Annotated in this window: 49 protein-coding genes, 1 tRNA gene and 1 riboswitch (1 of these 51 running past the window's edge); of the genes, 30 read left to right on the top strand and 20 right to left on the bottom strand. The window is 58.4% G+C overall.

Translation table 11 applies throughout. From position 1 onward, the window contains the following. Both bamC and dapA read right to left on the bottom strand, forming a co-directional pair. Window positions 1-781 carry the 5' portion of an outer membrane protein assembly factor BamC gene (bamC, locus tag PMI23_RS03175; RefSeq protein WP_007911391.1) on the bottom strand. Its footprint begins 335 nt before the window's first position, so only the first 781 of its 1,116 coding nucleotides appear in the window; it begins with the start codon at window positions 779-781; the stop codon falls past the left edge of the window. Between the two features lie 17 nt (window positions 782-798). After that, window positions 799-1,677 (bottom strand): 4-hydroxy-tetrahydrodipicolinate synthase, encoded by an 879-nt coding sequence (dapA, locus tag PMI23_RS03170; RefSeq protein WP_007911392.1) that lies wholly within the window; start codon window positions 1,675-1,677, stop codon window positions 799-801. A 328-nt stretch (window positions 1,678-2,005) separates the two neighbouring features. Here dapA and PMI23_RS03165 point away from each other — a divergent pair, with 328 nt between their 5' ends. Further along, window positions 2,006-2,566, top strand: coding sequence for a glycine cleavage system protein R (locus tag PMI23_RS03165; RefSeq protein ID WP_007911394.1), 561 nt, complete (start codon window positions 2,006-2,008; stop codon window positions 2,564-2,566). Between the two features lie 10 nt (window positions 2,567-2,576). Further along, entirely contained in the window at window positions 2,577-3,050 is a 474-nt protein-coding gene (locus PMI23_RS03160; RefSeq protein ID WP_007911395.1) for a peroxiredoxin, read from the top strand. A 139-nt stretch (window positions 3,051-3,189) separates the two neighbouring features. Here the strand turns inward: PMI23_RS03160 and PMI23_RS03155 are convergent, their stop codons facing one another. Next, window positions 3,190-4,260: an AI-2E family transporter gene (locus PMI23_RS03155; protein ID WP_007911397.1), complete on the bottom strand. Its 1,071-nt coding sequence runs from the start codon at window positions 4,258-4,260 to the stop codon at window positions 3,190-3,192. Window positions 4,261-4,290: 30 nt separating this feature from the next. Continuing rightward, window positions 4,291-4,530, bottom strand: coding sequence for a sulfurtransferase TusA family protein (locus PMI23_RS03150; protein WP_007911399.1), 240 nt, complete (start codon window positions 4,528-4,530; stop codon window positions 4,291-4,293). Between the two features lie 98 nt (window positions 4,531-4,628). On the opposite strand from PMI23_RS03150, the gene PMI23_RS03145 reads away from it, so the two are divergent. After that, window positions 4,629-6,062 (top strand): M48 family metalloprotease, encoded by a 1,434-nt coding sequence (locus PMI23_RS03145; protein WP_007911401.1) that lies wholly within the window; start codon window positions 4,629-4,631, stop codon window positions 6,060-6,062. Between the two features lie 81 nt (window positions 6,063-6,143). On the opposite strand, the gene PMI23_RS03140 is transcribed toward PMI23_RS03145, so the two are convergent. The 4 genes from PMI23_RS03140 to rpoE form a co-directional block, all read right to left on the bottom strand. Continuing rightward, complete coding sequence (locus tag PMI23_RS03140) at window positions 6,144-7,577, bottom strand: DegQ family serine endoprotease (RefSeq protein ID WP_007911403.1); 1,434 nt, start codon at window positions 7,575-7,577, stop codon at window positions 6,144-6,146. Between the two features lie 210 nt (window positions 7,578-7,787). Further along, the gene (locus PMI23_RS03135) at window positions 7,788-8,753 is read right to left on the bottom strand and encodes a MucB/RseB C-terminal domain-containing protein (RefSeq protein WP_007911407.1); all 966 of its coding nucleotides are present in this window, start codon (window positions 8,751-8,753) and stop codon (window positions 7,788-7,790) included. Window positions 8,754-8,761: 8 nt separating this feature from the next. Next, on the bottom strand, window positions 8,762-9,349 hold the full coding sequence (locus tag PMI23_RS03130) for a sigma-E factor negative regulatory protein (RefSeq protein ID WP_007911408.1): 588 nt from the start codon (window positions 9,347-9,349) through the stop codon (window positions 8,762-8,764). A 30-nt stretch (window positions 9,350-9,379) separates the two neighbouring features. Then, a complete protein-coding gene (gene rpoE / locus PMI23_RS03125) occupies window positions 9,380-9,961 on the bottom strand; it encodes an RNA polymerase sigma factor RpoE (RefSeq protein ID WP_003172477.1) in 582 nt (193 codons plus the stop codon). Between the two features lie 557 nt (window positions 9,962-10,518). Here rpoE and nadB point away from each other — a divergent pair. Beyond that, on the top strand, window positions 10,519-12,135 hold the full coding sequence (nadB, locus tag PMI23_RS03115) for an L-aspartate oxidase (RefSeq protein WP_007911416.1): 1,617 nt from the start codon (window positions 10,519-10,521) through the stop codon (window positions 12,133-12,135). On the opposite strand, the gene PMI23_RS03110 is transcribed toward nadB, so the two are convergent. Together PMI23_RS03110 and PMI23_RS03105 are read right to left on the bottom strand one after the other, a co-directional pair. After that, on the bottom strand, window positions 12,104-12,556 hold the full coding sequence (locus PMI23_RS03110; RefSeq protein ID WP_042704883.1) for a protein YgfX: 453 nt from the start codon (window positions 12,554-12,556) through the stop codon (window positions 12,104-12,106). The genes nadB and PMI23_RS03110 overlap by 32 nt on opposite strands. After that, the gene (locus tag PMI23_RS03105) at window positions 12,540-12,794 is read right to left on the bottom strand and encodes an FAD assembly factor SdhE (protein WP_007911418.1); all 255 of its coding nucleotides are present in this window, start codon (window positions 12,792-12,794) and stop codon (window positions 12,540-12,542) included. The genes PMI23_RS03110 and PMI23_RS03105 overlap by 17 nt, the downstream gene beginning before the upstream one ends. 150 nt (window positions 12,795-12,944) lie before the next feature. On the opposite strand from PMI23_RS03105, the gene ygfZ reads away from it, so the two are divergent. Continuing rightward, entirely contained in the window at window positions 12,945-13,886 is a 942-nt protein-coding gene (gene ygfZ / locus PMI23_RS03100) for a CAF17-like 4Fe-4S cluster assembly/insertion protein YgfZ (RefSeq protein ID WP_007911419.1), read from the top strand. A 35-nt stretch (window positions 13,887-13,921) separates the two neighbouring features. Then, on the top strand, window positions 13,922-14,743 hold the full coding sequence (locus PMI23_RS03095; RefSeq protein WP_007911420.1) for an HDOD domain-containing protein: 822 nt from the start codon (window positions 13,922-13,924) through the stop codon (window positions 14,741-14,743). Between the two features lie 106 nt (window positions 14,744-14,849). On the opposite strand, the gene PMI23_RS03090 is transcribed toward PMI23_RS03095, so the two are convergent. Both PMI23_RS03090 and PMI23_RS03085 read right to left on the bottom strand, forming a co-directional pair. Beyond that, on the bottom strand, window positions 14,850-16,235 hold the full coding sequence (locus PMI23_RS03090; RefSeq protein ID WP_007911421.1) for a sensor histidine kinase: 1,386 nt from the start codon (window positions 16,233-16,235) through the stop codon (window positions 14,850-14,852). After that, on the bottom strand, window positions 16,228-16,899 hold the full coding sequence (locus tag PMI23_RS03085) for a response regulator (protein WP_007911422.1): 672 nt from the start codon (window positions 16,897-16,899) through the stop codon (window positions 16,228-16,230). The genes PMI23_RS03090 and PMI23_RS03085 overlap by 8 nt, the downstream gene beginning before the upstream one ends. Before the next feature lie 236 nt (window positions 16,900-17,135). Here PMI23_RS03085 and PMI23_RS03080 point away from each other — a divergent pair, with 236 nt between their 5' ends. Genes PMI23_RS03080 through PMI23_RS03060 form a run of 5 tightly spaced genes read left to right on the top strand, consistent with a single transcriptional unit; the run spans window position 17,136 to window position 22,517 of the window. Continuing rightward, complete coding sequence (locus tag PMI23_RS03080; RefSeq protein ID WP_007911430.1) at window positions 17,136-18,428, top strand: OprD family porin; 1,293 nt, start codon at window positions 17,136-17,138, stop codon at window positions 18,426-18,428. 53 nt (window positions 18,429-18,481) lie between these two features. Further along, window positions 18,482-19,459: a Bug family tripartite tricarboxylate transporter substrate binding protein gene (locus tag PMI23_RS03075; RefSeq protein WP_007911432.1), complete on the top strand. Its 978-nt coding sequence runs from the start codon at window positions 18,482-18,484 to the stop codon at window positions 19,457-19,459. A 56-nt stretch (window positions 19,460-19,515) separates the two neighbouring features. Beyond that, window positions 19,516-19,974 carry a tripartite tricarboxylate transporter TctB family protein gene (locus PMI23_RS03070; RefSeq protein WP_007911434.1) on the top strand — a complete coding sequence of 153 codons (459 nt, stop codon included), beginning with the start codon at window positions 19,516-19,518 and terminating at the stop codon, window positions 19,972-19,974. Between the two features lies 1 nt (window position 19,975). Then, a complete protein-coding gene (locus tag PMI23_RS03065; protein ID WP_007911435.1) occupies window positions 19,976-21,490 on the top strand; it encodes a tripartite tricarboxylate transporter permease in 1,515 nt (504 codons plus the stop codon). Next, the gene (locus PMI23_RS03060; protein ID WP_007911438.1) at window positions 21,483-22,517 is read left to right on the top strand and encodes an AbrB family transcriptional regulator; all 1,035 of its coding nucleotides are present in this window, start codon (window positions 21,483-21,485) and stop codon (window positions 22,515-22,517) included. The genes PMI23_RS03065 and PMI23_RS03060 overlap by 8 nt, the downstream gene beginning before the upstream one ends. An 85-nt stretch (window positions 22,518-22,602) precedes the next feature. On the opposite strand, the gene ung is transcribed toward PMI23_RS03060, so the two are convergent. After that, complete coding sequence (ung, locus tag PMI23_RS03055; protein WP_007911441.1) at window positions 22,603-23,295, bottom strand: uracil-DNA glycosylase; 693 nt, start codon at window positions 23,293-23,295, stop codon at window positions 22,603-22,605. Between the two features lie 132 nt (window positions 23,296-23,427). Here ung and PMI23_RS03050 point away from each other — a divergent pair, with 132 nt between their 5' ends. Further along, window positions 23,428-24,540 (top strand): enoyl-CoA hydratase/isomerase family protein, encoded by a 1,113-nt coding sequence (locus tag PMI23_RS03050; RefSeq protein ID WP_007911443.1) that lies wholly within the window; start codon window positions 23,428-23,430, stop codon window positions 24,538-24,540. 68 nt (window positions 24,541-24,608) lie between these two features. Here PMI23_RS03050 and PMI23_RS30145 read toward each other — a convergent pair whose 3' ends face one another. The 3 genes from PMI23_RS30145 to PMI23_RS03035 are packed head-to-tail and all read right to left on the bottom strand — an operon-like array spanning window position 24,609 to window position 32,255. Then, a complete protein-coding gene (locus PMI23_RS30145) occupies window positions 24,609-30,152 on the bottom strand; it encodes a calcium-binding protein (protein WP_007911445.1) in 5,544 nt (1,847 codons plus the stop codon). A 2-nt stretch (window positions 30,153-30,154) separates the two neighbouring features. Continuing rightward, window positions 30,155-31,009, bottom strand: coding sequence for a hypothetical protein (locus PMI23_RS03040; protein WP_007911447.1), 855 nt, complete (start codon window positions 31,007-31,009; stop codon window positions 30,155-30,157). Window position 31,010: 1 nt separating this feature from the next. Further along, entirely contained in the window at window positions 31,011-32,255 is a 1,245-nt protein-coding gene (locus PMI23_RS03035) for a glycosyltransferase family 4 protein (RefSeq protein ID WP_007911448.1), read from the bottom strand. A 387-nt stretch (window positions 32,256-32,642) separates the two neighbouring features. Between PMI23_RS03035 and PMI23_RS03030 the strand changes: the two genes are divergently transcribed. Then, window positions 32,643-37,934: an SET domain-containing protein-lysine N-methyltransferase gene (locus PMI23_RS03030; RefSeq protein WP_007911450.1), complete on the top strand. Its 5,292-nt coding sequence runs from the start codon at window positions 32,643-32,645 to the stop codon at window positions 37,932-37,934. Between the two features lie 132 nt (window positions 37,935-38,066). On the opposite strand, the gene PMI23_RS03025 is transcribed toward PMI23_RS03030, so the two are convergent. Both PMI23_RS03025 and PMI23_RS03020 read right to left on the bottom strand, forming a co-directional pair. Continuing rightward, window positions 38,067-38,474, bottom strand: a complete 408-nt coding sequence (locus PMI23_RS03025) for a hypothetical protein (RefSeq protein ID WP_007911452.1) — start codon at window positions 38,472-38,474, stop codon at window positions 38,067-38,069. A gap of 180 nt (window positions 38,475-38,654) precedes the next feature. Continuing rightward, entirely contained in the window at window positions 38,655-38,918 is a 264-nt protein-coding gene (locus PMI23_RS03020; protein ID WP_007911455.1) for a hypothetical protein, read from the bottom strand. Window positions 38,919-39,201: 283 nt separating this feature from the next. Next, a riboswitch (guanidine-I (ykkC/yxkD leader) is annotated at window positions 39,202-39,302 on the top strand. A gap of 63 nt (window positions 39,303-39,365) precedes the next feature. On the opposite strand from PMI23_RS03020, the gene PMI23_RS03015 reads away from it, so the two are divergent. From PMI23_RS03015 to PMI23_RS29155, 13 genes are all read left to right on the top strand, one after another. Next, on the top strand, window positions 39,366-40,433 hold the full coding sequence (locus PMI23_RS03015) for a putative urea ABC transporter substrate-binding protein (RefSeq protein WP_007911457.1): 1,068 nt from the start codon (window positions 39,366-39,368) through the stop codon (window positions 40,431-40,433). A gap of 18 nt (window positions 40,434-40,451) precedes the next feature. Further along, window positions 40,452-41,267 carry an ABC transporter permease gene (locus PMI23_RS03010; RefSeq protein WP_007911459.1) on the top strand — a complete coding sequence of 272 codons (816 nt, stop codon included), beginning with the start codon at window positions 40,452-40,454 and terminating at the stop codon, window positions 41,265-41,267. Next, window positions 41,264-42,052: an ABC transporter ATP-binding protein gene (locus tag PMI23_RS03005; RefSeq protein ID WP_007911461.1), complete on the top strand. Its 789-nt coding sequence runs from the start codon at window positions 41,264-41,266 to the stop codon at window positions 42,050-42,052. The genes PMI23_RS03010 and PMI23_RS03005 overlap by 4 nt, the downstream gene beginning before the upstream one ends. 25 nt (window positions 42,053-42,077) lie before the next feature. Then, window positions 42,078-42,803 carry an urea amidolyase associated protein UAAP1 gene (locus tag PMI23_RS03000; RefSeq protein WP_042704882.1) on the top strand — a complete coding sequence of 242 codons (726 nt, stop codon included), beginning with the start codon at window positions 42,078-42,080 and terminating at the stop codon, window positions 42,801-42,803. Between the two features lie 11 nt (window positions 42,804-42,814). Further along, the gene (locus PMI23_RS02995; RefSeq protein ID WP_007911464.1) at window positions 42,815-43,456 is read left to right on the top strand and encodes an urea amidolyase associated protein UAAP2; all 642 of its coding nucleotides are present in this window, start codon (window positions 42,815-42,817) and stop codon (window positions 43,454-43,456) included. Between the two features lie 278 nt (window positions 43,457-43,734). Further along, window positions 43,735-47,367 carry an urea carboxylase gene (gene uca, locus PMI23_RS02990; RefSeq protein WP_007911465.1) on the top strand — a complete coding sequence of 1,211 codons (3,633 nt, stop codon included), beginning with the start codon at window positions 43,735-43,737 and terminating at the stop codon, window positions 47,365-47,367. A gap of 24 nt (window positions 47,368-47,391) precedes the next feature. Further along, window positions 47,392-49,164: an allophanate hydrolase gene (gene atzF, locus PMI23_RS02985; protein ID WP_007911466.1), complete on the top strand. Its 1,773-nt coding sequence runs from the start codon at window positions 47,392-47,394 to the stop codon at window positions 49,162-49,164. Window positions 49,165-49,548: 384 nt separating this feature from the next. Further along, on the top strand, window positions 49,549-51,036 hold the full coding sequence (locus PMI23_RS02980; protein WP_007911467.1) for a sensor domain-containing diguanylate cyclase: 1,488 nt from the start codon (window positions 49,549-49,551) through the stop codon (window positions 51,034-51,036). Next, on the top strand, window positions 51,029-51,259 hold the full coding sequence (locus PMI23_RS02975) for a cysteine-rich CWC family protein (RefSeq protein ID WP_007911468.1): 231 nt from the start codon (window positions 51,029-51,031) through the stop codon (window positions 51,257-51,259). Before PMI23_RS02980 ends, PMI23_RS02975 begins: the two co-directional genes overlap by 8 nt. Window positions 51,260-51,292: 33 nt before the next feature. Further along, window positions 51,293-51,985 (top strand): pseudouridine synthase, encoded by a 693-nt coding sequence (locus PMI23_RS02970; RefSeq protein WP_007911469.1) that lies wholly within the window; start codon window positions 51,293-51,295, stop codon window positions 51,983-51,985. A gap of 316 nt (window positions 51,986-52,301) precedes the next feature. Next, a complete protein-coding gene (locus PMI23_RS02965; protein WP_007911470.1) occupies window positions 52,302-53,186 on the top strand; it encodes an alpha/beta fold hydrolase in 885 nt (294 codons plus the stop codon). Between the two features lie 158 nt (window positions 53,187-53,344). Beyond that, window positions 53,345-53,418 (top strand) — tRNA-Gly (locus tag PMI23_RS02960). A gap of 254 nt (window positions 53,419-53,672) precedes the next feature. Continuing rightward, window positions 53,673-53,918 (top strand): hypothetical protein, encoded by a 246-nt coding sequence (locus PMI23_RS29155; RefSeq protein ID WP_007911471.1) that lies wholly within the window; start codon window positions 53,673-53,675, stop codon window positions 53,916-53,918. Here the strand turns inward: PMI23_RS29155 and PMI23_RS02955 are convergent. Continuing rightward, complete coding sequence (locus PMI23_RS02955) at window positions 53,874-54,392, bottom strand: BRCT domain-containing protein (protein ID WP_042704881.1); 519 nt, start codon at window positions 54,390-54,392, stop codon at window positions 53,874-53,876. The genes PMI23_RS29155 and PMI23_RS02955 overlap by 45 nt on opposite strands. 366 nt (window positions 54,393-54,758) lie before the next feature. On the opposite strand from PMI23_RS02955, the gene PMI23_RS02950 reads away from it, so the two are divergent. From PMI23_RS02950 to PMI23_RS02935, 4 genes are all read left to right on the top strand, one after another. After that, the gene (locus PMI23_RS02950; protein ID WP_007911472.1) at window positions 54,759-54,938 is read left to right on the top strand and encodes a type II toxin-antitoxin system HicA family toxin; all 180 of its coding nucleotides are present in this window, start codon (window positions 54,759-54,761) and stop codon (window positions 54,936-54,938) included. A 36-nt stretch (window positions 54,939-54,974) separates the two neighbouring features. Continuing rightward, window positions 54,975-55,382, top strand: a complete 408-nt coding sequence (locus PMI23_RS02945; protein WP_007911473.1) for a type II toxin-antitoxin system HicB family antitoxin — start codon at window positions 54,975-54,977, stop codon at window positions 55,380-55,382. A gap of 143 nt (window positions 55,383-55,525) precedes the next feature. Then, window positions 55,526-55,843, top strand: coding sequence for a helix-turn-helix domain-containing protein (locus tag PMI23_RS02940; protein WP_007911474.1), 318 nt, complete (start codon window positions 55,526-55,528; stop codon window positions 55,841-55,843). Further along, a complete protein-coding gene (locus PMI23_RS02935; RefSeq protein WP_007911475.1) occupies window positions 55,836-57,113 on the top strand; it encodes a type II toxin-antitoxin system HipA family toxin in 1,278 nt (425 codons plus the stop codon). The genes PMI23_RS02940 and PMI23_RS02935 overlap by 8 nt, the downstream gene beginning before the upstream one ends. Before the next feature lie 58 nt (window positions 57,114-57,171). Here the strand turns inward: PMI23_RS02935 and PMI23_RS02930 are convergent, their stop codons facing one another. Beyond that, window positions 57,172-57,534: a DUF6124 family protein gene (locus tag PMI23_RS02930; protein WP_007911476.1), complete on the bottom strand. Its 363-nt coding sequence runs from the start codon at window positions 57,532-57,534 to the stop codon at window positions 57,172-57,174. Between the last annotated feature and the right edge of the window lie 137 nt (window positions 57,535-57,671).

The following is a 57,671-nucleotide window of genomic DNA, read 5'->3' as shown; positions in this document are numbered from 1 at the left end:
CGTTCAACACCGGGTTACCGCTGCCGTCTTCGCTGAGGCTGACACGGCTCGGCGTATCGAAATCACGCGAGGCCAGCATCGACACCGAACCGCCCTTCTCGGAGATCCGGCTCATGCTTGCGAGCATGTCATCGACCAGCGCCGCGTCCAGACCCGTGTTGACCGAACGGTTGGTGAAGGCCACATCGGCAGTGCTACCGGCAGGACGCTCGGCGCTGACCACGTAGATTTCACTGGTGTTGCGCTGCACGCCCGGCTCGATACGCACACGCACGCGGGTTTCGCTGTCGCTGGCGATACCGGCTGCGCTCAGGCGCTTGGCCATGGACGCGGACAGTTCGTCGGAATGCTGCCAGGTGGTGGTGAATTCGCCGGTTTGCGGGCGCTGTTCATCCAGACGGAAACCGTTGTCCTGGAAGAATTGCACCGCCACTGGCCAGACTTCGGCCGGTGGGTGCTGGGCTACGACCCAACGCGAATCACCGCTCTTCTGCAGCGAGTAATCGCTGGCATCGGCAACGGCCGACAGCGGCTGAGGACGCGGCACAATGTATTCGCCCTTGGCGGTGTCATCAGCAACGTTGCGCGGGATCGGCAACAGCGGATCCAGACGCTTGGAAGTGCTGACATCCGGTGGCAGTTGCATCGGTGCAGTCTGTTGCGCTTCCAGGTAATCGCTACCACGGTCACGGAAATAACCTTCCGGGCCCCAGACCCATCCGCAGCCACTGGTGCTGGAGATAATCAAGGCAAGTGCGGAAAGTCCGGCCATTCGCTTCATGCGTTGTACTTCCTCAATTAAACCAGGACGCTGCACTGGCGCAGGGCCGAGCGCAGCGTTTCATGACAAGGTGTGCTCAGCCAGGTCAGTGGCAGGCGGATGCCTTCGTGCATCAGGCCCATTTCAACCAAAGCCCACTTCACCGGAATCGGGTTGGCTTCGATGAACAGGTCTTTGTGCAGCGGCATCAGTTTTTCGTTGATCGCCCGTGCGGTGTCGGCGTCGCCTTTCAGCGCGGCCTCGCACAGATCAGCCATTTCGCGCGGAGCGACGTTGGCGGTCACCGAGATGTTGCCTTTGCCGCCCAGCAGGATCAGTTCAACGGCGGTCGGATCATCGCCGGACAGCACGATGAAGTCCTTGCTCACGCCATCAATGATCGCTTTGGCACGTTTCAGGTCGCCGGTGGCTTCCTTGATACCGATGATGTTCGGCACGGTGGACAGGCGGATCACGGTCTCGGCCTGCATGTCGCAAGAGGTGCGGCCAGGAACGTTATAGAGAATCTGTGGAATGTCGACAGACTCGGCGATGTGTTTGAAGTGCTGGTACAGGCCTTCCTGAGTCGGCTTGTTGTAGTACGGAACGACCAGCAGGCAGGCATCGGCGCCGGCTTCTTTGGCGTTGCGGGTCAGCTCGACGGCTTCGCGGGTCGAGTTGGCGCCGGTGCCGGCGATGACCGGGATGCGCCCGGCAACCTGTTTGACCACGGCTTTGATGACGGCGATGTGTTCTTCTACATCAAGGGTTGCCGACTCGCCGGTAGTACCGACCGCGACAATGGCATGGGTGCCGTTCTTGAGATGGAAGTCCACGAGTTTGCTGAGGCTGTCCCAGTCAAGACGCCCTTGTGCATCCATGGGAGTGACCAGTGCCACCATACTGCCCGCAATCATGAAACCGCTCCTGCCGGAAAAAGAGAGCGGTAATGGTACTGGCGCCAAGATGCTTGCACAAGCGAAGTACTGCGCTGCCGCCATTCCCCTTGGCGCCGCTTTTCGCTACCCTTCAGACTTTGATCGGTACTGATCAGCTTGTACGCCGGGTTCCAGCCTCCCTTTTCGGCCTCCCAGACCCCGTTCCTGCGTCGCATCGGCGCGCTCCCGCTATAGTGGAGCGAGCCGCGAGCTTGCCGGGCCTCTTTGTACGGACCGCCAGAACAGGCACTCCACGGCAGCCAACGCCCGTAAACCTACCGACCGCTCATCGCTTTAGGAATGCTGCATGTCCACCCCCACAGTTCGCGAACAATTCCTTGTCATCAGTGCCCTCGGCGCCAACCCCATGGAGCTGACTAACGTCCTGTGCCGCGCCAGCCATGAAAATCGCTGCGCCGTGGTTACTTCGCGCCTGACTCGCCATGGCGAGTGCAGTGCGCTGATCCTTGAGGTCTCCGGCAGCTGGGACGCCCTTGCTCGCCTGGAAGGCAGTCTGTCGGGCCTGTCCAAGAAACATGCTTTCACCGTCAACGTGGTGCGCAGCGCGCCGCTGGAAAATCGTCCGCAGGCGCTGCCGTACGTGGCGTATGTGAGTTCGGCGTATCGCCCGGACATCATCAATGAGCTGTGCCAGTTCTTCATGGATCACAACGTCGAACTGGAAAACCTGACCTGCGACACCTATCAGGCGCCGCAGACCGGCGGCACCATGCTCAACGCCACGTTCACCGTGACCCTGCCGGCCGGCACCCAGATCAGTTGGCTGCGCGACCAGTTCCTCGATTTCTCCGATGCGATGAACCTGGATGCACTGATCGAGCCTTGGCGCCCACAAAACCCAATGTAAGGAAGCTTTCATGGCCGTTGTCATCGACCAACCGGTTGCCGATTTCGAAGCGCCTGCCACTAGCGGGCAGACCGTCAGCCTGTCTGCCCTGAAGGGCAAGCAAGTGGTGATCTACTTTTACCCGAAGGACAGCACGCCGGGCTGCACCACTGAAGGTCAGGGCTTTCGTGATCAGTACGCCGCGTTTCAGGCAGCCAATACCGAGATATTCGGTATCTCCCGCGACAGCCTGAAGTCCCACGAGAACTTCAAGTGCAAGCAGGAATTTCCGTTTGAGCTGATCAGTGACAAGGACGAGGCTGTCTGCCAATTGTTCGACGTGATCAAGTTGAAAAAGCTGTACGGCAAGGAATACCTGGGCGTTGATCGCAGCACGTTCCTGATTGATAAGGACGGTGTGCTGCGTCAGGAATGGCGCGGTGTGAAAGTGCCGGGGCATGTGGATGCCGTATTGGCTGCTGCTCAGGATCTGAATAAAGCCTGATGGTTTTGCGTCATTTTTACTGACGCCTTCGCGAGCAGGCTCGCTCCCAGATTGGATCTGTGGCGCTCACAAGTCCAATGTGGGAGCGAGCTTGCTCGCGAATGGGCCCTAAGTGTCACCAAACAATTTGCATCAACCGCTACAGCAGTGGCGCCACCGCCGGCTCTCGGCGCGGCCACGCATCCAGCACCGCCTTGAACAGCGTCGCCAGCGGGATCGCAAAGAACACGCCCCAGAATCCCCACAACCCGCCAAACAACAGCACCGCGCAGATAATTGCCACCGGGTGCAGGTTGACCGCCTCCGAGAACAGCAATGGCACCAGCACGTTGCCATCCAGTGTCTGAATGATGCCGTACACCGCCATCAGATAGATGAACTGATCACTCCAGCCCCACTGGAACAATGCGATCAACAGCACCGGCACGGTCACGACCACAGCGCCGACATACGGCACCACCACCGACACACCGACCAGCAACGCCAGCAGTGCGGCATAGTTGAGCCCAAGGGCGACAAAGGCGATGTAGGTCACACCGCCACAAATCACGATTTCAATGACCTTGCCACGAATGTAGTTGGCGATCTGCCGGTTCATTTCCTGCGCAACCCGAGTGATCAGCGCGCGCTCACGTGGCAGATAACCACGCACCCACTCGCCGATCATCGCCCGGTCCTTCAGGAAGAAGAACACCAGAATCGGCACCAGCACCAGGTAGATCATGATGTTCACCAGCAGCGGCAGACTCGACAGCGAGAATGTCAGCGCCCACTGGCCGAACTTGCCGATCTCGCCGCGCGCGGCCTCGATCGCCTGCAAAACCTGCTCGTCGGACACCAGATGCGGATAGCGCTCGGGCAACAGCAACAGCAGCGATTGCCATTTGGCGAGCATCCCGGGCAGCTCGTTGAACAGCGTGATCAACTGATGCCAGAGCAACGGCAGCACCACGACGATAAACAGCATCAGCACGCCCATGAACAGCGCAAACACCAACCCTACCGCCACGCCACCCGGCACGCGCAGACGTTCCAGCGTGACCACCAGGCCCTGCATCAGATACGCCAGCACCATCCCTGCCAACACTGGCGCGAGCATGCCGCCAAGTGTGAGCACGGCCGTGAAGGCGAGAAACAGCAGCACCGCCAGCACCACGGCTTCTTCATCGGAGAAGTAGCGCTGAATCCAGTCGCGTAACACTTTGAACATCAATAATCCTTAGATTTAACGCTGTCGGTTTCAGGCCTTTTTCAACCAGTAACGGTAGACGCCTGCTTCGTCTTCTTCGCGCAGCAGCGTATGACCGGCCAACTTGGCAAAGGTGCGAAAGTCGCGCTGTGACCCCGCATCAGTCGCGATGACTTTGAGAACAGCGCCACTCTGGAGCTTGTTGAGTTCCATTTTTGCCTTGAGCAACGGCAACGGACAATTCAGGCCACTGGCGTCCAGTTCCACGTCATGGGCTACAGCGTCAGTCATTGCGTCACTCCGGTTCGGGTCGTCGAGCTGCCTAGAATATCTGGTCGCAGCTCCGGTGTCCGGCTACAGTAAGGTCTTTGTCTTCTAAGGCTTTGTGCATGACTTTTCTGCGCCCTACCCTGCTGACGCTCGCTTGCCTGCTCGCCTCACCAGGCTTTGCCGACGATCTGCCGTCACTCGGCGACGCCAGTTCTGCCATTGTCTCGCCGCAACAGGAATACCAGCTCGGCCGCGCCTGGCTGGCGATGTTGCGCAGCCAGGTTTCACAGCTCAACGATCCACAGCTCAAAGACTACGTCGAATCCAGCGTGTACAAGTTGGTGGAGACCAGCCAGGTCACTGACCGGCGCCTTGAATTCATTCTGATCAACAGCCCGCAGCTCAACGCTTTTGCCGCGCCGGGTGGTGTGGTCGGGGTCAACGGCGGCTTGTTCCTCAACGCACAGACCGAGGGGGAATACGCCTCGGTACTCGCGCACGAATTGGCGCACTTGTCGCAACGCCACTTTGCTCGTGGTGTAGAGGCTTCGCAACGGATGCAGGTGCCGATGATGGCCGCGCTGCTGGCCGGGATCGTCATTGCGGCAGCCGGCGGCGGTGACGCCGGTATCGCGACCATCGCCGGCACTCAGGCGGCGGCGATTCAATCGCAGCGGACCTTCTCCCGTCAGAACGAACAGGAAGCCGACCGTATCGGCATTCTCAATCTGGAAAAGGCCGGGTATGACCCGCGCTCGATGCCGACCATGTTCGAACGCTTGATGCGTCAATATCGTTTCGACGCCAAGCCACCGGAATTCCTGCTGACTCACCCGGTGACCGAATCGCGTATCGCCGACACCCGCAACCGCGCCGAACAGGCCAAACCGGGCGGCATTGAAGACTCCAAGCGCTATCAGTTGATCCGCACGCGCGTGCAGTTGATCTACGAAGAAACCCCAGGCCTGGGCGCCAAGCGTTTCCGTGCGCAGCTGGATGAGAATCCGAAAAACGATGTGGCGCGCTACGGTCTGGCGATTGCACAGATCAAGGGCGGCCAATTGAATGAGGCGCGTGAGAACCTCAAGCAATTGCTGGCAACATCGCCTAACGAAATCATCTACAACCTTGCTCAGGTCGATCTGGACATTACCAATAATCGTTTGCCGGATGCGCAATCGCGGGTTGACCGCATGCTCACGCAATATCCGGGCAACTATCCCCTGAATCAGGTTCGGGTGGATCTGCTGCTGAAACAGAATCGCGCGCCGGATGCCGAGAAAGCACTGGAAGCATTACTCAAGTCACGTCCGGATGATCCGGACGTCTGGTATCAGGTCGCAGAGACTCGTGGCTTGTCGGGCAATATCATCGGCCTGCACCAGGCGCGCGCAGAATACTTCGCACTGGTCGGCGACTACCGCCAAGCCATCCAGCAACTGGACTTCGCCAAGCGCAAGGCTGGCAGCAACTTCCCGCTGTCCTCGCGGATTGACGCCCGTCAGCGTGAGCTGATGGAGCAGGAGCGGATGATCAAGGACATGATGGGCTGATCGTTACCCACCAAGACAAAAGCTTCAGGCATAAAAAAACCGCCTCTTTCGAGGCGGTTTCTTTTTTACCTTACCGCTGGGTTATTCAGCCAGCTTGAAGGTGATGAAGCTGGCACGGCCTTGACGCAGCACGCGCATCGACACCGAGCGGTTCTTCGGCAGCGCTTTGGCGATCTCACCGAACTCCTTGCTGGAGCCGATGGCCTGGTTGTTCAGGTGAGTAATCACGTCACCTGGTTGCAGACCGATCAACGCTGCAGGACCGTCCTGCACTTCCTTGATCACCACACCACCTTTAAGGTCGTAGGTTTTCTTCTGCTCGGCAGTCAGTTCGCCCACGGCAACACCGAGACGGTTGCTGGTGGTTTCAGCGCCAGACTTTGGCAGTGCATCCAGTTCTTTGTCTTCGTCCGGGATCGCGCCAACCGTCAGTTCGACGTTCTTGCGCTTGCCTTCACGAATCACTTCCAGATTGGCTTTGGCGCCAGCCTTCAGCGCGCCGACCAGATGTGGCAGGTCAGCAGACATGACGATCGGCTGGCCGTTCATGCTCAGGATCACGTCACCGACTTGCAGACCGCCCTTGGCTGCCGGGCCGTCATCCTGAATCTGGGCGACCAGCGCGCCGGCCGGTTTATCCAGACCGAACGACTCGGCGAGATCCTTGTTCACTTCCTGGATGACCACGCCCAGCCAGCCACGGCTGACCTTGCCACCGCTCTTCAGTTGGTTGGACACATCCATTGCCACGTCGATAGGAATCGCGAACGATACGCCCATGAAGCCGCCCGAACGGGTGTAGATCTGCGAGTTGATGCCGACCACTTCACCGCTCAGGTTGAACAGCGGACCACCGGAGTTGCCCGGGTTGATCGGCACGTCAGTCTGAATGAACGGCACATAGTTTTCGTTCGGCAGACTACGACCGACGGCACTGACGATGCCTTGGGTCACGGTGTGGTCGAAGCCGAACGGCGAACCGATAGCGACGACCCACTGGCCGGCTTTCAGGTCCTGGGATTTGCCAAGCTTCAATACCGGCAGATCCTTACCTTCGATTTTCAGCAGCGCCACGTCGGAACGTGGGTCGGTGCCGATCAGCTTGGCTTTCATTTCGCTGCGGTCGGCGAGGCGGACGAGAATTTCGTCGGCATCGGCAATCACGTGGTTGTTGGTCAGGATGTAGCCATCCGGAGAGATGATGAAGCCCGAGCCCAGCGACTGCGCTTCACGCTGACGACCACCACCGCCCGGCGAACGCTGTTGAGGCGGCATGCCACGTTCGAAGAACTCGCGCAGCATCGGCGGCAGGCCTTCCAGATCAGGCATCTGCTGGTTCACTTTGCGATCCGGCAGTTTCTGCGTGGTACTGATGTTCACCACGGCTGGCGACGCTTGTTCGACCAATTGGGTGAAGTCAGGCAGATCGGCTGCTTGCGCAGCAGGTACAGCCTGACCGAGCAACAGCACGGTGGCGAAAATGGAGAGATAAGATTTCAAACTTGGTATCGACATACAGCTCCCGTTACGACGAGCAGGGTTAAGCGATATGGAGCAAGGAACACCGGAAACCACCGACCGGCATTTTTGTTCCGGCAACAACAAACAAGGCCAGAGCCGTGAGGCTCTGACCTATAAAAAATTTTCAGGGTATTTGCAAATGAAAATGCTCAGCAAACATTTCATCTACGTCTCGACAAAGAAGTGGTAACGACTGAAATCAGCTCACTGCTTGCTGGTTGCAGTGCCATCGGTATTACGCATCGACAGAGCAATTCGTTCGGCAGTACCAATCGGGATCTCGCCGACCACGGTGACCATCATTTCGCCCTCAGGCGTGGTCAGGCGGCGGGAAACGGCAACGGTCGGGCCCAGCTGTGTCCGCGTGTCAGTGACGGTTTCGCCGTTCAATGGCTCAAGGAAAACCGAAAAACGCGCCAGACCGTCGTCATACAGCAAGCTGTTGACCTGAGTCTTGGTTTCCGGATCTTTGTGCGAAGTACTGCTGGTCAGTTCGAACCCCGGCGGCAACCATTCAGAGTGCCATACCTGAGCGGCCTTGACCGCCGAAGCCTTGTCGCTGTCCAAAGTAACTGCCTTGCAGTCAGCGTCAGCCTGCAAATCTTTGTCAGACGGGACTTCATCAGTATCAAGACTGGTGAACTGGAAGCGCTCGAGCAACTGCCCCTTGTCGTTTAGCAGTAACGACTTCAGCGGCAAGCCCGTTTTCTTGTCCAGATGCAACTCAAAACCGTAACGATGCTGATCGCGAGGCGTCAGCGAAACAATTACTGCGTCCCGCCCAGCCACACGCGACTTGCCAATGACGGCGAGGTCATACCAGTTTTTCAGCTTTTGCGGATCGAGAGGACGAGCGGCCGAGTTGGGAGAATCCCCCAGACCGGCAATCAGGGTGCCGCTGACGCATTGAGTGTGTCCATCAATGCGCACGACTTCCTGCGCCGAACCATCGAGCTGAAGTAAACGCTCGCGGACCTGGCCATTCTGGACGCGATGCCAGATGTTATGGGTAGAAAAGCTACCGTTACGCTCGTAAACGAATGTGCCGTGAAAGCTTTGCTGCTGCTCGGCCTGGCCCAGACGGGTCAACCAGTCCTGGGCCTCATCAGCGTGGGCTGGAACAATGAACCAGCCACTGAGCAGAAGCGAAAGTAGAGGTATGGCGCGCATGATCCTCCTTAACGGTTTTCCAGGCTTGCAGCACGTGCGTATGGCAACGCGCTTTCAGTACCTTTCAGTGCAGCCTGCTGAGCGTGCTGACGCAGGTAGCCTGGCAGACGCTGATCGTGCCAGCCTGGCTGACCTTGCAGTACGCCGTTGGCCATCGGGCCAGTGGCTTCCGAACTCTCACTATAGCCTGCCAGAACAGCCGGGCCTTTGACCTGTGGGGTCGCCAGAGTTGGCTGATTGGATTGCTGAGCCAGTTCGACACCAGCGATTTCGTCCTGGTTGTACAGGCGAACACCGGCCAGAACGGCAACAGTCACCGAGGCTGCAACAGCCAGACGGCCAAGGTTACGCCATGGGCTGCGCGATACTTTGGCCGGAGCCGTTTCGTCTTCCAGTGCAGCAGACACTGCCGCAGCGATGTCCAGACGTGGCAGCAGCAGATCCTTGTGCATGGCTGCCCGAGCGATCTGGTAACGAGCCCAGGTCTCACGGGTTTCTACGTCGTCCAGTGCATTGAGCACCCGACGCAATTCCAGTTCGTCCGCTTCGTTATCCATCACTGCGGACAGCGATTCCTGCAGGGCTTCACGACTCATGGCGTTCCTCTCTTGGCTGTCGCCGCTGTCTCAGTTTTCCTGCAACAACGGCTGCAGGGCTTTATCGATGGCCTCCCGGGCGCGGAAAATCCGGGAGCGCACGGTACCCACCGGACATTGCATGACGCTCGCAATGTCCTCGTAACTCAGACCATCGAATTCACGTAAAGTTAAAGCTGTACGCAAATCCTCTGGCAGTTGCTGGATGGTTCGATGGACGGTGCCTTCGATCTCATCCCGCAGCAGTGCACGTTCTGGTGATTCGAGATCCTTGAGGCCGTGATCGCCATCGTAGAACTCTGCATCCTCGGAACTTACATCGCTGTCCGGCGGCCGACGGCCGCGTGAAACCAGGTAATTCTTCGCCGTGTTAATGGCAATACGGTACAGCCACGTATAAAACGCACTGTCGCCGCGAAAGTTTCCAAGTGCTCGATACGCCTTGATAAAGGCTTCCTGAGCCACGTCCTGGGCTTCATGGGTGTCGTGCACGAAACGCACGATCAACCCGAGAATCTTGTGCTGATATTTCAGCACCAACAGATCGAAAGCTCGCTTGTCGCCGCGTTGAACGCGCTCGACCAGCTGCTGATCCTCTTCCTGGGTTAGCATGAACACTCCTCGATAAGCCCGAAGGAGACTTGCATAACTAAACGACCAGACTTGCAAACATAGACTCGGGCTTTTCGCAAAAGTTCTCCCCCTCCAGGCAAGTTTCCTGCGGGCTCTGATTTGGCACGCACGAAAAACGCAGCTCGGGATAAACCGGCTGCGCGAATAATCTTGTCATCGGTTTCGCCGGCAGGAATCCAACCGCGGATTCCGCACTGAAGCCGACACTGTCCCTTATCTCTGGCACCGACTATTGATCTTGGGCCTTTGGCAAAAGTTCCAATTATTTATAGCCGTCGCCACCCGACATTGGGCGACTCTGTGCAGAAAACGTCTGTTTCAGCGCCGATACAGTCGCCTTTCCCCCAAACAGGGAAAAAAAACTTCCGACGAAGCACACCTTTTTCCCGTCACAGTAGTTTCACAATGCCATATCGGCCCGGCTATTGTGCCGTCCCCCCCCTCTATATACTAGTGGGCTGTGTGGCTGTCTTGACTCGCCGATCCAGCGGTCTTGCACCACCCCCGACCCGGGTCGCTTTGAGCGGAATCCTGTAATGAGCCAACAATTCCAACACGATGTTCTGGTCATAGGCAGCGGTGCTGCCGGTTTGAGTCTCGCGCTGACCCTGCCAGGTCATTTGCGCATTGCCGTATTGAGCAAAGGCGATCTCGCCAACGGTTCAACTTTCTGGGCCCAGGGTGGCGTCGCCGCCGTGCTCGATGACACTGATACTGTCGAATCCCATGTAGACGACACCCTGAACGCCGGCGGCGGGCTGTGCCATGAAGACGCCGTGCGCTTCACTGTGGAGCACAGCCGCGAAGCCATCCAGTGGCTGATCGATCAAGGCGTCCCCTTCACCCGCGACGATCAGTCAGGTACTGAAGACGGCGGGTTCGAGTTCCATTTGACCCGAGAGGGCGGCCACAGCCATCGGCGCATCATCCACGCCGCTGATGCTACCGGCGCGGCCATTTTCAAAACCTTGCTGGCCCAGGCCAAAGAGCGTTCGAACATCGAGCTCCTGGAGCAGCGGGTTGCTGTCGATCTGATCACCGAACGACGTTTGGGCATGGACGGCGAGCGCTGCCTCGGCGCCTACGTACTCAATCGAAAAACCGGCGAAGTCGACACCTACGGTGCACGCTTCGTGATTCTGGCCTCCGGCGGTGCCGCCAAGGTCTACCTCTATACCAGCAACCCCGACGGCGCTTGCGGTGATGGCATCGCCATGGCCTGGCGTTCGGGTTGCCGGGTGGCGAACCTGGAATTCAACCAGTTCCACCCGACCTGCCTGTATCACCCGCAGGCCAAGAGTTTTCTGATCACCGAAGCCCTGCGTGGCGAAGGCGCGCATTTGAAGTTGCCCAATGGCGAACGCTTCATGTCTCGCTTCGACAAACGCGCCGAACTGGCACCGCGCGACATCGTCGCCCGGGCCATCGACCACGAAATGAAGCGCCTGGGTGTCGACTGCGTCTATCTCGACATCAGCCACAAGCCCGAAGACTTCATCAAGACGCACTTCCCCACTGTTTATGAGCGCTGCCTCGGATTTGGCATCGACATCACCAAACAACCAATTCCCGTCGTACCGGCGGCGCACTACACCTGCGGTGGCGTGATGGTCGATCAACATGGCCGCACCGACGTGCCGGGCCTGTACGCGATCGGCGAAACCAGTTTCACCGGCCTGCACGGCGCCAACCGAATGGCCAGTAATTCGCTGCTGGAATGTTTCGTCTATGCCCGTTCGGCAGCAGCCGACATTCTCGCGCAACTGGACGATATCACCGCGCCAAACGCCCTGCCCGTCTGGGACGCCAGCCAGGTCACCGACTCGGACGAGGATGTGATCATCGCGCACAACTGGGATGAGCTGCGGCGGTTCATGTGGGACTACGTCGGTATCGTGCGCACCAACAAGCGCCTGCAACGGGCGCAACACCGTGTGCGCCTGCTGCTGGACGAGATCGACGAGTTCTATAGCAACTATAAGGTCAGCCGCGATCTGATCGAGTTGCGCAATCTGGCGCAAGTCGCCGAACTGATGATCTGCTCAGCCATGGAACGCAAGGAGAGTCGCGGCCTGCATTACACCCTCGACTATCCTGATCTGCTGCCCGAGGCACTCGACACTATTCTGGTGCCGCCCACCTACGCCGGCTGAACTTGAGCCGTACTCGCAGGCGTCGGTGCAGATCCGCCGCCTGCGAGTCCCGGGGCACACAGATCGATCTGACCCGCCACTCGCCGCGCAGGCGAAAACGCAGAACCACGATCAATGGCAGCGCGAGGCTGTCCTGGCGCAACTGCACCGACTGCCAACCATCAGCCTGATTCCACAACTGCCAGCCATCGACGTCCCGGCGCAATCCGCGAAAAGCCCGACGGTGATTCAGCAGAATCTGCCGAGGCAACACCCAGACGCCATGAAGCAGGCAGGCGAAAGCCCCGAGCAGACTGGCCCAGAGTGGAATAGAAAGCAGAAACAACGCACCCAGTGCGAACGCCTGGGCCAACAGATACGCCGCCAGCAACTGCCGTGAGGCATGCCAGCGGCATTCGAACGTGTTACTTGGGCTGAACACGGTCCAGAATCATGCGAACCATGCGCTGCAGTTCCGGATCTTCGGACTCGCTGCGCTCCATGAACCAGCCGAACATGTCCTGATCCTCGCACGTCAGCAGACGCACATACAGATCGCGATCCACCTGGTTCAACGTCGCGTAAACCTCCTGCACGAACGGCACCAGCAACACGTCAAGCTCAAGCATGCCGCGACGGCTGTGCCAAAACAGGCGATTCAGTTCAACTTGTTCGACCATGGGGCCCTCCTCAAATTTGGCGGCAAGTATACAGCCCCGAGACGGGTCGCACAGTCGGCTTTGGTCGGGCACCACCGATCCTTTATCAACTACCCATTTCACCGACGCGCCCTTATGATGTGCCCCAGTCTATTTACCCTGCGATGACCCATGGCCGATTCTGCTTTTTTCTGCACCCTGTCTCATGAAGGCGTTCTCGCGGTTCGCGGCGCGGATGCCGGAAAATTCCTGCAAGGCCAGTTGACCTGCAACCTCAATTACCTCAGCGACACGCGTGCCAGCCTCGGCGCCCGTTGCACACAGAAAGGCCGGATGCAGTCGAGTTTCCGCATTTTGCTCGAAGGTGACGGCGTGGTTATGGCGATGGCCAGCGAGCTGCTGGAGCCGCAACTGGCGGACCTGAAAAAGTACGCAGTGTTCTCCAAATCGAAACTGACCGACGAAAGTGCCGCTTGGGTGCGTTTTGGCCTGAGGTCGGGCGACGCCGCACTGAGCAGCCTCGGCCTGAATTTGCCAGACGAAACCGACAGCGTTGTGCGTAACGAAGGCCTGATCGCGATTCGCGTCTCGCCCGATCGAGCCGAACTCTGGGCACCGGCCGATCAGGCTGACGCGATCAAAACCAAATTGTCCGCTGCCCTGCCTGAGGCTGAGCTCAATCAATGGCTGCTGGGCCAGATCCGCGCCGGTATCGGCCAGGTCATGCCGAGCACCCGCGAACTGTTTATCCCGCAGATGCTCAACCTGCAAGCCGTCGGCGGCGTGAGTTTCAAGAAAGGCTGCTACACCGGCCAGGAAATCGTTGCGCGCATGCAGTACCTGGGCAAACTCAAGCGTCGTCTGTATCGCCTGAGCCTGGACGCTGCTGATTTGCCGGAGCCTGGCACACAACTGTTTGCGCCGAGCCACAACAGCTCCATCGGCGAAGTGGTGCTGGCCGCCAAGGCCGGGCAAAACATTGAACTCCTGGCGGTGCTGCAGGCCGAAGCTGCCGAAGCCGGTGATTTGCATCTGGGCACCCTCGAAGGTCCCGCGCTGCATCTGCTCGACCTGCCTTACGAACTGGATCGCGACCGCGAAATCCAGCGCTGATCGCAGCATTTGTTGCAACACCCTAGAGAGTTTAAATGAGCGAACTGGCGGAAAAAGTCCAACAGGATTTGGTTGAGGCCATCGATAACGATGACCTGGTTCTGCCCACGTTGCCGGAAGTGGCCCTGCAGATTCGCAAGGCCGCTGAAGACCCGGAAATCAGCGTCAGCGACCTGAGCAAAGTCATCGGCCGGGACACGGCGCTGTCAGCGCGCCTGATCAAAGTGGTCAACAGCCCGCTGCTGCGCGCCGCACAGGAAGTCACCGACCTGCACACCGCCATCACCCGGCTGGGCATCAACTACAGCAGCAACCTGGCGATCGGCCTGGTGATGGAGCAGATCTTCCACGCCCGCTCCGAAGTGGTCGAGCAGAAGATGCGCGAAGTCTGGCGCAAGAGCCTGGAAATTGCCGGGGTCAGTTACGCGTTGTGCCGCCGCTACACACAACTCAAACCCGATCAGGCAGCGCTCGGCGGGCTGGTGCATCAGATCGGCGTGTTGCCGATTCTGACTTACGCCGAAGATCACTATGAGCTGCTGTCGGATCCGGTCAGCCTCAACCATGTGATCGATCACATTCATCCGTTGCTGGGCGACAAGCTCCTGCGGGTCTGGGAGTTTCCGGAACGTCTGGTGGAGTTGCCGGGGCGCTATCAGGACTTCAAGCGCGATTCGACGGCCATCGATTACGTCGATCTGGTGCAAGTGGCGAGCCTGTATTGCCACAAGGACACTGATCATCCGTTTGCGCGGATTGATCCAATGACAGTTCCGGCGTTCAGGAAGCTTGGGATCGACCAGGAGAACAAGGAACTGTGCGCGGATCTGGAAGAGTCGCGGACGATGTTTTACTGATCCGAGACCGAGGCGCGCCCTTCGTGAGCAGGCTCGCTCCCACAGGAAAATGCATTCCAGAGTGGGAGCGAGCCTGCTCGCGAAGGGGCCAGCAAAACCACCACAATCACCCGGCTATAAAACTGACCCGCACCTTCAACCCCGCCTGCTCGCCATCATGCAAGCTGATCTGGGCCAGATGCGCTCGACAGATCTCACCGACGATTGCCAGCCCCAGCCCTGAGCCCGCCACCTGCTGATTACGTCGGTAGAACCGCTCGAACACGCGATCGCGATCCTCCAGCGGAATACCCGGCCCGTCATCTTCAACCTCAAGTACCGCCGGCGCGGTCACCCGTAGAATCACGTTGCCGCCCGGTGGGGTGTGCGCCAAGGCGTTGTCCACCAGATTGCTCAGCAGCTCATTCAGCAGGGTCGGCTCACCGCGCAGCCAGACCGGTTCGTCCGCCTCCAGCGCCAGCGCCACCCCGCGTTTGTGCGCCAGCGGTGCCATGGCCATGCCCAGTTCCCGGGCCAACTGACTCAGATCGAGCAACTGCGCGCCGCCCTCGGCAATCGCTCGGGCGCCGTTTTCTACGCGTGCCAGCGACAGCAACTGATTGGCCAGATGAGTCAGGCGATCAGTGCTTTGTGCCGAAGACTCCAGCGTCGAACGCCAGACCTCGGCATCGTTGGAGCGCAGGCCCAACTCAAGCCGCGCCTTCAGCGCTGCCAAAGGCGTACGCAACTCATGGGCCGCATCGGCGATGAACTGCGCCTGCCGTTCAAACTGCCCACGCAGGCGCTCGGTGAAATGGTTAAGTCCACGCACCAGCGGCCATAGTTCATGCTGCACTTCGACCAATGGCAACGGACGCAAGTCGTCGGGCTGACGCTCTTCCACCGCCGTGCGCAGGCGCTCCAATGGGCGCAGTGCCGCACTGACCGCGAACCAGACCAACAACAACGCACCGATCGCCAACATACCCAGGCGCAGCAAAGTATCAGCCGCCAGACTGCGCGCCATACTCACCCGTGCCTCATCGGTTTCGGCGACGCGGATTTCCGCCATGCCGTTCATGTTCGGTTCGGTCACTGCTTTAAGCAGGCTGACCACGCGCACGTTTTGCCCTTTGTAGGTGGCGTTGTAGAAACGCGCCAACGCGGGATAACTGTCGGTGCGTGGTGTCCCCGGTGGCGGCCCGGGCAGGTTTTCGTAGCCGGAAATCAGCTTCTGATGGATGTCATTGACCTGATAGTAAATCCGCCCGGCGCTGTCATAAGCGAAAGTGTCGAGTGCCACGTAAGGCACATCGGCGCTCAATGTGCCGTCACGTTGCGACAGGCCTGCGGCGATGGTTCGCGCCGAGGCCAGCAGCGTGCGGTCGTAGGCGGTGTCGGCGGCTTCGCGACCATTCCAGTAGGCACTCAAGCCGCTGGCGAGCATCAGCACCACCAGCAGCAATGCAAGGTTCCACAGCAAGCGCCAGCGCAGGCTGCTGGGCTTATGCATCGCGGCTTTCCAGTAGATACCCCAGACCACGGAACGTCACGATCGCCACCGGTTGGCCGTCAAGTTTCTTGCGCAAGCGGTGCACGTAGATTTCGATGGCATCGGGGCTGGCCTCTTCGTCGAGACCGAACACCTGGGAGGCCAGTTGCTCCTTGCTCATCACCCGCCCCGGCCGGGCAATCAGCGCTTCCAGCACCGCTTGCTCGCGGGACGTCAACGTCAGCAATTCTTCGCCAAGGGTGAAACGTCGGGTGTCGAGGTCGTAGGCCAGCACGCCACAGCGCTGCTGGCGTTCGCCACCGAGCACACTGCGACGCAGCAAGGCTTTGACCCGCGCTTCCAGTTCGGTCAGTTCGAACGGTTTGGCGAGGTAATCGTCGGCGCCCAGATTGAGGCCGTGGACGCGATCCTTCACATCGCTACGCGCCGTCAGCATCAACACCGGCAGATTTTTTCCACGTGCGCGCAACCGCGCGAGGACCTCGAAACCGTCCATGCGTGGCAGGCCGACATCGAGGATCGCCACGGCATATTCCTCACTGCCCAGCGCTAGATCGGCGGCCACGCCATCGTGCAACACATCCACGGTCAGACCGGTGCTCTTGAGCGCCTGCGCAACGCTTTCGGCCAATTGCAGATGGTCTTCGACGAGCAGAACACGCATGGATTTTTACCTCATTGAGTGATGGCCAACGCCACGCTTTGCCGCGGAGTTTACAGCCGCAACCGCCGCTGTGAAGCCCGAAAACCTTGAAAGTCTGCTGAAAGGTTAGCGAAAGGTTAGCTGGTTAGAGTCGGCCCACGGACAGTTCCGACTGCCGTCGCTGATGCCACACAGCGCAACGAAAAACGCCTCGAAGCGTTTTCGACCAATAAGAACAATAAACGGAGTACACCCGCATGCCGTCCATGCAGCCTCAGGCGTCCACGCCTGTTCGCCCTTCCCGTTTCAGCCACACCGCCCTCGTCAGTGCCGCCGCTCTTGCCGGTTTTTCGCCGTTGAGTTTTGCCGACTTCATTGAAGACAGCAGCGCCACCTTCGAAACCCGCAACATGTATTTCAACCGCGACTTTCGCGATGGCACCAGTGCCCAGCAGTCCAAGCGTGACGAATGGGCTCAAGGCTTCATGCTCAATCTGCAATCGGGATACACCGATGGCACCGTCGGGTTCGGTGTCGATGCGTTAGGCATGCTTGGGGTCAAACTTGATTCGAGTCCGGACCGCACCGGCACCGGCCTGCTGCCGACCCACGATGATGGGCGCGCGGCTGACGAATACTCGAAAGTCGGCCTGACCGGCAAAGTGAAAATCTCTGCCACCGAACTTAAAATCGGCAGCCTGATTCCTGAATTGCCGATCCTCAAACCGAACGATGGGCGCATTCTGCCGCAGACCTTTGAAGGCGGTTTACTGACCTCCAAAGAGATCAAGAACCTGACGTTCACCGGTGGCCGTCTGGAGAAAGCCAAGGATCGCGACAGCACCGATTTCGAGGACATCGCCCTCAATAACAAGAACAGCCGTTTTGCTGGCACCGCTGCCGGCAAGCATTTCGATTTTGGCGGCGTGGATTACAAGTTCACCGACAAGATCACCGGCAGTTACCACTTCGCTCAACTCGACGAAGTCTATAACCAGCACTTCTTCGGCCTGGTCGCCTCGCGGCCGATGGGCCCGGGCACGTTTGCCACTGACCTGCGTTTCGCCGTCAGCGATGACCAAGGCGCAGCCCGTGGCGGCGAGATCGACAACCGCTCGCTCAACGGCCTGGTCAGCTATGCGCTGAGCGGCCACAAGTTCAGCGCCGGTTATCAGCACATGTCCGGCGACAGCGCCTTCCCGTATGTCGATGGCAGCGACCCGTATCTGGTCAACTTCGTGCAGATCAACGATTTCGCCGGCGCAGAAGAACGCTCCTGGCAGGCTCGCTACGACTTTGACTTCGCCAAGCTCGGCATTCCAGGCCTGAGCTTCATGAGCCGCTACTTGAGCGGTGACAACATCAAGCTCAAGAACGGCGAAGAAGGCAAAGAGTGGGAACGCAACACCGAGATCAAATATGTAGTACAAAGCGGCGCCTTGAAGGATGTCGCCGTGCGTTTGCGTAATGCCACTTACCGCTCCAACTACTCGGCTCGCGATGCAGACGAAGTGCGTTTGCTGGTGAGCTACAGCGTTGCGTTGTGGTAATGGCCGGCTGAAGAAAAACACGTCGAATAACAACAATGCCCGTGGAGAATCGAATGAACCTGTCACTGCGTAAAGTTGCACTGGCCGCCAGTTGCATCCTGTTTGCCGGCCAACTGATGGCTGAACCGAAACGTCCGGAATGTATCGCCCCGGCCTCCCCCGGCGGTGGTTTCGACCTGACCTGCAAACTGGTGCAGAGCGCACTGGTCAACGAAAAACTGCTGACCAAACCGATGCGCGTCACCTACATGCCCGGCGGTGTCGGCGCGGTGGCGTACAACGCCGTGGTCGCTCAGCGCCCTGCCGATGCCGGCACGCTGGTGGCGTGGTCGAGCGGTTCGTTGCTGAACCTGGCCCAAGGCAAGTTCGGGCGTTTCGATGAAACCAACGTGCGCTGGCTGGCAGCGGTTGGCACCAGCTACGGCGCCATCGCGGTGAAAAGCGATTCGCCCTACAAGACCCTCGACGATCTCGTTCAGGCTCTGAAGAAAGATCCAAGCTCGGTGGTGATCGGTTCCGGCGGCACCGTCGGCAGCCAGGACTGGATGCAAACCGCCCTGATCGCCAAGGCTGCCGGGATCAACCCGCGTGACCTGCGTTACGTCGCCCTCGAAGGTGGCGGCGAAATCGCCACCGCCCTGCTCGGTGGCCACATCCAGGTCGGCAGTACCGACATCTCCGACTCCATGCCGCACATCCAGAGCGGTGACATGCGTCTGCTCGCAGTGTTCGCCGACAAGCGTCTCGACGAGCCGGAAATGAAAGACATCCCGACCGCGCGCGAGCAAGGCTACGACATCGTCTGGCCGGTGGTGCGCGGCTTCTACCTGGGGCCAAAAGTCAGCGACGAAGATTACGCCTGGTGGAAAGACTCGTTCGACAAACTGCTGGCCTCGCCGGAATTCGCCAAGCTGCGCGATCAGCGTGAACTGTTCCCGTTCGCCATGACTGGCCCGGAACTGGACACCTACGTGAAGAAGCAGGTCGCGGACTACAAAGTGCTGGCCAAAGAGTTCGGCCTGATCCAGTGATCGTCCCTGTCTAGCGGCTGCGTTCCCGCTGACGGGGACGCAGCACAGGAGCTCCCATGCTTATTCAACGCATTTTCGCCTCCGTGTTGTTGCTGGTTTGCGCCGGCCTGGCACTGATGGCGTGGCCGTACCAAGCGGCTTTTTCCTACGAACCGGTGGGCCCGCGCGCCTTCCCTCTGCTGATGCTCGGCCTGATGGGCGCGGCGCTGCTGTACATGGTGTTCCGCCCGGCGCCGATCAAACACAGTGAAGACGAGCCGCCACTGGATCGCGAAACCCTGACCAAGATCGCCATTTGCGTCGCACTGCTGCTGGTGTTCGCCGGCCTCTTCGAACCGCTGGGTTTCATCCTCAGCAGCATCCTCATCGGCATTCCGATGGCGCGCCTGTATGGCGGTCGCTGGATGCCGAGCATCGTGGTGACGACGCTGATGGCCATCGGTCTGTACCTGCTGTTCGACCGTGTGATGGACGTTCCGCTGCCCCTTGGCCTGCTCGACGTGCTGGAGAACTGATATGGATACCCTCGGTTATTTGGGTCAAGGCTTCGGCGTTGCGCTGAGCCCTTACAACCTGGTCACGGCCCTGACTGGCACACTGATCGGCACTGTCGTCGGCCTGCTGCCGGGCCTCGGTCCGATCAACGGCGTGGCACTGCTGATTCCGATTGCCTTCGCCCTCGGCCTGCCGCCGGAGTCGGCGTTGATCCTGCTCGCGGCGGTATATCTGGGCTGCGAATACGGCGGGCGGATCAGCTCGATTCTGCTGAACATTCCGGGCGAAGCGTCGACCGTGATGACCACCCTCGACGGCTACCCGATGGCCCGCAAAGGTCTGGCCGGTGTAGCGCTGTCGCTGTCGGCGTGGAGTTCGTTTATCGGCGCGTTTATCGCCACCTGCGGCATGGTGTTGTTCGCGCCGCTGCTGGCGAAATGGGCGATTGCCTTTGGGCCGGCGGAATACTTCGTGCTGATGGTGTTTGCGATTGTCTGTCTCGGCGGCATGGCCGGTGATCGACCGTTGAAAACCTTTATCGCGGCGTTGATCGGCCTGTTCCTGTCGAGCGTCGGCATCGACGCCAACAGCGGCGTTTACCGCTTTACCGGTGACAACATTCACCTGACTGACGGCATTCAATTCGTCGTGCTGGTGTTGGGCCTGTTCTCGGTCAGTGAAATTCTGTTGCTGCTGGAGAAAACCCATCGCGGCCAGGAAGCAGTGAAAGCTACCGGCCGGATGATGTTCAACTTCAAGGAAGCGTCTTCGGTGTTCGTGGTGAACATCCGTTGCGGCCTGCTCGGTTTCATCATGGGCGTATTGCCGGGTGCCGGCGCGACGCTGGCCAGTGCCGTGGCCTACATGACCGAAAAACGCATCGCCGGCGCCAGCGGTAAATTCGGTCAGGGTGATGCCCGTGGCCTCGCCGCGCCGGAAACCGCCATTGGCGCGTCGGCCTGCGGTGCGCTGGTGCCAATGCTGACGCTGGGCGTGCCAGGTTCGGGCACCACGGCGGTGATGATCGGCGCGCTGTCGCTGTACAACATCACCCCGGGCCCGCTGCTGTTCCAGCAACAACCGGACATCGTCTGGGGCCTGATCGCCTCGTTGTTCATCGCCAACATCATGCTGGTGATCCTCAACATTCCGATGATCCGCATCTTCACCCGCATCCTCGCGGTGCCGAACTGGGCACTGGTGCCGGTGATCGCGATCATTACCGGGATCGGCGTCTACGCGGTGCACGCCACCACGTTCGACCTGTTCCTGATGGTCGGCATCGGTATCTTCGGCTACATCCTGCGCAAACTCGACTTCCCGTTGTCGCCAGTGCTGCTGGGCTTCATCCTCGGTGGTCTGATGGAGCAGAACCTGCGTCGTGCACTGTCGATTTCCAACGGCGCGCTGGAAATCCTCTGGTCGAGCCCGATCACTTTCGGTGTCTGGGTGCTGACCGCGATCATGCTGCTGATGCCGCTGCTGCGCATCTGGCGCAAACGTTCGGTCGCGCGTCGCGCCATCGCCGATGTTTGATCGCGCCTCACTGAAATCCTGGTGGGGAACCCCGCTGGTCGGTCTGCTCGGCGGTTATCTCGCCAGTCAGATCGGCTGGCCACTGCCGTGGATGGTCGGCTCGTTGCTGGCGATCATCCTCGTGCGCTGCCTGACCCCGTGGCAACTCACGGAAATCCCTGGCGGCCGCAAGTGCGGCCAGTGGATTGTCGGCATTGGCATCGGCCTGCACTTCACCCCGGTGGTGATGGAACAGGTGCTCAGTCATTTCGGATTGATCTTCTTCGGCGCGCTGGTCACCAGCCTGTCGGCGGTGGTCGGTGTGTGGTTGATGCGCCGTACTGGCGAGGATCGCGCCACGGCGTTTTTTTCCAGCATGCCGGGGGGTTCCGGGGAGATGGTCAACCTCGGCGCGCGCAATGGCGCGCTGCTCAGTCATGTTGCGGCGGGGCAGAGTTTGCGCGTGCTGGTGGTGGTGCTGTGCGTGCCGGCGGCGTTCAAGTATTTGCTTGGCGATGGCACACCGATTTCTCATGCCGGCAGCGTCGATTGGCGCTGGCTGGCGTTTCTGTTTCCGGCGGGTGGTTTGCTTGCGTGGCTCTGGCAGCGTTTGCGTCAACCCAATCCGTGGTTGTTCGGGCCGTTGCTGGTGAGTGCGGCGGTGAGCATTGGCTGGGATCTGCACATTGGCTTGCCCAATGGCGGCAGTCAGATTGGCCAGTGGTTGATTGGCAGCGGTTTGGGTTGCCACTTCAATCGGCAGTTTTTCCGTCGCGCGCCATCCTTTATGGGGCGGACGTTGATTGGCACGGCGTTGACCATGTTGATCGCCTCACTGGCGGCGTTGGGCTTGAGCGCGCTCACTCATCTGGATCTGCGTTCACTGACGCTGGGCATGATGCCTGGCGGCATCGCCGAAATGAGCCTGACGGCGGAGACGCTGCAACTGTCTGTGCCGCTGGTGACAGCGATGCAGGTGATGCGGTTGCTGTTTGTGCTGTTTCTGGCGGAGCCATTGTTCAAATACTGGAATCGTAATCCCGAGTAAGACCGAGTTGCCCCCATCGCGAGCAGGCTCACTCCTACAGGGGAGCGCATTTCAACTGTAGGAGTGAGCCTGCTCGCGATGCTTTTTAGATCGGCGGCAAACGCCACTCGATCGGCGTCTCGCCATTCTGCTCAAGAAACTTGTTGGTGCGGCTAAAGTGCCCACAACCCAAAAACCCGCGATACGCCGACAGCGGCGACGGATGCACCGACGTCAACACCAGATGCTTGGTCGCGTCGATCAGCTTCTGCTTGCTCTGCGCATGGGCGCCCCAGAGCATGAACACCAGATGCGGCTGGCGCTCGCTGACCAGTTCAATGATCCGATCAGTAAAAAACTGCCAGCCCTTGTCCTTGTGCGCATTGGCGTTGGCGCGCTCGACAGTCATGGTCGTGTTGATCATCAGCACGCCCTGATCGGCCCAGCTCTGCAGGTAGCCGTGATTGGGAATGTCGATGTTGAGGTCGCGCTTCAACTCTTTATAGATGTTGACCAGCGACGGCGGTGCCGGCACGCCCGGTTGCACCGAGAAGCACAAACCGTGGGCCTGCCCCGGGCCGTGATACGGGTCCTGGCCGAGGATTACCACCTTCACTTTATCCAGCGGCGTCGAGTTCAAGGCATTGAAAATCATCGGCCCCGGCGGATAGATTTCCTTGCCGGCCGCCCGCTCCTGCTGCAGAAACTGGCGCAACTCTGCCATGTAAGGCTGGTCGAATTCAGCACGCAGTGCCTCCTTCCAGCTCGGTTCGAGTTTGATACGGTCGTCAGCAGTCATGGTCATACCCGGCAAAAACAATGGGGCGAACCCTAGGAAAGCCGACCACGCTTGTCAATTGATCTGATGCAGATCCGGCACTTTCCCACACAACGATCATACTGATCGTTCAAATTCCCGATCGAGGTCACGATGAATCTGCACTTCGAAGAACTCACCGGCACCGACGGCGCCCGCATCGGTATCGCCAGCCTGGATGCTGAACAATCGCTGAACGCGCTATCGCTGCCGATGATCAACGCCCTCAGCGACAAACTGAACGCCTGGGCCAAGGATCCGCAAATCGTCTGCGTGCTGCTGCGCGGCAACGGCGCCAAGGCCTTCTGCGCCGGCGGCGAGGTGCGCAGCCTGGTCGAGGCCTGTCGTGCTCACCCCGGCGAGGTACCCCCGCTGGCCGCGCAGTTTTTCAGCGCAGAATATCGTCTGGATTACAGCCTGCACACCTATCCGAAACCGCTGATCTGCTGGGGCCATGGTTACGTGCTCGGCGGCGGCATGGGCTTGCTGCAAGGCGCGAGTACGCGGATCGTCACGCCGAGCAGTCGTTTGGCCATGCCGGAAATCACCATTGGTCTGTATCCGGACGTCGGCGCCAGTTGGTTTCTCGCCCGGCTGCCGGGCAAGCTCGGCTTGTTTCTGGGCCTGACCGGTGCGCACATGAACGGCCGTGATGCGATCGATCTGGATCTGGCCGATCGCTTCCTGCTCGACGAACAACAGCCGCAACTGATCGAAGGCCTGTTGCAACTGAATTGGCAGGAACAGACCGACATGCAACTCAACAGCCTGCTCAAGGCCCTGCAGCAGGAAGCCGTGGCGCAGTTGCCCGAGGCGCAGTGGCTGCCACGGCGGCAGCAGATCGACGAACTGCTCGACGTCAGCGATGTGGCCTGCGCCTGGAAAGCCATCAGCCTGCAGCGCGACAGCAGCGATCCGTTGATTGCCCGAGCAGCGAAAACCATGAGCGAAGGCTCGCCGCTGACCGCGCATCTGGTCTGGGAACAGATCATCCGCGCCCGGCACATGTCGTTGGCCGAAGTCTTTCAGATGGAGTACACCCTGAGCCTCAATTGCTGCCGGCATCCGGAGTTCAGCGAAGGGGTTCGCGCGCGGTTGATCGACAAGGATCAAAAGCCGCACTGGCACTGGCCGGATATCAACAATGTGCCGGATGCGGTGGTTGACGCGCACTTTCACAAGGTTTGGGAGGGGCGGCATCCGTTGGCGGATTTGACGCAGTATTGAACTGACGCGATGCTCGCGATGACGACTGGATTCCCATCGCGAGCTGGCTCAATCAGTCGCCATACGACTCAGACATTCAGCTCGTAAAACTGAATGATCTCCGTCATCGCCCGCTGCGCTTCTTCGTCGCCCTTCATCAAAATGTCTTCGACATCCCTCAATGGCGGAAGAGGGTGCAGACGTTCAGCAATCTGCATCGCGCTGTAGTCTTGAGTCGCTGTTCCTTCGCTGGTTCTTATGAAGCCGATTGCGCTTTCGCCTGCGGCAAAATGATTGGAAACCCGGATTTTCGGTGCCATGCCGTAATCCACCACGATCACCAGATCATCGCGCTCACGGTGAAACTTCAAGCTGTCGATCGTCAGCCTGCGTTCGGAAAAGTCGATCCCGTCAAGGTCGGCTCCGCGATTGATGATCACGTCCCTGCCGAGGCCATCGTATCGGTAGATATCATTTCCGGCGCCGCCGGTCAGCGTGTCATTGCCCGGCCCACCCAACAGCAGATCATCACCGGGGCTGCCCGTGAGCACGTCATCCCCTTCCATGCCTCGGATTTCCCCCGCGCCGCTTATCGTGTCGTTGCCTCGACCACCGATTAACGGCAGCGCCCGTCCGTCTCGCAGAGACGTAAAACGCGTTGAATTGTTAACGGTTACACCCGTATGAAAAGTCTCGGGCGCAGGGCCCAGCTGACTTGACTCCAAGAGTTGCTTCAAACTCACGACCGACCCATCGGCGAAATTCAAGAGCTCAATCCCGGCCCCCTCAAGTTCACCGTTGAGGGGCAGGACGATGCGAACTTTCTGTATCCCACCCCAATTGATATCGAGTGTCGGATGGAGCATTTTCGCTCTTGGCGGATTGCGGTGTGCCCCGCGACCAGGGTTGGGTTCCAGCTCGACATGTGTGGTTTCTATCAGCGCAGCACCCCAGCTCAATTGCAGTGCATTGCGCTGCGCATCTGCTGGAAGGACGACCGTGTCCTGATCGATCAATCCGTACTTGTCTTTCCACCCCGCTGCGCCAACTTCTGCTCGGTGGAAAACAGGGTTCGGCACATCCGCAATCGTGGTAGTTGCTCCGGCGTGCGCTTGCACGATGTAGGTGTCGGCACCGTCTTCACCGTAAAGCCAATCATCCCCTGCCCCGCTGACCAGATAGTCGGCGCCCTCGGAGCCCAGCAAGGTATCGTCACCTGCACCTGCGGATAAAAACGCGCCCGGTGCTCTGTCGCCGACAGTGCCGTAGTCAAGTGGGGAGCCTGCATAAGCGACAATCAGATCGTCTCCCGCGCCGCCGTGGAAAACGTTTTCCACTTCGACGTTGACTCGCCCGCCGGCATCGTCGCCAGAGACGATTTTGCGTTTGATCGTTTCAGTTGTGACATCCCAGCGAAACGCCTTGGGCACCGTTTCCCCCGAACCGAAGCTTGCTGCCGGATAGATGTACCAGCCCTCAAGCGCGCCGGATTCCTTACGGTCTTCAACCAATACATCTCCGGTATTGAATGAAAAGCCGTTGGCCGAGCCGGATCGATAATAGCGAGGCACCTGACTCGAAGAGGCTATCGCCCCATCGGCTTTCACCTGCTTATGTTCGACACGGGTTGTGGTTTTCGACTGCCTTTCACTGACCACGGCATGCCCTGCATCAACCTTCATCCATGGCGGCGCGTCAGACAGTGTTCCCGTTTCGACGCCGTCATCGCTCAGCTCGGTGTGAGTGATGTAACCGGTGTCGCTAGTCGTGATATGACTGCGAACCCAGACGCCTTGATCACTCAAGGTGAAACCTGTGGCGTGTTTGCGGGCGTAGCGCTTGGATTTGATTTGCGCGAGGAATTTTTCAGTCCAGTCAACGGGGTGATCAGATGCCACAGGGCGTTGCGCCGCGATGGTTACATCGTCTGGCTGAACCGGATCTTCAACTTTGCTTTGCTGGATTCCTGAGGCGGTTACAACTTCCGGTACAGGTGACTCGGGCACCTTTATCGGCGGCAATGTTTTACGCAGGACATCCTCATAATCAAGTACAACGCCATCACTGAAACTGAATGTGGAATCCTTCCACTGCTCGTGACTCTTGATGAGTATCGCGTCGCCCGCGCCGTTGGCCAGCCGCAATACCGTGCCGACGGCAACTTCAATAATGTCGGCTTTCAGACTTTGTGCGGAAAAGCCTGTGCCGAACCTGATGATGTTGCAGCCGCCGGCATCGGTAACAATATCCAGACCATCGCTAGCGCCGAAATAGTAAACATCAGCACCGTCATGGCCTTCCAGCACGTCGTTACCGGCACCGCCATCAAAAACGTTATTGCCGGAATCGCCGCGAAGGTGGTCTACGCCCTCCCCGCCCAATAACGTGTCGTTGCCACCACCGCCCAACAAGGTATCGTTGCCTGATCCACCGTCCAGATAATCTGCGCCGTGTTCGGCCTCGGCTGTCTGCTCATAGTCGCCGGATAAAATGTCATCATCAGCGCCGCCATAAAGCGTGTCGGCGCCCAAGCCGCCCAAAAGGGTATCGTTTCCTTCATCGCCTTGAAGGTAATCATTGTTGATTCCACCTGACTGCAGGTTGGACACATCGCCATCCATCGCGTCAGCTCCTGCCCCACCGATCAGGGTATCGGAGCCACCCATTCCCTGAAGTGTGTCATCGCCCGCTCCACCATCAAGTAAATCATTGCCGTGATAACGAACCGGATGCTCAGCATAATCCCCGGCCAGCGCGTCGTTACCTTCACCTCCGAGCAGCAGATCATCCGCCCCACCGCCCCAGAGCTTGTCGTCTCCTGCACCACCGTCCAGCAGGTCATTTCCAAAAAAGTGGGCGGCGTCCCCTGCAACGCCGTTCAGTACATCGTCATCCCCCTTGAGAGTGTCATTGCCTGAGCCACCATAAATCGCATCGGCTCCACCGTTACCAGTGAGCCAATCATCGCCACTGCCACCGTCCAATACATCGTTGCCATGGTGTTTGCTTTGCAGGCCACCGCCCCAGTCGAGGTTATCGCCCATCATTGTGTCGTTACCGCTTCCTCCGGCCAGCGTGTCATTTCCACCATCCCCCGAAAGAAGATCATCTTCAGTTCCGCCATCAAGCAGGTCCTCGCCCCATCCACCATTGAGAACATCACGACCGCCCTGGCCGTAGAGAACATCGTTATCACCCTGCGTCGAACTGTTAAAGGAGGCCTTTGAAAAGACAGTTCGGTGACTGGTGACACCACCATCTATAAGAACGTCGACGCGTTTGAATCCCCATTTCTGCTCCAGCGCGCCGGTCGTTTCATCGCCTGATAAAATGTCATCCCCCGCACCTCCAATCAGCGTATCCCGATCGTTACCGCCCAGAAGCACGTCCTGGGATGCCGTACCGATGAGCAAATCGTGGCCGGCGCCTCCATCAAGCCAATCACCTCGAGCTGTTTTCCCTTTGACGTCGCCAGCGGCCATGGCTTTTTCGAGCGTCGTCTGTTTATCCCCAAACAATTGATCGTTTCCATCCTTGCCGAACAATCGATCAGAACCGCCAAGTCCGAGAATGACGTCGTCCTTGGCAGAGCCGTTAAGCACATCGGCCTTGTTTCTCTGTTTTACGTTGGCCAATAGCAAGGCGTTGCCCAGCTCATCGTATGAGAACTGATCACCGGGAACATTGGGGTCGATATCCTTCGCTTTCCAGTCGCCCTGGAGAACCAGATCGGGAGCAGAGACCGTATGGCCTTGGTATTCAGGAAGTCGGATGCCAAGCAGCCCGGAGCGGAAGTTCTTGATAACGACGAGATCGTTCAGGCCATATTTGATGTTGAGCGTGGGTTCAGTGAGTTCTTCGATGAGGGTCAGGGTGATGGCCTGATCCTCGGTCGACCAGATATTGCCCAAAGGGGCGCGACGTTTGAGTGAAGGAATCGGCGAGCCGTTGATCCATAGCTGCCCATTTGCGGTGGCGTCGAAGATTTCATCGATGCCATCACCGCTGGAAAACTCATAGCGGTCGCTGCCCTCGCCACCGATCAAAGAGTCGTTACCCTTTCCTCCGACCAGAACATCATCACCGGCCATTCCGTGCAGCGCATCATTGCCGTCGCCTCCGGCAAGCAAATCGTTGCCGCGTCCACCCTCAATGACATCGTGACCTGCCAGCCCGTTGATCGTGTCATTGCCCGCGCCACCATAAAGATGATCAGTGTTCGCACCGCCCGCGAAAGACCGCGCGCCGTCATCACCGAACATGACCAGCGAGTTCAACACACCCGTGGTCATCGGCACCTGTTTGGCTGAGGCGAGATCGGAGTAGGAAAACTTCTGCAGCGAGTGTTCTCCAAACGAGCGCTGAGTTCGGGCAATCAAACGGGCCAACATCTGCGCACGATCGGTGAGCCATTGCGCGGTAATGAAACCTTCGCCAGTCAGCGGATCGTAGAGCTCCAGTCCGCGTCCGGGGTAACCGTCAGCTCGCTCAAGGACGATTTCACTGAGTTGCTTCAGGGAATTGCGCAGCGCCAGGCCGATGGGTGTCGACTCGCCAGCCAGTTTTGCCCATGAATTCGCGTTTCCGTATTCACCTATTGATCGGGTGACGATGCTTTGGGACTGCTCTGGTGGAAATGCCGAGAAGAATGCGTAAGCGTTGGTGGCGAAGGTTTCATCGGTGGTAGGTGGCGCTGCTGAATCGCCGTCGTAGGTGCGCTTGAACATGTCCAGAAATTCGTTCTGGCCGTAACGCAACATCAGGTCGACCACGGCGGAAACCGGCGTGCCTTTCACGACATGCTGAATCAGGGGATTGAGGCTGCCACTGGCGAGCGCGATATTGATTTGCTCCGGCACGACAGAAAGCAGACTTTGCAATGGGTTGATGCCGAAATTGCTGATCGCCGCTCGCAGGCCGACACTGTATGAATCGATGGCGAACAGAATATTTTTATAGTCATCGAGCCTGTTGGCTTGTGCCTGAATTGGTGGGCCGCCATCTTCCCGTTCCGCATCACCAGCGGAGATTAATCTCCAGGTTTCATAGGGTGGCATTCCACCCAGCAGGCTGAACCCGACTGTCCCGGACCAACCGGCGTTATGGCTCACGGCTGTATCTTTCTCTCCGCAAGCCTCACTAAACAGTGCCTTGCCGATCGCACTGGCATCAATCTCTGCAATCTGGCTGATGGACGGCACCGTCCAGGGTGCCAGTCGACCGGCGAGAGATCCGTCGATCAAGGTATTGATGAAATTGGCGGCGACCTGATTCGATGACAGTTGCATCAGCTCTTCACTGAAAATTTTATTCAATCTCAGTTCACCTTGCCGCGACGTATAACCGCGAATCAGGGCGGAGTAGGCACCGTTTCCACCGTTGGCATCAATGGCCACGGCAAGCCAGAGCCTGGCACTTTTCAGAATTTCTCCCGCTTCTTGATCGACAGCGGTAACCTCAGAAACTCTTTTGCCGATAATATCGAATAGCTTTTGATACAGGGGAGCGCAGTTAGCCCCTGTTAATTCCAGCGCAAGATATTCGACATCTTCAGAATCGAACATCAGCCCCTTGCAAATGTTTGCTGCATTTAAAATTTCTGTTTTTTCCAGATCATTAAAAACATAACTCATCGTTACTTCCTTGTAATAACAGAGCGTGAAAGATAGCCACTGAGAAATTTAAGCATTTCAGGTGATTCTCGTAATGACCATAAACCGAGACTTACCCGACCGTGCCCTCCGGAAAAGTCGAAGCTGTGCAACTCCACAGTGCAAAAAAAGTTCAAACTCCCAAAATCCAGGTTTTCCAATTCGGTTCTACTGAGCTTTGCCAATTTCTTGTCAGTCAGTTCTTCTTCAGCAGCCGGGCGAATCAAGCCGTTACAGCTTATCAATCGAGGGGTGCCATCACGCCGCGGCCAGTCAGCAATGACAAACTTTCGAACGGAAGCCTCATTCTTGAAATGCGGAGGAGGTGCATTCAGCCAAAGTTCCAGTCCAGGATAATTTTTCAACTTCACAATCAACTCATCCGGCCAGTTGATGTGGCGATAGCCCCGTTCATGAGGCTCGGTGGTTTCTTTTTTTGTATAAAGCCCGGCGTTCAGTTTATAAAGACGCCAACTTTCAGGAATCGACTTCAGGCTCTGATCCTGGTACCGGCGCAAGCCCGTCCCGGTCCACCAGAAATGCCCCTTGAGCGTATTGGCCAGACACGCTTTCTTATTCGCCAATTCAGGCATGCCCACATAAAACTCCGGGACCAGAGTCTTATCCACATAGCTGCCGCCCAGTATGGGCACCTGCTTCAGGCTCGCCAGCTTCTTTTGACAGGCCTCCTGATCCGCGTAATAGATTGCCATTGCCTCGGCGACTTCTTCTTTACGGATATAAAAATCAACCACGCAGTAACAGACATAAATAAACAAGCCGTATTTCAACAAGTTTTTAAACCATTTAACCCATTGCTTACGCGACATCCCGAGCATTTCAAAGCTCCCGGTCAAACTGAGTTTCAGGCTGTTTCTTGAGATGTCCGGACATCGCGCTTTCAAATACCTCAAAGTAGTGTTTAGTGCCGTACTCCACATCAAATCTGCTCGCCGTCAACTTCGCGGCGCTGCGCAGGCTGTCGTACTCATCAACGGAATCAAGAACCTTGGTAATACGTTTGGCGATACCGTGATGATCGAAGAAATCCACCAGCATTCCATTGTGACCATCGACGATCACCTCCCTTACCGGAGCCGTATCTGACGCTACTACCACACACCCAGCCGCCATCGCCTCCAATAACGACCACGACAAAACAAACGGATACGTCAAATAAACATGAATCTTTGAGCAGTCCAGAATCGCGCGGTAAGTCCGGTAAGGAAGCTTCCCAGTGAAATGAACGGTGGAATGATCGAAACTTACCTCTGCCTGCATCCTGCTGCGCCAATTTGCATAGCCAACCGGCTTACACCCATAACTGACGTCATCACCGCCCACTACGATTATCTGCGCATGGGGACACTCAGCCTGAATATGCGGGATCGCTCGCATAAAACTGTGAAACCCGCGATAAGGCTCAAGATTCCTCGCGACATAAGTAACGATCGGCTGCCCGGCTCTCAGCTCGACGCCATTGGGCAACCTGACGGCCCCAACTTTCGCCAAGCAAGAACTTTGAATGACGCCCTCGTGAATAACCCGAATGGCCGACTGATGAGCGGCCGGAAACAGACTGCGCTGCCACCGCGTAGGCGCAATGGCAATGTCACATTGTTCGAGATTCAAAAGATGCAGCGAATTGAGCACTCGCAGCCTTGATGACTCTCTTGTGGCTCGCGGGAATTCAGGGTCGAACCCAGAGTCCGCGCCCTGCGCTCGATAGTAATATTCGCAATAGTGAATAAGCGGCGTGTCAGGATAGACATCCTTGACGAAGAGCGTTTCCCCCCATCCGGGATGAGCAAGAATCACGTCCGGCCGATAACCCGAATGTTTCAGTCGGCTCAGAATTTGAAAAACTTTCTCTCCATCAGTCACCGCTTGTTCGTAACGGATCAGATAGGGGTGAATAGCGCCCGCTGCTCTGCTGGCGGCGCGGTATCGATATATTTTCACCTCTGCGATACCCGGCGCCGTATCCCGACCTATCGCCAAAACCTCGTGACGCCTGTCAATCGCCGCCAGCACCACGTGACGGAACTGGCCCGGAAAGTTTTGGTGAATCACAAGAAGCTTCATAGCGGCATCGTCCTTTTATTCGCCGCTAATGAACTGAGTTTTGCTCACCTCGATCGGCAGGAACAAACGCTAACAAATGCAAGGAAATGAAACTGTAGGAAGCGTCCGGGAATGCCCTAGGAGAAGGCTAATGGGACGACTTTTCGACGGGCATAAAAAAGCGGTGCGGCACCCGTTGGCGGATTTGAGGGTTTACTGAGCCTATCGCCGGATTGGACAGGAAGTCCGTTTACATCCTCTCCGGCCGCGCGACACTGGGCTCATCTGACCTGTACGCAAAGTCTCACACTTGGTTTATGGCGTTTGTTCACGGAGTGTTTTTACTCTCGTGAACGCTGGAAGCACCCCGCGTTTCCCAAGGACGACTCTTTGACTATGGACAGTCTCATGACGGGCAATACCCTCGTAATCACACCTTCGCAGATTCACCCGCTCCCCCTTGACGATCAATCCACGCCAGAACCTGACGACATCGACTCGTCAAACGCAGGTACCGGCAGTGCCATCCGGCAACCGCTGGGTAATCCGGGTGGGGCATTGTCCTGGCCGATTCCACTGAGTCCAGACGAACAACGGCGCTTGCGCCTGATCACGATGAATCATGCGCACCATTTGGGCGATCAGCCGCTGGTGATGCAAACCAAGGGCGGTGTGCTGGAGTTTCTGCGCTATCGCTGCCCACTCCCGGATAACATCGTGAACGATCCTGCCCGGGTACTTGAAACCCTGCTCGGCTGTGCGCAAGGGCAACTGATGGGCAGAGCTTTGCAACAGAAAATGCAAGGCATTGACAGCGCAAGCAGTGCGATCGATTACCTGCTGGCGGGCATCACACTGCAGCTGGACCCCGAATCGATCACAACCCCTGATCGGCACAAAACAGCCGGCTTTGATCTGGCCAGTGATCGGCATTGGGGTCGGCACGCCTCTGAAGTTGCAGGTGAACTGGCTGCTCATTTAAGCCGTGAAGGTAGAACCAGCGCTGACTTGGCGAAAGCCGGTGCGTACCTTTTGTTGGCCAGGCTGGCCCCGCAGTTTCTGATTGCAGAGACTCCTCAGAATCTGAAAGTTGGCAGTCTGGCTTGGGCCAACCTGACCATGGCAGCAATGGCCATCGAAGCTCAAACACCGGGCAAAGTCCCCGGCCTGACGTTTGCCCAGGTCATGAGCATGGCGCAAAGTGCCCGCCTGGCAGACCCTGCATCTACCCAGCGCATTCAGACAGCTGCGTTACTCGATTGGGCCATGGCCAACGAAATCATCCTGAAAATAAACGATGACAGCTACACCGCCGGACAACTTGAAACGATAAGAGCGACATTTAACCAGGAGCTGGATGAGCGGCTTGCTGCCGCCAGAGTACTGGACAAGGAATTACCGACACGAAAAGACATTGCCCTGGCCATATTGATGGAGCGATTTGGCGATTTGGGTCCGCTTTTCGACGTCAAGGCACTCCACACAGATACATATCGTGGCGAGCGTGGACAGACGGGTTTTAGTGGCATTCATTCGCTACTGGATTACGCGATGATGGATTTGCCGAATCCACGGCCGCTGGCATCGAGTGACTCGCGTATTCCCTTGGAGGCATTGAACAGTAACCCGACATTTGGCGTGCGGGAGGCTTTCGAACAGCAATTCACGCGCGCCATCGAGGCTAAAAAAACCGCTGTCAATACAACGGTCAGGCACATGATCTCCCTGCTCCCACGGGAGGACCGAAAGAATTTCGAGTTTGGAAAAATCAGCTTTTTCCAGCAAGGATCATTTTTGTCAGATGGCTTTTTCAACCATACCCCCTGCCCGAACGCGCCCGGACTGCTCATTGGAACGCAGTTGAGCGGCCACTTCCACGCGTATGAAATCAACATCAATAAAGACACGATCGAACGCATAGCCCCGCACAAGGCAAAGCATCAGGATTCCAGGGAAGCCAACAAATATTTTACGACCAGAGAGCTTGTCCCCCGTGAGGCGGCAAATGAACTGGGTCGTGAGCGCACCGTCAGCGAATCACTTTTGAACAGTTTCAACAGCGCTCGATCCCGTGCGATTGCCGATACCTTTGTACAACATCTTGATCTGGATGACCCCACAATCAAAGAGCTGGCACGCGGGCAGACGCCTATGGACGAATATTACCGGCCCAAGGCGCTAGGGGAGTTTTTGTTGAACCTGATTCCCTTCAGGTCCGCCATCGTCAATTTTCAGAAGGGCAACTACGGCGAGGCGGTATTTGATCTCACAGTGGATGTATTCGGTTTTCTCACTGCGGGCGCCGCCACTGCCGGAAAATTGATCAGGATCGGCAGGACAGCTCTTTCCGCCGGGACCAAGGCACTGAAGACCGTTCATGTTATCGGCGTCGCCACCATCGAGGTGCTCAACCCGGTGGGTGGCCTGGGTAATCTGGCCAGACTCCTCGCTACCGGCGGCGCTCATCTACTCTCCCGAGGTGCCAAAACCGTCAACCGGCTCAGGGGCGCCGCTGACAGCTACGACGTATTGAAAGCTGTCAGCACACAATATGATGCGGCGGCAACAGGCACCATAAAAGTGGCTGGCCAGACTGTGGAAGGCGCCGCCGTGTTGAAGAATGGTCACTGGTATTCATTTGATGCCAACACGATGCGACCTTATGGCAGCCCGATCGAGGAGTTCGCGGTCGCCACCCAGGCGGTCGCCGGCAGAGTGATCACTTCACACGTCGATGAGTTACTCGAGCTGAGCCATGATCTGTTCGGGCATTACGGTGTGCCCGAGTCCACAATCACCGGGCTCTCTCGCAACAGCCAAGGGGTATATGTTGCCGCCGATGGGCATCTCTCCCACATACGCCATACCGATAGCAGCGGTAAATCGACGGTGTACGAGGTCAGACAGATCACTCGCACGGAAGACGGCATTGTGCAGGCGCGGGTCTATCACAATAACCGGCAAACCGAATTGCTGATTCAGCATCTCCGGGATGAGCAGTGGCAACGACTGGGCGCACAAGGGGCTGGGCGGGAGATTACCGCATTGCATTTGCGGATATGGGAAGGATTGTCGACGGCGCAACAGCAACAAGTTACTCGCAGCGGCTTCGCCCGACAGTATCTGCTACCTCGCAAAACATTTGAGTATTACGTCAAGCCTGATGGCCAATTGAACGCCACGGGCGTGCTGGTGCGCGACCGCCCCGTTGACACGCCATTCAATCTGCCGAGCGAAGCGCATGTCCGCGAATGGCAGAAAATGACGCAGAACGCCCGTGACGTAATGACCATGGGCGGATTTGCCGGCCTGCATCACCTGAACCCGGCAACCTTCAGAAGTTACGTCAGGGCCGACGGTGGCCTGGGGCCGGCTGGCGAAGTGCTGCTGCACAGAGCGGCCGGGGGTACCTATAACCCATTTACAGATGACTATCTGCACCAGTGGAATGCGCTCTTCAGGCAGCCGGACAACGCGATGACAGCCACGCAGTTCATGCATCAACATCAGCTCAACCCCTTCATATGGCAGAAGCACGTCAAGCAAGATGGATCGCTGACAGAGGAAGCTGTCAAACGTCTCGATAAGGCGGGACAAAACATCGATCAGCCTGTCTCGCTTCAGCAAGCAGAAGCGCAGGTGATTCGGCAGATCGAGGTGCCCGGCAAGAGTCCGAAGGGCAAGACCCAGAGGGTCACTGCCGAGCACCTGCGGCGATGGGAGGCACTGCCTCAAGCAGAACAGCAGCAGCTAACCCGAGAAGGCTTTGCACTGCAGAATAATCTGCCGCGAAAAACATTCGAGTACTACGTGAAGCCTGACGGCCAATTGAGCGAAACCGGTGTACTCGTACGCGACCGTCCGACAGACAAAACCTTCAATCGGACAAGCGAAACGCACGTCCGTGATTGGCAAAACATGACTCAGCAAGAGCGTGACACCATCACAATTCAAGGATTTTCCGGTCATCATTATCTTCAACCAGAGACCTTTGCGGGCTATGTGTACGCCAATGGAAGCTTGAGGCCAGCCGGACAATCGCTACTGCACCGCGCGGCCGGTGGCACCTATAACATTTTGACCGATGAACATTTGCGTCAGTGGTACGAGCTTTCCAGACAGCAAGACAACACCCTCACGGCAGAGGATTTTGTCCGTCGGCACTCACTCAATCCTGCTACATGGCAATCGAAAGTCAAAATCGATGGAACCCTCAGAACCGCAGCCTTACGGCGTATCGAAAGCGGAGCACAAAGCACAAGAGTGCGCAAACAAAGGATCACTACCGAACATTTGCGGAACTGGCTGGCGTTACCGCAAGCGGAGCGACAGAGCCTCACCCGCGCAGGCTTTGCCCGACAGAACAATCTGCCGCGGAAAACATTTGAGTACTACGTGAAACCTGACGGCGAGTTGAGCGCGACCGGCATATCAGTACGTGACCGTCCTGCCGACCTGGCCTTCAACCAGCCGGATGAAACACATGTCCGTGACTGGCAGAAGATGTCTCAGCAGGAGCGAGACACAATGACCGTGGAAGGTTTTGCCGGTCATCATCATCTTCATCCGAATACACTTTACAGTTATGTCCGGGCCGATGGAGGTCTGGGGCCACGGGGGCAGGCCTTGATGCACAAGGCCGCAGGCCATACTTACAACGCAATTACCGACGAACATTTACGCCGCTGGGACGTGCTTTTCAGGCTTGCGGACAACACCGTCTCGGTGACCGCGTTCGGGCGCCAGAACGGACTCGATCCCCGCCAATGGATGAGCTACGTCAACATTGACGGCACGTTAAAAGACACAGCCTTGCGACGTCTCGAAGGAGTGGGGCAAAGTACCCTGCCACGCCTTGAAGACCAGCCCCCTGAAACGATTGCGCCACAAAAGCGCCCGGCGCCGGTCTCGCTGGACTCACCGCAACCGAAGAAGCCCGCCGAGGCGCCAGAGCGTGTCGACGAAATTCCAGGCCTCTCTTCCGACATCTTGCCAGTCACCATCAAGATTGAACCTGGGGCTTCCTCGTCGTTGCCTCATCAAGCCGACAACACATTGCCGATCCTGCAAGACCCGCAAAACCCGACAATCAGCCGGACCTTATCCGTAGAGGGGCCGATTGATGACATCCGTATCGCCAACTGGAGTGGCCTGCTTGACGGTCTCGATAGCGCAAGCAAACAACACGTATCAACCCAGATCAAGGAATCGATCAAAGACTGGTTGCGTACCGAAGGGCAGCATCAGGTGAGGTTTGATCAGACTCTGGAAGTGCTCACGGCCCTGGATGACGGTGGACCCAATCGCGGCGCGTCGGTATGGGCGCGCCGCGATATTGCCAAATTTGAGGTGCTTGGACCGTACGCGGGCAAATTCCACGAATCAGAAGCGTCATTGTTTCGGGAGATACGCAAACAAGGTTCACGGGCTGTACTGACCTATTTGTTCGGCACACGTTCGGGCAATCGCTCAGTGAGTGCGCTGCACACGGGCAATACCCTGAGCCTGATCAATACCTCGCAACTGGGCAATGGCCCGGCATGGAGGTCGAATAACGTCATTACCATCGCCGCGGGGAAAAACCTGACCTTCTACGTGGCGCTGAATGACATTCGCAAGGGAGATGAATTACTGGTGGATTACGGCCTGTCCTACAAGCCGGTGCCTGATATAGCGATCAAACCGGACCCTAGTCGCTGATCATCAGATTCAAGCGCCAAAGCGACCGCGGCCTTAAGTCATTTAGTGCGCTTTACAGTTGGTCTTCATCCAGACGATATCCTCAGGCACAAAAAAGCGGCGCTTCAAGCGCCGCTTTTCATTTGCGGGTGATTACCAGCGGTTACCACGCCCATTGTGATCGCCGCGTCCACTGTGTCGGTCGTAGTTGCCACGACCGCGATGATCGTTATCCCAACCGCCGCGACGGTGGCCATTCCAGCGCCCGCGATCGTTGTCGTGCCAGCGGCGGCTTTCGTAGTAGCGCGGGGCCGGTTGGTAGTAACGCGGCGCCGACTGGTAATAGCGCGGTTGCTGGTAGTACCGCGGGGCTGGCTGGTAGTAACGTGGCTGCGCGTAATACGTGCTGCCACCCCGGTAATAGGTGCCGCCTGTGTTGTAGTAGGCCGGTGCGGGTGACGTGTAGACCTCTGAGCTGTAATACGAGTCCGCGTAAGAGTACGGGACGCAACCGGCAACGGAAAACATCAACGCAGCAAGCAGAAGAATTCGTCTATACATGGCGGCCTCCTGGACCGCGGGTTGGCCACACCAGCGACGCTGGCAGGCGACAGTCATTTAATCGGTGACTGTCGAAAAATCAGACAGCGTTTTCGGCATCTGGTGCGTTCCTGCAACAAGTTGAAACAAGTGATTAATGAAATCCTGTTCATTTGGAAAACGCTGTCATTCAGCCGCTGATTAATGGTGGCCACCGTGATATCCGCCGCCGTGATAACCCCGTCCGTAACCACCCCGATACCCGTAGCCACCGTGGTAATAACGCGCACCGCCGTAGTAGCGTGGCCCGTAATAACCACCGTAGTAATAAGGCGAGTAATAGCCGGGATAGTAGTAGGTGGACGGATACGCATCGTAGGGACCGGCGTAGTAATAACAACCGGACAGACCGAAACCGAGCACCGCTCCCAGCAGCGCCCTTCGCAACGTTTTTTGAATGAGCATGGCGGCCTCCTGAAAGACCCGCGACAGCAGTCGGCACAGACCGGCTGACATCTGTTTTGACTGGCGAAGCCATGCCGAGTGCCAACACCGCAAAACCATCAGATCAGCGGCAACCACGCTGCATGACGGTGCAGCCGCGCACCAACACAAAGCGCCACATCGCCCTCACCTGCAAACCGACGCCACCCGCGCGCCCGAGCCAGAGCGCCTGACGCAACTTGGCACGCGTCTCGCTTTAGCAAACCCGTGCAGGAGTCATCACAGGTTCGCGGCACCACAATTTGCAATGGCTGACTAGGGTTCCGGCTCGCAATCGCGAGTGGCTGGTCCGAGAGTTGGCGACCTCCAGTTGAGGTTACACGGCGGGACAAAAGCCCGGGAGACAAGCCACCGTTCGCGGTGCCGCGTTGCCTTCCTGTCCGCCCTTGATCAACTGGAGAATCCACCATGACCCGACTACGTTTGCCCGCCCTGCTCGCCGCCGCCTTCGCCGCGCTCATCAGCACGCAATCCCCCGCCGCCCAGAAAGACCACTTCAGCGTGTGCTGGACGATTTACGCCGGCTGGATGCCCTGGGAATACGCCGGCAGCCAGGGCATCGTCGACAAATGGGCGAAGAAGTACGGGATCAAGATCGACGTCGTGCAGCTCAACGACTACGTCGAATCGATCAACCAGTACACCGCCGGCCAGTTCGACGGCTGCACCATGACCAACATGGACGCGCTGACCATTCCGGCCGCCGGCGGCGTCGACAGCACCGCGTTGATCGTCAGCGACTTTTCCAACGGTAACGACGGCATCGTCCTCAAGGGCGCCGGCAAGAAAGTCGCCGACCTCAAGGGCATGGACGTCAACCTGGTCGAACTGTCGGTCTCGCACTACCTGCTGGCCCGCGCGCTGGACTCGGTCGACCTGACCGAGAAAGACCTGAAAGTGGTCAACACTTCCGACGCCGATATCTCCGCCGCTTTCAACACCGAACAGGTCAACGCCGTGACCACCTGGAACCCGATGCTCTCGGACATCAAGGCCAAACCGGGCGTGACCGAGGTGTTCAATTCCAGCCAGATTCCTGGCGAGATCATGGACATGATGGTGGTCAACAGCGCCACCCTCAAAGACAACCCGGCGCTGGGCAAAGCGCTGACCGGCGCGTGGTTCGAAGTGGTCGAGTTGATGAACGCCAAGAACGCCGCGAGCAAAGCTGCGCTGGAGCACATGGCCAAAGCTTCGGGCACCGACCTCGCTGGATTCCAGGCACAACTCGACACCACCAAACTGTTCGCCACGCCAAGCGAAGCGCTGAACTTCGCCACCAGCAAACAACTGCCGGAAACCATGCGCAAGGTCGCCGAATTCTCCTTCCAGCACGGCTTGCTCGGCGAAGGCGCGAAAGACACCAGCGCGGTCGGCATGGCCTTCGCCAACGGCGTGACCAGTGGCGACACCGGCAACCTCAAGCTGCGTTTCGATCCGACTTACGTGCAGATGGCCGCCGACGCCAAGCTGTAAGCCACGGAGGATTTGGCCATGCGCCTGATCAATCGCCACCCGGATCGCCCCAGTCGCCTGCTGTTGGTGATCCTGCCGTTCGCGCTGGTGTTGTTCGCCTACTTCATGGGTTCGGCCGAGCGCCTGGCGGACAACCCCAACGACAAACTGCTGCCCAGCGCCGTGCAGATGAGCGACGCGGTCAAACGTCTGGCCTTCAATGCCGACAGCCGCACCGGTGACTACCTGTTGTGGCAGGACACCGCGTCGAGTCTGCGGCGTCTGGCCATCGGCCTCGGCATCGCTGCATTGGCCGGGCTGTGCCTGGGCATCGCCGCCGGCACGCTGCCGTTGTTCGGCGCGCCGTTGTCGCCGCTGCTGACAGTGCTGTCGATGGTGCCGCCGCTGGCGATCCTGCCGATTCTGTTCATCGTCTTCGGTCTGGGCGAGTTGTCGAAAGTCATGCTGATCGTGATCGGCATCACCCCAGCCCTCGCTCGCGATCTGGAACAGCGCGCACGGGAAATTCCCGTCGAACTGCTGATCAAGGCGCAGACCCTCGGCGCCTCGACCTGGACGCTGATGCTGCGCGTGGTGTTGCCGCAACTGCTGCCACGCTTGCTGATTTCGTTACGGCTGATGCTCGGTTCAGCGTGGCTGTTCCTGATTGCCGCCGAAGCGATCGCCTCCACCGACGGCCTCGGCTACCGGATTTTTCTGGTCCGGCGTTATCTGGCGATGGATGTGATTCTGCCGTACGTGGTGTGGATCACCCTCCTCGCCTGGCTGATGGATTGGGGCCTGAAATACCTGACCCGTCGCGCCTTCCCTTGGTATGAGGGAGCGGCCAAATGAGCTTCATCACCGTGAAAAACGTCTGGCAGCAATACGCCGATCAGGTGGTGCTGGAAGGCTTGAACCTGAGCGTCAATGAGGGCGAGTTCTGCACCCTGGTCGGCGCGTCCGGTTGCGGCAAATCGACCTTCCTGCGCCTGCTGCTCGGCCAGGAAACCGCGAGTCGCGGCGAGATTCTGCTCGACGGTCAAGCGCTGGCCAGCGAACCGGATGCCAGCCGTGGCGTGGTGTTCCAGCGCTACTCGGTGTTCCCGCATTTGAGCGTGCTCGACAACGTCGCCCTCGGCCTCGAATTGCCGCGTGCGCCGCTGATCGGTCGGTTGTTCGGCAGCGCCAAACGTGAGGCGCGCGAACAAGCGGCGGCATTGCTGAATAAAGTCGGCCTCGGCCATGCCCTCGACAAATACCCGGCGCAGTTGTCCGGCGGCATGCAGCAACGCTTGGCGATTGCCCAGGCACTGATCATGAAACCGCGGGTGTTGCTGCTCGACGAACCGTTCGGCGCACTCGATCCGGGCATCCGCAAGGACATGCACGCCTTGCTGCTGGAGCTGTGGCGCGAGACCCGGTTGACCGTGTTCATGGTCACCCATGACCTGTCCGAAGGTTTCAGCCTCGGCACCCGTCTGCTGGTGTTCGACAAGGTGCGCCTCGACCCGCACGCCCCCGGCGCCTATGGCGCACGCATCACCTACGACATCCCTTTGAACAGCGACCGCCGCGCCCAACGCGCCGCCGTCGACGCCTTGCCGTTGCCACTGGCAGGCGCCCTTCGCACCGCTTGAGAGGACTGCTCCAATGAATAAACCGATGACTGATTCGACCCAACTGTTCCCACCGTTTGCCGAAGAAATGCTCCCCGGTGGCGGCCACCGTTCCTTCGTGTTGAAGCGCGGCCAATTGCTGCGCCTGACTGATCTGCGCGGTGGCGCCAACGTCAGCCTGACCCTGCTCAACGCCAATGAAAAAACCGAGCGGCTGAACCTGCCCGACAGCCTCAAGTGCCAACACACCGCCAAACTCACCAGCGGCCACTGCCTGTACTCGGACATGGGCCGCGTACTCGCCGCAATCACTGCCGACACCTGCGGCTGGAGCGACAGTCTCGGCGGTGTGCTCTGCGCCGAAGAAGTCGCAGAAAAGTACGGCCAGGGCCGCTATCAGGAACTGCGCAACGGTTTCTTCCGCAACGGCACCGACAACCTGTTGGTGGAACTCGGCAAGTGGGGTTTGGGCCTGTCCGACCTGCTGATGACGCTCAATCTGTTCAGCCGCGTGAATGTAGATGAGGCCGGGCGTTTCCACTTCGTCGAGGGCAATTCCAAGGCCGGCGACTACATCGAACTGTACGCGCCGATGGACACGCTGGTGGTGCTCACCGCGCTGCAACACCCGATGGATCCGGCGCCGGAATACGCACCAAAACCACTGAAGCTGAGCTGGATGAACGCCGACGCCAGCGTCGCCGAACACTGCCGCACCTCGCGCCCGGAAAATGAGCGCGGCTTTATCAACACCGACCGTTTGTTCGCCTGAGGATCGCTGCCATGTCAGTTGCTATCGCCACTTCGCAAAAACAACCCGACGCAGCGGTGTACCGCGGCACAATCCCGGCCGGTGAACCCTGGCTGATGGAGGTCAAGGCTGGCCAGACCCTGCGCATTCTCGACCTGGAAGGCAATCAGGCCGTCGATACCTTGTTCTACAGCCTCGCCAACCCCAAGGAACGCTACGACGTGCAGCGCACCTTGCGTCGGCAGAACAGCGTCTACCTGAGCACCGGCAGCGTGCTGTATTCCAACCTCGGCCACGCGATGCTGACCATCGTCGCCGACACCTGCGGACGCCACGACACCCTCGGCGGCGCGTGCGCGCAAGAGAGCAACACCGTGCGCTACGCCTTGGAAAAGCGCTACATGCACAGCTGCCGCGACAACTACCTGCGCGCCTGTGCCCATGATGGGCGACTGGGCAAAGGTGACATCGGGCCGAACATCAATTTCTTCATGAATGTGCCGGTAACGGCGGATGGCGGGCTGACCTTCGAGGACGGGATTTCGGCGCCGGGCAAGTACGTCGACTTGCGTGCGGAGATGGATGTGATTGTGTTGATTTCCAACTGTCCGCAGTTGAACAACCCGTGCAACGCCTACAACCCGACACCTGCGGAGCTGCTGGTATGGAACTGAAAATCAGCCGTTTGCGCCGTTGGCTTTTCGCCCTGTGCCAGGCCCGTTCCGGGCAATGCCTTAAAAAGTGAAACCAGCACAAATCCCATTGTAGGAGTGAGCCTGCTCGCGATCGCGGTGTGTCAGACGCATCAGTTTTGATTGATCCGACGCTATCGCGAGCAGGCTCACTCCTACAGGGGCTCGGTGGTGATCTGAAGTGGTTTTTTCATCCGGGACGGCCCGGATGTCTGTCGAAAAACAGCGGGACGGCCCGCTTCCCCTTCAGGGGTTATGCCATGTTCGAAAAAGTCCTCATCGCCAACCGTGGCGCCATTGCCTGCCGCATCCTGCGCACCCTCGGCGCACTGCAGGTCAAAGGCGTGGCGGTGTATTCCGAAGCCGACGCCGCCAGCCTGCACATCCTGCACGCGGATGAAGCGCACAGCCTCGGTGAAGGCGCTGCCGCCGGCACCTATCTGGCGGTCGAAAAAATCCTCGCCATCGCCAAGCAAAGCGGCGCCACCGCGATCCATCCCGGCTACGGATTCCTCTCGGAAAACGCCGCGTTCGCCGAAGCCTGCGCAGCGCAGAACATCGCCTTCATCGGCCCGACGCCGGAACAACTGCGCGTGTTCGGCCTCAAGCACACCGCCCGCGCGTTGGCCAAACAACACGGCGTGCCCATGCTCGAAGGCACCGAACTGCTCGACAGCCTCGACGCCGCGCTGATTGCCGGCGAACAAGTCGGCTACCCGGTGATGCTGAAAAGCACCGCCGGCGGTGGCGGCATCGGCATGCGCGTGTGCCGCAGCGCCAGCGAACTGAGCGAGTCGTTCGAAGCGGTGAAACGCCTCGGTCAGAACAACTTCAGCGACGCCGGCGTGTTTATCGAGAAGTACATTCAGCGCGCCCGGCACCTGGAGGTGCAGATGTTCGGCGACGGACGCGGCGAGGTCATCGCCCTCGGCGTGCGCGACTGCTCGGTGCAGCGGCGCAATCAGAAAGTCCTCGAAGAAACCCCGGCGCCGAACCTGCCCGACGGCATGGCCGACGAGCTGTGCGCGGCGGCGATCAAACTGGCGAAGGCGGTGAACTACCGCAGCGCCGGCACGGTTGAATTCGTCTTCGACAGCGACGCGCAGCGCTTCTACTTTCTCGAAGTGAACACGCGGTTGCAGGTGGAGCATGGCGTCACTGAGCAAGTATGGGGCGTGGATCTGGTGCGCTGGATGGTTGAGCTGGCGGCGGGAGATTTACCGCCGCTGAGCGAGTTGTATCGTCAGCTGAAACCCGAGGGCCACGCGATTCAGGCGCGCCTGTACGCGGAGGATCCCGGCCGCGATTTTCAGCCGAGCCCAGGCTTGCTGACAGCCGTGGAATTCCCGCCGGCCAACGGTATTCAACTGCGCATCGATACCTGGGTCGAGGCCGGTTGCGAGATTCCGCCGTACTTCGATCCGATGATTGCCAAGGTCATCACCTGGGCGCCGAGCCGCGAACAGGCGCGTGCCGAGTTGCATCAAGCGTTAGGCGACAGTCTGTTGTACGGCGTGGAAACCAACCGCGACTACCTGCGGCAGATTCTCCTCGACGCGCCGTTCGCCAGCGGTGAGCCGTGGACGCGTTGCCTGGAAGGTCTGGTCTATCGCGCCAACACCTTCGAAGTGCTCAGCGCCGGCACGCAAACCAGCGTGCAGGATTATCCCGGTCGCCTCGGTTACTGGGCTGTCGGTGTACCTCCATCGGGGCCGATGGACAGTCGCGCGCTGCGTTTGGGCAATCGTCTGCTCGGCAACGCTGACGGCGCGGCGGCGCTGGAAATCACCATGAGCGGGCCGTTGCTGCGCTTCAATTGCACAGCAGTGGTCGCGGTGACGGGGGCGCCGATTGCCTTGACGCTTGAAGGCACAAGCGTGCCGATGAACACCGCGCTGCTGATCCCGGCGGGCGCGACGTTGCATCTGGGCAGCATCAGCGGCGCCGGGGCACGCAGTTATCTGTGCCTGCGCGGTGGTTTGCAGGTGCCGGATTATCTGGGCAGCAAAAGCACTTTCACCCTCGGCCAGTTTGGTGGGCATGGTGGTCGGGCGTTGCGTGCCGGGGATGTGTTGCATATCCCTGCGCTGACTGACCGCAGTGCTGGCCAGCAGTTGACCGAGCAGCACATCACCGCGTTGCCAGCGGTGCGGCAGATCAGGGTGATTTACGGCCCGCACGGCGCACCGGAATATTTTACGGAAAACTACATCGGCAGTTTTTTTCAAACCCAGTGGGAAGTGCATTTCAACTCCAGCCGCACCGGTGTCCGCCTGATCGGGCCGAAGCCGGAATGGGTGCGTGCCGACGGTGGCGAGGCCGGGTTGCATCCATCGAACATTCACGACAATCCGTATGCCATCGGCGCCGTGGATTTTACCGGTGACATGCCCGTCATCCTCGGCCCGGACGGCCCGAGCCTTGGTGGGTTTGTTTGCCCGGTGACGGTGATCGAGGCGGATCTGTGGCAACTGGGGCAGCTCAAGGCTGGCGATAAAATCCAGTTCATCCCCGTCGACCTCAAAACCGCCCGCGATCTCGCCCTGAAATGGGATAACTGTGGGAGCTGGCTTGCCAGCGATGGGGCCCGTCCAGACACCGCATTAACTTCATCGCTGGCAAGCCAGCTCCCACAGGATCTTGTGTCGCCTGTGGTGCTGGAGTTGGGTCAGGGTGATATGCGCTTGGTTGGGCGGGTCTCTGGCGATACTCACCTATTGTTGGAAATCGGCGAGCCTGAACTCAATCTCGTCCTGCGCTTCCGCGCCCACGCCCTCATGCAAGCGCTGGAACACAAATCCCTGCACGGCGTGATCGACCTCACCCCCGGCATTCGCTCGCTGCAAATCCACTATCAACCCGAGCAACTGCCGCTGGCCGATCTGCTCGGCATCGTCGCCGGTGAATGGGACGCGGTGTGCGCCGCCAACGACCTGCAAGTGCCGTCGCGCATCATCCATTTGCCGCTGTCGTGGGACGACCCGGCCTGCCAGTTGGCCATCGAGAAATACATGACTACTGTGCGCAAGGACGCGCCGTGGTGCCCGAGCAATCTGGAGTTCATCCGCCGCATCAACGACCTGCCCAACCTCGACGAAGTGCAGCGCACGGTGTTCGAGGCGAGCTATCTGGTGATGGGGCTTGGCGACGTTTACCTCGGTGCGCCAGTCGCCACGCCGCTGGATCCGCGTCATCGTTTGGTCACAACCAAATACAACCCGGCACGCACCTGGACCGCTGAAAACTCGGTAGGCATCGGCGGTGCCTATATGTGCGTGTACGGCATGGAAGGCCCCGGCGGTTATCAGTTTGTCGGGCGCACCTTGCAGATGTGGAACCGCTACCGCGAAGTCACCGCGTTCGACGGCAAACCGTGGCTGCTGCGCTTCTTCGACCAGATTCGTTTCTACCCGGTCAGCGCCGAAGAACTGCTGCGCATCCGCAGGGATTTTCCACTCGGGCGCTTCGATCTCAACATCGAACACAGCCAGCTCAACCTCGCCGATTATCAGGCTTTTCTCAATCGCGAAGCCGGAGGCATCAACGCCTTTCGTGCCCAGCAACAGGGCGCCTTCAATGCTGAGCGTGAACGCTGGATCGCCAGCGGTCAGGCGCATTTCGACAGCGAAGAAGCCGTGGCGGAGTCCAGCGAAGACGCTCCACTGGCCGACGGTGAGCACAGCGTCGACAGCCACATTGCCGGCAATCTCTGGCAGGTGCAGGTCGAGGCCGGCAGCCGTGTCGCGGCGGGTGACGTGCTGGTGATTCTCGAGTCGATGAAGATGGAAATCCCGGTACTCGCGCCGATGGCCGGGGTGGTGCGCGAGATCCGCGTGCAGCCCGGTTCGGCGGTGCGCGCCGGACAACGGGTCGTGGTGCTGGAACTCGACTGAAGCCAATTGGATAAGGATCAACTCATGAATCTGCAACTCGATGTTCTGCGCCAGGCCTATCGCAATGGCGACACCACACCACGTCAACTGCTGGCGAAACTGCGCGAGAAAGCTGCCGCGCTGAACCCGGATTATCACCTGTTCATTCATCTGCTCAGCGTCGTTGAACTGGAGCCCTACCTTGCCGCCCTCGACGGCCGCGACCTCGACATTCTGCCGCTGTATGGCGTGCCGTTTGCGATCAAGGACAACATTGATCTGGCGGGTATTGCCACCACCGCCGCGTGCCCGGACTTTGCTTATGTGCCGGAGCGCTCGGCGACCATCGTCGAGCAGTTGATCGCCTTGGGGGCGATACCGCTGGGCAAGACCAATCTCGATCAGTTTGCTACGGGACTTAACGGCAGCCGCTCGCCGTATGGCGCGTGCCCGAACAGCGTGCTGACGGAGTATCCGTCCGGTGGCTCCAGCGCAGGTTCGTCGCTGGCGGTGGCGTTGGGCGTGGCCAGTTTTGCCTTGGGCACTGACACCGCAGGCTCCGGTCGAGTGCCGGCGGCGCTGAACAATCTGGTTGGATTGAAGGCGAGCAAAGGCCTGATTTCCACGGCCGGTGTGCTGCCCGCATGCCGCACGCTGGATTGCGTGACCACGTTTACCGCGACGGCGCGTGAAGCCAGTCAGTTGCTCGCGTTGACGGCAAAACTTGATCCGCGCGACGAATACTGCCGCCGCAATCCATCGTGGAATGACGGCTCGGCGTTTGGTGCGCCACGCGCATTTCGATTCGGTGTGCCGCGCGCGCAGGATCTCAAGTTTTTCGGCTGCGTCGAAGGCCCGCTGCTGTTCGGCGATGCCATCGACCGGCTCAAGGCCCTGGGTGGCGAAGCGCTTGAACTGGACCTGTCGCCATTCCTTGAAGCCGCGCGCCTGCTTTACGAAGGGCCATGGGTCGCCGAACGCTATAGCGTGGCAGGCGAGTTGATGGAGCAGAATCCCGAAGCGGTTTTGCCGGTGATTCGTGCCGTGCTGGCCAAGGCGCCGGCGGTGAGCGGCGTACAGACCTTCCGTGCGCAATATCGGCTGCAAGCCTTGAAAGCGCTGTGCGATCAGGCACTCGAAGATCTCGACTGCGTACTCACACCGACTATCGGCCGCCCGGTGACACTGGCCGAACTGCACGCCGAACCGGTTTTGCGTAACTCCGAACTGGGTTACTACACCAACTTCATGAACCTGCTCGACTACGCCGCCGTCGCCGTGCCGAGCGGGTTTATGGCCAATGGATTGCCGTGGGGCGTGACGCTGTTTGGCCGGGCGTTCACCGATCAATATCTGCTGAGCGTGGCCGATGCGCTGCAGCGTCAGCAGGACTCGGCATTGCCCACGCCCGCAAACGTTGCGCGCCATGATCGCGCACGCATCGTGGTGTGTGGCGCGCATTTGCAAGGGTTGGCGTTGAACTGGCAACTGACGCAGCGTGGCGGGAGATTGCTGGAGACGACGTTGAGTTCGCCGGACTATCAACTGCACGCGTTGGCCGGCGGCCCACCGCTGCGTCCGGGCATGGTGCGGGTCAAGGCTGGCGGTGTGGCGATTGCGGTGGAGGTGTGGGAATTGCCGAGCAGTGAGTTGGGCTCGTTCCTCACCGGGATTCCGGCACCGCTTGGGTTGGGCAAGGTGCAACTGGCGGATGGACGTTGGGAGAGCGGGTTTATTTGTGAGCCGTATGGTCTGGAAGGGGCGCTGGACATCAGCCATTTGGGGGGATGGCGGGCGTATCTTGAAACTCGGAGTTGATCCAGAAACCAGCCCTCACCCTAGCCCTCTCCCGGAGGGAGAGGGGACTGACCGAGGTGTCTGTGAGGGGATTGCCATTCAGTGATAATCCGTCGAACTCAGGTTTTGAAATCACCACAATTCAGCCCTCACCCCTGAGGGAGAGAGAACTGAGCGGGGTGTCTTTAAGATAGTTGCCATTCGGTGATACCGAGCCGAACACAATTTTTGAAATCACCACAATCTAGCGCCCTCTCCCTCCGGGAGAGGGCTGGGGTGAGGGAGCGATCCTTCTGACACACCCTCTACGTCATATCCCCCGCCATTTCAGGCATAAATCCCGCAGTCTTTTCCCGGCCATCCCACTAGAATGCATGCCATCGGGCCACTGCTAACGGATCTGCCATGCCGCTTCGTTCTCCCCTGTACTCGCAACGCTCACTGGTCCTGACGCTGATCGCCCTGCTCGGCGCCGGGTTCCTTGCCACGTCGTTACTCAGCTACTACGCCTCCCGCGAGTCGATCCGCGACAACATCGTCAACACCGAACTGCCGCTGACGTCCGACACGGTCTACTCGGAAATCCAGAAAGACCTCGTCAGGCCGATCCTGATTTCCTCGATGATGTCCCGCGACACCTTCATGCGCGACTGGGTGGTCAACGGCGAGCAAAATCCCGAGCAGATGACCCGCTACCTCGACGAAGTCATGACCCATTACGGCGCCTACACGGCTTTCTTCGTCTCCAACAGCACCCTCACCTACTACCACGCCAAAGGCGTGCTCAAGCAGGTCAAGGTCGATGAGCCGCGCGACGCCTGGTACTTCCGCGTGCGCGACATGAATGACCCGTACGAGATCAACGTCGACCCGGATCTGGCTAACAAGGACAACCTGACGTTCTTCATCAACTACAAGGTTTACGACTATCACAATCGCTTCATCGGCGCGGCCGGGGTCGGTCTGACCGTGGACGCGGTGATCAAGTTGATCGACAAGTATCAACAGCGCTATCAACGCAGCGTGTACTTCGTCGACACCTTCGGCCGACTGGTGTTGACCGGCGCCGAGGGCGGGCCTGAAGGCGCGCACATCGGTCAGAGCCTGAGTGAACTGGAGAGCATGAAAAGTCTGGTGAGCCAGTTGCCGAAACCGCACAGCGGCAGCTACGAATATTCCGCTCATGGGCAAGGGCATTTCCTCAACGTACGGTTTATTCCGGAGCTGAACTGGTACCTGTTTGTCGATAAACGCGAAGACGGCGCGCTGAGTGAGATTCGCCAGTCGCTGTACCTGAATCTGCTGATCTGCCTGCTGGTGACGCTGATCGTTCTGGCGCTGCTCAACCGCGTGATCAAGCGTTATCAAAGCAAAATCCAGGCGCAGGCCATTCTCGACAGTCTCACCGAACTGCCCAACCGCCGTGGCTTCGACATTCTCGCCGCGCAGGCTCTGCACGAAGCCCAACGCGAAACCAAACCGCTGACGGCGTTGCTGCTCGACCTCGATCATTTCAAGGTATTGAACGACACCTACGGGCACATGGCCGGCGATCAGGTATTGATCGGTTTTGCCCGCGACCTGCAAAGTTGCCTGCGCCACGCTGACATTGTCTGCCGCTGGGGCGGTGAGGAATTTATCGTTTTACTGAAGGACACCGACGGCGACACCGGTCAGAAAATTGCCGAAAAGATCCGCCAACACGTCGAACAGCACGAATATGCCTACGACGGCCACCGCCTCCATCTGACGGTAAGCATCGGCGCCACCACCCTGCAACGCGATGACACCTTGCACAGCCTGCTGTCGCGGGCCGATCATGCGATGTACCGGGCCAAACACACCGGCCGCAATCGCACCTGCGTGGAAATGCCTCACTCGACTTATGCCTGATTCTGACGTTAAACCCGACCATTGCCCGGCCTGCGGCGCCCGCAACGACTGCAGCCTCGCCGACCCGCGCAGCGCCGACCGCGAATGCTGGTGCTATGGCGTGAGCATCGACCCGGCCGTGCTTGAAGCGCTGCCGCCAGAACTGCGCAACCAATCCTGCCTGTGCCCGCGTTGCGCGCAAGTCGAGGCGCAACTGCAAGCGGCCAAGCGGCCGATCCCGTAAGATGCGCGGTCCTTCATTCACCGAACTCTGAACATGCGTGTCGACCGTTTCCTCAGCAACCTGCCCCGCTACAACCGTCAGCAGGTTCGCCTGTTGCTGGTGGAAAAGCGCGTGCGGATTGACGGAAAAGTCGTCAGCGATCCGCACAGCGAAGTGCTGGAATTCAGCCGTGTCGAAGTCGATGACGAAGTGCTACAAGTCGGCAAAGCGGCGCGCTACTTCATGCTGCACAAGCCGCCGGGCTGCGTCAGCGCCACTCGCGATCCGCAACATCCGACCGTGCTCGACCTGATCGATGAACCGGACAAGGACGACCTGCACATCGCCGGACGCCTGGACTTCAACACCACCGGTCTGATGCTGATCACCAACGACGGCGCGTGGTCACGGCGCCTGACTCAACCGCAGACCAAACTGCCGAAGGTCTATTACGTCGAGACCGAGCAGGAGATTGGCGCGCACTATGCGAGCACCTTTGCCGAGGGGATCTACTTCGCTTTCGAAGACCTGACCACCCAGCCGGCGCAGCTGGAGCTGCTTGGCCCACGGTCGGCGCGGCTGAGCATCGTCGAAGGTCGCTACCATCAGGTGAAGCGCATGTTTGGTTTCTTCAACAACAAAGTCCTGCGCCTGCACCGCGAATCCATGGGGCTTCTGCACCTCGATAACGCGCTAAAACCGGGCGAGTACCGCGCTTTGCGCACCGAAGAGATCCATTTGTTCTAAGCCGGCGACCGCTCAGCAGAAGTTGTCGAACAATTTACCAACGGCACTTGCGCGATCCCGACTCCCCTGCTTGAATCAGGACGTCGGCCAGATTGTGACCGATGAGTCACAACGTACATCCAAGAAACTTTTTGCCGGTAGAGAGCCTTCAAGGCTCCGCCTCAGCCGGCAGACTGCCCGCCAATAACAATACCCGTCGACCGCAGTCATGGATCGACATGGGCCAAGCAAATTCCAGGCGTATGCCTACCTGTCACAAAGCTCGTGCAATCTCTATTTGCGCGCATACCCGCTTGCTTGCCAGGAGTCTTATGACATGAGGCCAGAAATCGCTGTGCTGGATATACAGGGTCAGTATCGGGTTTACACGGAGTTCTATCGCGCAGACGCCGCAGAAAAGACCATCATCCTGGTCAACGGCTCGATGGCCACGACTGCGTCGTTTGCACAGACTGTGAAAAACCTGCACCCGCAATTCAACGTGGTCTGCTACGACCAGCCTTACGCGGGCCGGTCAAAAGCCCACAACCGCCACGAGAAACATCTGACCAAGGACGTCGAAGGGCAGATTCTGCTCGAGCTGATCGACCACTTCGCCGCCGAACACGTGCTGTCGTTCTCCTGGGGCGGCGCTGCGACCCTGGTCGCCCTCGCCCACCAGCCACGGCGCATTGAACGAGCGGTGATCAGCTCGTTCTCGCCAGTGATCAACGCGCACATGCTCGATTACCTCGAACGTGGCGTCGACTACCTCGGCCAGCGCGACGGCGACCGCGTCGGCCATCTGGTCAACAGCACCATCGGCAAACACCTGCCGTCACTGTTCAAACGCTTCAACTATCGCCACGTCAGCAGCCTGGCCGAGCACGAATACGGGCAGATGCACTTCCACATCAGCGACGTACTGCACAGTGATCGGCAGTGCTATCTGAACGCAGCGAAAAAGATCAACGTGCCAGTGCTGTTTCTAAACGGCGAATGGGACGAATACACCGCTGCCGAAGACGCCCGCCTGTTCGGCAACCACGTGGCGCAGAGCACGTTCACCACGCTGCAAGCCACCGGGCACTTTCTCGACATGGAACACAAGGCTGCGTGCCGCGACAGCCAGAACGCCTTGCTCGGCTTTCTGAAACCGGCACAGCAGACCAGCCGAACGCGTTACTCGTTTGTTCAGGATCAACATGCATTGGCTATTTGAAAGGGTGTCGTCGCGAGCGAGGCTGTGGGGTTGGGATTTTGCTTTACGCACCGCAGTGCTCGCCCGCGATTGACCGTTTTCAGTGATTTAAAGCGTTCATGAGTAAAAGAAAAACTTCAAATCCGTGGCCGAGTCTGGTACAAAGTCAGCCGCTCTGAGCGGGTATAGTTTAATGGTAGAACAGTAGCTTCCCAAGCTTCCGACGAGGGTTCGATTCCCTCTACCCGCTCCACTCAATTTTTGTCTCACGTTGTTTTTTTTGACGGGGGATGCAGGAACAGCAAAAACCGGCCTACATGGCCGGTTTTTTTGTGTCTGGGATTTGAGGTTGGCCAAATGGGGCAGTTCGGAACCTTTCAGAAACACTCCGCTAGTTGAAGATGCGCTCTCCCCCTGTACGCTTTTGTTCTCTCTAACGACAATCCTTGAGAAGCGTGCGAGGCACGAAATGGTGCCCATGCTCGGGATCTATGAAGGGGCAATTCCATGACAATCGAATTCGAAGGGGAGTACGCAAGCCCATTCGCAGACTTCATCCGTAATGCGAAATCCCATGAAAAAAAGCGTGTTTACCGTGAAGTGCTGACCGCAGCTACCAAGAAGCAGAATGAGGTGATGCTGGCTGCATGTAACAAGCATTCGGCGGTTGGTGCAGTTTCAATGCGCAGGCTGAGCGAAGTGATGACTTCAGGGGATTTCTCCCGTTGTGATCAGATTCAAGAATTGCTCTGAGTTGATGATGAAAGCTCCAGCCTCAAGTGCCTTGGAAACTTTGGTTGGCCCCGCATTTTCACCATAACAAAGAAACGTCAGCGTCTTGCCTGCCGTACTCATGACCTTCAACCCATATTCCACTGCCTTTTGCTCAAGCTCAGCCCGTTGTGCAGCTGCGAACCCAGTGAAAAGAATTTGATTGATCCTACCCGGTGACATTTTCGGATCAGGCGTTTGCGAAGCGGCTTCTGAAGCAACGAGCGCCGGTGGCTTTCGATCGTGCTGAAGCCTCGGAGAAGGAGGAGCGGCCTCCTTTAAGAGCAGCTCAGCCCCAAGCAATACTTCGATGATGCGATCCTTGCGATAGGTTTTAGGAAAGGTATCGCTGGCCGATCGTCCTTGAATGTAAACCGAATTCTCTGACCATTGAATCAACTCCCGCTGACTTAAATCGCCCTTTGCATCTCTATAGCTGAATTTTAGAGTCGACATCCGTTTCACTCCCTTCTGACGATCACATGGGCAAATTCCATACATAACTACGCTGGCTATATCGAGAGGTGATTTCCTTTCAACAGGCTCGTTGAGGGTCCATGACCTTCGCCCATTAGAGTTCAACGTTAGCAGCCCGAGCAGTGACGTCAGAAAAAGATGTGTTCCATTATTTTGCAGCGGAAGATCGCCACATGAACATAAGCAAAACCCGGTAACACACCCACCTCACCATCGCTTCTGCCTTATCTAGACTGCGCTAAGCGACCCCGCCCGTCAGAGGACCACTACCGACCGGTGGTTATAGTGTTGATCATATTAGCTCAATGGGTATAGTACCCACCAAGCACACCACAGGGAGGTGTTGTGAATAGCCGTTTTTTAATCGGCCAACTCGTCGCAGACGGTTGGTATCTGGTAAGGATCAAAGGAAGTCACCATCACTTCAAGCACCCGAGCAAACCAGGACTGGTCACCGTGCCACATCCAAAAAAGGATCTGCTGAAGAAAACGGCCATCAGTATTTTGCAGCAGGCGCTGCTTTGACTCTCTGAGTCAGTTGCGCCATGGAGGACAACGAATATGCTCTACCCGATTGCGATTTCAATTGGCGATGACCATCACGCCTGGGGTGTAGAAGTCCCGGACATTCCTGGATGCTTTTCCGCCGGAGAGGATCTGGACGATGCCGTCGCCATGGCTCGCGAAGCCATCGAAGGTCATTTCGAGATTCTGGCGGACGACGACGCCCCCATTCCAGCGGCCAGCAAACTGAGCCTGCACGTGGCCAACCCGAAATACGCCGGTTGTGCATGGGCCGTGGTGGATATCGATGTGCTCAAGTATTTGGGCAAAGCCCAAAAGCTCAACATCACCCTGCCGGGCCATTTGCTCAATCGCATTGATGAGTATGTGTTGCATCACCCGGAAGAGAAAAGCCGCTCGGGCTTTCTGGCGTCGGCGGCTCTGAAAGTTTTGCAGCAGGGTTGAACCTTGGCGCGTCAACCCGTGCTGGCCTATCCTACCCATTAAACCTAATTACATTTTCTTGTGAGTTAAAGGATATTTTCAGGTTTAATCCACAGTATATTGCGTACTGAGAATCAAAACTGAACGCCGACGGTACACACGACATGCTGGATTTAAGCCTCACCACCGCAAGCGAGATCGTCAAACGGATTTGCCACCGCCTGCGCACAGAACGATTGGCTTTGGAGATGACACAGGCAGACGTGGCCGCTCGCGCGGGCATTGCGACGAATACGGTGTCAAACCTTGAAGCCGGTCGTAATGTGAGTTTCGACAACATGGTGCGAGTGGCAATGGTTCTCGGGCGCGAAAAGGAACTCGAAGGGTTGTTTCTGCCAAGGCTCGAAACTCTAGACGATATCATTCGCTACGAAAAAACGGCCAAGCGTCATCGCATCAAAAGGAAAGCCGACAATGCTTGAACAAGTGGACGTCTACTACGAGGGCTGGGGTGAACGTTGGCGGTGGGGCACACTTGCTTCGACGAAAGCCCTGACCGGTCGCCCGCAGGTCATGTTTGAGTACAGCGATGAGGCAAAAAACAGAGGGCTGGAACTCTCCTCCTTGAGGCTTCCATTACAGGGAGCCAGGTTAAACCGGGATTTCCCGTCACATCAGTTGGGACTGCCTGGGCCGGTTTATGACTCGCTGCCAGATGGCTGGGGCATGTTGCTGATGGACCGATTGTTCAAACGTCGAGGCCTCAACCCCGCGCGCATAGGCCCCTTGGAGCGGCTAGCCTACATTGGCAACAATGCCATGGGGGCCATGTCGTTTGAACCTGTTGCACCCGAGGCGCTGGAACCGCAAATGCATGTTCCCATCGAGTTGCTCGCGTCCGAAGTGCAGGAAGTACTCAAAGGTAAAGGTGGAGAGCTTCTCCAGAAGCTGCTACTGGTCGGAGGTTCTCCACAAGGCGCCCGACCAAAAGCGCTGGTGTATCGCGATCCGCACACTGACGCCTTTACTACGGCTGCCACTCCCGGTTTCGAAGCCTGGTTGGTGAAGTTTCCGGCTCAGCAAGAACATCCCGAGGTGTGCGCCATCGAAATGGTCTATGCCGAATGTTTACGCTTGTGCGGTATCCAAACCCCTGACACTCGTTATTTCAGCCTGTCTGAAGGAATGGCCGCTTTTGCCACCAAACGCTTTGACCGACAAAACGACTTGCGGGTGCCCATGCAGAGTCTTGCAGCCTTTACCGGTGCGGACTTCAGATCCCCAGGGGCGCTGGACTACGTCAACTTCTTGCGTGCGACTCATAAGTGCAGCAATGACGTACGAGAGAAAGCCGTAGCGTTTGAGCGGGTCGTCTTCAATGTCGCATTCAATAACCGAGACGACCATCCGAAGAACTTTGCTTACATCATGTCGCCTGGCGGAGACTGGAAATTAGCGCCGGCCTATGACGTCACTTTCTGCGAGGGGCCGGGAGGCTATCACCAGATGGACGTGATGGGTGAAGCCTTGGAAATTGGAAGAGAACACCTGCTCAACCTTGCAGTGGAGGCTGAAGTAAACGCCGCTACGGCCGCCGACATCATTGACCGATTTTGCGAGGTGGCTAGCCGATTCACAGCCATGGCTGAAAGTTTGTATCCGGGTGTGATCACCCAGGAAACCTTGCGCACCATTCAACAACGCATCGACCAAAACATCGGGCTACTTGCCGGAAGTCGTGCTGCCAGGTAGCCGTCTCGAGAAACCGGCACTCATTGGCCGGTTTCTTTGGCTTCTTGAAGCGAAAGGATTAACCCGCCGGCACAACCTTATCCAGCGCCTGATTCACCGCCAATTCGCCCAACATGACGACCTGCGCGATGCCGAGTGCAGTCTTGCGGTGCGAGGTGTCGAGCAGCGCGGCGAAGTTGTTGAGCATGGTGGTGGCCGAGCCGAGGGTTTCGCTGGCGTTGGCCAGCAACGATTCGGTGTCATAGGCAGGGTTGGCGAGGTACATCGGTTCAGGTTCGCGGGTGGAACCCATGATCTGCGCGGTCGGGCTGAGGTAGTGGTCGAGCGCGCGTTCGGCGGCTTCGTGGAATTTCTTGGAATTGGGTGATTCGTAGGGGGATGCCGGATCGGTTTCCGGCGGATTTGGCGTTACTTTGTACATGGGCTTGGTACCTATCAATAGGGGCCGCAACCAATCTCGCTACTAAACGGATGGGAGGCAGCTGTGCGCAAGTTAGTAGACCGGACCCCAAACCCTAAATCCGGCGCACCCGAGGGCGCCATGCGCACAGCCACCAT

The sequence above is a fragment of the Pseudomonas sp. GM24 genome, assembly GCF_000282235.1.
GTDB lineage: Bacteria > Pseudomonadota > Gammaproteobacteria > Pseudomonadales > Pseudomonadaceae > Aquipseudomonas.
Note: the sequence above shows the minus strand (reverse complement) of the source record. Positions and strands in the feature narration are given on the sequence as shown.

What these genes read in the sequence shown, in the direction of transcription:
- dapA (WP_007911392.1), bottom strand. Translation starts at nt 1,677, where the DNA reads ATGATTGCGGGCAGTATGGTGGCACTGGTCACTCCCATGGATGCACAA.
- PMI23_RS03165 (WP_007911394.1), top strand. Translation starts at nt 2,006, where the DNA reads ATGTCCACCCCCACAGTTCGCGAACAATTCCTTGTCATCAGTGCCCTC.
- PMI23_RS03160 (WP_007911395.1), top strand. Translation starts at nt 2,577, where the DNA reads ATGGCCGTTGTCATCGACCAACCGGTTGCCGATTTCGAAGCGCCTGCC.
- PMI23_RS03155 (WP_007911397.1), bottom strand. Translation starts at nt 4,260, where the DNA reads ATGTTCAAAGTGTTACGCGACTGGATTCAGCGCTACTTCTCCGATGAA.
- PMI23_RS03150 (WP_007911399.1), bottom strand. Translation starts at nt 4,530, where the DNA reads ATGACTGACGCTGTAGCCCATGACGTGGAACTGGACGCCAGTGGCCTG.
- PMI23_RS03145 (WP_007911401.1), top strand. Translation starts at nt 4,629, where the DNA reads ATGACTTTTCTGCGCCCTACCCTGCTGACGCTCGCTTGCCTGCTCGCC.
- PMI23_RS03140 (WP_007911403.1), bottom strand. Translation starts at nt 7,577, where the DNA reads ATGTCGATACCAAGTTTGAAATCTTATCTCTCCATTTTCGCCACCGTG.
- PMI23_RS03135 (WP_007911407.1), bottom strand. Translation starts at nt 8,753, where the DNA reads ATGCGCGCCATACCTCTACTTTCGCTTCTGCTCAGTGGCTGGTTCATT.
- PMI23_RS03130 (WP_007911408.1), bottom strand. Translation starts at nt 9,349, where the DNA reads ATGAGTCGTGAAGCCCTGCAGGAATCGCTGTCCGCAGTGATGGATAAC.
- rpoE (WP_003172477.1), bottom strand. Translation starts at nt 9,961, where the DNA reads ATGCTAACCCAGGAAGAGGATCAGCAGCTGGTCGAGCGCGTTCAACGC.
- nadB (WP_007911416.1), top strand. Translation starts at nt 10,519, where the DNA reads ATGAGCCAACAATTCCAACACGATGTTCTGGTCATAGGCAGCGGTGCT.
- PMI23_RS03105 (WP_007911418.1), bottom strand. Translation starts at nt 12,794, where the DNA reads ATGGTCGAACAAGTTGAACTGAATCGCCTGTTTTGGCACAGCCGTCGC.
- ygfZ (WP_007911419.1), top strand. Translation starts at nt 12,945, where the DNA reads ATGGCCGATTCTGCTTTTTTCTGCACCCTGTCTCATGAAGGCGTTCTC.
- PMI23_RS03095 (WP_007911420.1), top strand. Translation starts at nt 13,922, where the DNA reads ATGAGCGAACTGGCGGAAAAAGTCCAACAGGATTTGGTTGAGGCCATC.
- PMI23_RS03090 (WP_007911421.1), bottom strand. Translation starts at nt 16,235, where the DNA reads ATGCATAAGCCCAGCAGCCTGCGCTGGCGCTTGCTGTGGAACCTTGCA.
- PMI23_RS03085 (WP_007911422.1), bottom strand. Translation starts at nt 16,899, where the DNA reads ATGCGTGTTCTGCTCGTCGAAGACCATCTGCAATTGGCCGAAAGCGTT.
- PMI23_RS03080 (WP_007911430.1), top strand. Translation starts at nt 17,136, where the DNA reads ATGCCGTCCATGCAGCCTCAGGCGTCCACGCCTGTTCGCCCTTCCCGT.
- PMI23_RS03075 (WP_007911432.1), top strand. Translation starts at nt 18,482, where the DNA reads ATGAACCTGTCACTGCGTAAAGTTGCACTGGCCGCCAGTTGCATCCTG.
- PMI23_RS03070 (WP_007911434.1), top strand. Translation starts at nt 19,516, where the DNA reads ATGCTTATTCAACGCATTTTCGCCTCCGTGTTGTTGCTGGTTTGCGCC.
- PMI23_RS03065 (WP_007911435.1), top strand. Translation starts at nt 19,976, where the DNA reads ATGGATACCCTCGGTTATTTGGGTCAAGGCTTCGGCGTTGCGCTGAGC.
- PMI23_RS03060 (WP_007911438.1), top strand. Translation starts at nt 21,483, where the DNA reads ATGTTTGATCGCGCCTCACTGAAATCCTGGTGGGGAACCCCGCTGGTC.
- ung (WP_007911441.1), bottom strand. Translation starts at nt 23,295, where the DNA reads ATGACTGCTGACGACCGTATCAAACTCGAACCGAGCTGGAAGGAGGCA.
- PMI23_RS03050 (WP_007911443.1), top strand. Translation starts at nt 23,428, where the DNA reads ATGAATCTGCACTTCGAAGAACTCACCGGCACCGACGGCGCCCGCATC.
- PMI23_RS30145 (WP_007911445.1), bottom strand. Translation starts at nt 30,152, where the DNA reads ATGAGTTATGTTTTTAATGATCTGGAAAAAACAGAAATTTTAAATGCA.
- PMI23_RS03040 (WP_007911447.1), bottom strand. Translation starts at nt 31,009, where the DNA reads ATGCTCGGGATGTCGCGTAAGCAATGGGTTAAATGGTTTAAAAACTTG.
- PMI23_RS03035 (WP_007911448.1), bottom strand. Translation starts at nt 32,255, where the DNA reads ATGAAGCTTCTTGTGATTCACCAAAACTTTCCGGGCCAGTTCCGTCAC.
- PMI23_RS03030 (WP_007911450.1), top strand. Translation starts at nt 32,643, where the DNA reads ATGACGGGCAATACCCTCGTAATCACACCTTCGCAGATTCACCCGCTC.
- PMI23_RS03025 (WP_007911452.1), bottom strand. Translation starts at nt 38,474, where the DNA reads ATGTATAGACGAATTCTTCTGCTTGCTGCGTTGATGTTTTCCGTTGCC.
- PMI23_RS03020 (WP_007911455.1), bottom strand. Translation starts at nt 38,918, where the DNA reads ATGCTCATTCAAAAAACGTTGCGAAGGGCGCTGCTGGGAGCGGTGCTC.
- PMI23_RS03015 (WP_007911457.1), top strand. Translation starts at nt 39,366, where the DNA reads ATGACCCGACTACGTTTGCCCGCCCTGCTCGCCGCCGCCTTCGCCGCG.
- PMI23_RS03010 (WP_007911459.1), top strand. Translation starts at nt 40,452, where the DNA reads ATGCGCCTGATCAATCGCCACCCGGATCGCCCCAGTCGCCTGCTGTTG.
- PMI23_RS03005 (WP_007911461.1), top strand. Translation starts at nt 41,264, where the DNA reads ATGAGCTTCATCACCGTGAAAAACGTCTGGCAGCAATACGCCGATCAG.
- PMI23_RS03000 (WP_042704882.1), top strand. Translation starts at nt 42,078, where the DNA reads ATGACTGATTCGACCCAACTGTTCCCACCGTTTGCCGAAGAAATGCTC.
- PMI23_RS02995 (WP_007911464.1), top strand. Translation starts at nt 42,815, where the DNA reads ATGTCAGTTGCTATCGCCACTTCGCAAAAACAACCCGACGCAGCGGTG.
- uca (WP_007911465.1), top strand. Translation starts at nt 43,735, where the DNA reads ATGTTCGAAAAAGTCCTCATCGCCAACCGTGGCGCCATTGCCTGCCGC.
- atzF (WP_007911466.1), top strand. Translation starts at nt 47,392, where the DNA reads ATGAATCTGCAACTCGATGTTCTGCGCCAGGCCTATCGCAATGGCGAC.
- PMI23_RS02980 (WP_007911467.1), top strand. Translation starts at nt 49,549, where the DNA reads ATGCCGCTTCGTTCTCCCCTGTACTCGCAACGCTCACTGGTCCTGACG.
- PMI23_RS02975 (WP_007911468.1), top strand. Translation starts at nt 51,029, where the DNA reads ATGCCTGATTCTGACGTTAAACCCGACCATTGCCCGGCCTGCGGCGCC.
- PMI23_RS02970 (WP_007911469.1), top strand. Translation starts at nt 51,293, where the DNA reads ATGCGTGTCGACCGTTTCCTCAGCAACCTGCCCCGCTACAACCGTCAG.
- PMI23_RS02965 (WP_007911470.1), top strand. Translation starts at nt 52,302, where the DNA reads ATGAGGCCAGAAATCGCTGTGCTGGATATACAGGGTCAGTATCGGGTT.
- PMI23_RS29155 (WP_007911471.1), top strand. Translation starts at nt 53,673, where the DNA reads ATGACAATCGAATTCGAAGGGGAGTACGCAAGCCCATTCGCAGACTTC.
- PMI23_RS02955 (WP_042704881.1), bottom strand. Translation starts at nt 54,392, where the DNA reads ATGTCGACTCTAAAATTCAGCTATAGAGATGCAAAGGGCGATTTAAGT.
- PMI23_RS02945 (WP_007911473.1), top strand. Translation starts at nt 54,975, where the DNA reads ATGCTCTACCCGATTGCGATTTCAATTGGCGATGACCATCACGCCTGG.
- PMI23_RS02940 (WP_007911474.1), top strand. Translation starts at nt 55,526, where the DNA reads ATGCTGGATTTAAGCCTCACCACCGCAAGCGAGATCGTCAAACGGATT.
- PMI23_RS02935 (WP_007911475.1), top strand. Translation starts at nt 55,836, where the DNA reads ATGCTTGAACAAGTGGACGTCTACTACGAGGGCTGGGGTGAACGTTGG.
- PMI23_RS02930 (WP_007911476.1), bottom strand. Translation starts at nt 57,534, where the DNA reads ATGTACAAAGTAACGCCAAATCCGCCGGAAACCGATCCGGCATCCCCC.